General features: G+C 72.8%; 53 protein-coding genes and 2 pseudogenes (1 of these 55 running past the window's edge). 36 read left to right on the top strand and 19 right to left on the bottom strand.

Annotation, left to right across the window (positions count from 1 at the left end; translation table 11 throughout):
• The 6 genes in view from ACGFZS_RS33770 to ACGFZS_RS33745 are tightly spaced (at most 23 nt apart) and all read left to right on the top strand, a layout consistent with a single transcriptional unit that may run on beyond the window.
• Positions 1–177: the end of a beta-ketoacyl synthase N-terminal-like domain-containing protein gene (locus ACGFZS_RS33770; RefSeq protein ID WP_393798274.1), read on the top strand. It extends 7,026 nt beyond the left edge of the window; 177 of the gene's 7,203 nt are visible here — the last part of the coding sequence; the start codon falls outside the window, past its left edge; it ends in the stop codon at positions 175–177.
• Positions 178–200: 23 nt separating this feature from the next.
• Complete coding sequence (locus tag ACGFZS_RS33765; RefSeq protein ID WP_393798273.1) at positions 201–1,817, top strand: PfaD family polyunsaturated fatty acid/polyketide biosynthesis protein; 1,617 nt, start codon at positions 201–203, stop codon at positions 1,815–1,817.
• A complete protein-coding gene (locus tag ACGFZS_RS33760) occupies positions 1,814–3,505 on the top strand; it encodes an acyl-CoA dehydrogenase family protein (protein ID WP_393798272.1) in 1,692 nt (563 codons plus the stop codon). The genes ACGFZS_RS33765 and ACGFZS_RS33760 overlap by 4 nt, the downstream gene beginning before the upstream one ends.
• Positions 3,506–3,521: 16 nt before the next feature.
• Positions 3,522–5,288 (top strand): acyl-CoA dehydrogenase family protein, encoded by a 1,767-nt coding sequence (locus ACGFZS_RS33755; RefSeq protein WP_393798271.1) that lies wholly within the window; start codon positions 3,522–3,524, stop codon positions 5,286–5,288.
• A gap of 1 nt (position 5,289) precedes the next feature.
• The gene (locus ACGFZS_RS33750; protein WP_393798270.1) at positions 5,290–5,985 is read left to right on the top strand and encodes a 4'-phosphopantetheinyl transferase family protein; all 696 of its coding nucleotides are present in this window, start codon (positions 5,290–5,292) and stop codon (positions 5,983–5,985) included.
• 16 nt (positions 5,986–6,001) lie between these two features.
• Positions 6,002–7,291 (top strand): NAD(P)/FAD-dependent oxidoreductase, encoded by a 1,290-nt coding sequence (locus tag ACGFZS_RS33745; protein WP_393798269.1) that lies wholly within the window; start codon positions 6,002–6,004, stop codon positions 7,289–7,291.
• Here ACGFZS_RS33745 and ACGFZS_RS33740 read toward each other — a convergent pair.
• Entirely contained in the window at positions 7,288–7,905 is a 618-nt protein-coding gene (locus ACGFZS_RS33740; protein ID WP_393798268.1) for a MerR family transcriptional regulator, read from the bottom strand. The two genes, ACGFZS_RS33745 and ACGFZS_RS33740, sit on opposite strands and share 4 nt — an antisense overlap.
• Positions 7,906–8,042: 137 nt before the next feature.
• Between ACGFZS_RS33740 and ACGFZS_RS33735 the strand changes: the two genes are divergently transcribed.
• Together ACGFZS_RS33735 and ACGFZS_RS33730 are read left to right on the top strand one after the other, a co-directional pair.
• Positions 8,043–8,456: a DUF3291 domain-containing protein gene (locus ACGFZS_RS33735; RefSeq protein WP_393798267.1), complete on the top strand. Its 414-nt coding sequence runs from the start codon at positions 8,043–8,045 to the stop codon at positions 8,454–8,456.
• A 53-nt stretch (positions 8,457–8,509) separates the two neighbouring features.
• On the top strand, positions 8,510–9,949 hold the full coding sequence (locus ACGFZS_RS33730; protein WP_393798266.1) for a DHA2 family efflux MFS transporter permease subunit: 1,440 nt from the start codon (positions 8,510–8,512) through the stop codon (positions 9,947–9,949).
• A 58-nt stretch (positions 9,950–10,007) separates the two neighbouring features.
• Here ACGFZS_RS33730 and ACGFZS_RS33725 read toward each other — a convergent pair whose 3' ends face one another.
• Positions 10,008–10,976: a threo-3-hydroxy-L-aspartate ammonia-lyase gene (locus ACGFZS_RS33725; protein WP_393798265.1), complete on the bottom strand. Its 969-nt coding sequence runs from the start codon at positions 10,974–10,976 to the stop codon at positions 10,008–10,010.
• A gap of 110 nt (positions 10,977–11,086) precedes the next feature.
• On the opposite strand from ACGFZS_RS33725, the gene ACGFZS_RS33720 reads away from it, so the two are divergent.
• Positions 11,087–11,770: a transcriptional regulator gene (locus ACGFZS_RS33720; RefSeq protein ID WP_393798264.1), complete on the top strand. Its 684-nt coding sequence runs from the start codon at positions 11,087–11,089 to the stop codon at positions 11,768–11,770.
• Between the two features lie 34 nt (positions 11,771–11,804).
• On the opposite strand, the gene ACGFZS_RS33715 is transcribed toward ACGFZS_RS33720, so the two are convergent.
• The 3 genes from ACGFZS_RS33715 to ACGFZS_RS33705 form a co-directional block, all read right to left on the bottom strand.
• Positions 11,805–13,046 (bottom strand): VWA-like domain-containing protein, encoded by a 1,242-nt coding sequence (locus ACGFZS_RS33715; RefSeq protein WP_393798263.1) that lies wholly within the window; start codon positions 13,044–13,046, stop codon positions 11,805–11,807.
• Entirely contained in the window at positions 13,043–14,284 is a 1,242-nt protein-coding gene (locus ACGFZS_RS33710; RefSeq protein ID WP_393798262.1) for an AAA family ATPase, read from the bottom strand. The genes ACGFZS_RS33715 and ACGFZS_RS33710 overlap by 4 nt, the downstream gene beginning before the upstream one ends.
• 77 nt (positions 14,285–14,361) lie before the next feature.
• On the bottom strand, positions 14,362–15,687 hold the full coding sequence (locus ACGFZS_RS33705) for a hypothetical protein (RefSeq protein ID WP_393798261.1): 1,326 nt from the start codon (positions 15,685–15,687) through the stop codon (positions 14,362–14,364).
• A gap of 210 nt (positions 15,688–15,897) precedes the next feature.
• On the opposite strand from ACGFZS_RS33705, the gene ACGFZS_RS33700 reads away from it, so the two are divergent.
• The 4 genes from ACGFZS_RS33700 (at position 15,898) to ACGFZS_RS33685 (ending at position 19,454) form a co-directional block, all read left to right on the top strand.
• Complete coding sequence (locus ACGFZS_RS33700) at positions 15,898–16,404, top strand: SigE family RNA polymerase sigma factor (protein WP_393798260.1); 507 nt, start codon at positions 15,898–15,900, stop codon at positions 16,402–16,404.
• Positions 16,405–16,414: 10 nt separating this feature from the next.
• Entirely contained in the window at positions 16,415–16,972 is a 558-nt protein-coding gene (locus ACGFZS_RS33695; protein ID WP_393798259.1) for a hypothetical protein, read from the top strand.
• Between the two features lie 83 nt (positions 16,973–17,055).
• Complete coding sequence (locus ACGFZS_RS33690) at positions 17,056–18,204, top strand: dolichyl-phosphate beta-glucosyltransferase (RefSeq protein WP_393798258.1); 1,149 nt, start codon at positions 17,056–17,058, stop codon at positions 18,202–18,204.
• Complete coding sequence (locus ACGFZS_RS33685; RefSeq protein WP_393798257.1) at positions 18,201–19,454, top strand: hypothetical protein; 1,254 nt, start codon at positions 18,201–18,203, stop codon at positions 19,452–19,454. The genes ACGFZS_RS33690 and ACGFZS_RS33685 overlap by 4 nt, the downstream gene beginning before the upstream one ends.
• A 14-nt stretch (positions 19,455–19,468) precedes the next feature.
• On the opposite strand, the gene ACGFZS_RS33680 is transcribed toward ACGFZS_RS33685, so the two are convergent.
• Positions 19,469–20,269 (bottom strand): SAM-dependent methyltransferase, encoded by an 801-nt coding sequence (locus ACGFZS_RS33680; RefSeq protein ID WP_393658021.1) that lies wholly within the window; start codon positions 20,267–20,269, stop codon positions 19,469–19,471.
• A 211-nt stretch (positions 20,270–20,480) separates the two neighbouring features.
• On the opposite strand from ACGFZS_RS33680, the gene ACGFZS_RS33675 reads away from it, so the two are divergent.
• A complete protein-coding gene (locus ACGFZS_RS33675; RefSeq protein WP_355711605.1) occupies positions 20,481–20,870 on the top strand; it encodes a cold shock domain-containing protein in 390 nt (129 codons plus the stop codon).
• Positions 20,871–20,976: 106 nt separating this feature from the next.
• Here ACGFZS_RS33675 and ACGFZS_RS33670 read toward each other — a convergent pair whose 3' ends face one another.
• Positions 20,977–21,855, bottom strand: coding sequence for a DUF3152 domain-containing protein (locus tag ACGFZS_RS33670; protein WP_393798256.1), 879 nt, complete (start codon positions 21,853–21,855; stop codon positions 20,977–20,979).
• A 139-nt stretch (positions 21,856–21,994) separates the two neighbouring features.
• On the opposite strand from ACGFZS_RS33670, the gene ACGFZS_RS33665 reads away from it, so the two are divergent.
• From ACGFZS_RS33665 to ACGFZS_RS33645, 5 genes are all read left to right on the top strand, one after another.
• Positions 21,995–22,687, top strand: coding sequence for a response regulator (locus ACGFZS_RS33665; protein ID WP_393548216.1), 693 nt, complete (start codon positions 21,995–21,997; stop codon positions 22,685–22,687).
• Complete coding sequence (locus ACGFZS_RS33660; RefSeq protein ID WP_393798255.1) at positions 22,684–24,189, top strand: ATP-binding protein; 1,506 nt, start codon at positions 22,684–22,686, stop codon at positions 24,187–24,189. The genes ACGFZS_RS33665 and ACGFZS_RS33660 overlap by 4 nt, the downstream gene beginning before the upstream one ends.
• Complete coding sequence (locus ACGFZS_RS33655; protein WP_393798254.1) at positions 24,186–24,773, top strand: hypothetical protein; 588 nt, start codon at positions 24,186–24,188, stop codon at positions 24,771–24,773. The genes ACGFZS_RS33660 and ACGFZS_RS33655 overlap by 4 nt, the downstream gene beginning before the upstream one ends.
• Before the next feature lie 171 nt (positions 24,774–24,944).
• Positions 24,945–25,976, top strand: coding sequence for an LLM class flavin-dependent oxidoreductase (locus ACGFZS_RS33650; RefSeq protein ID WP_393798253.1), 1,032 nt, complete (start codon positions 24,945–24,947; stop codon positions 25,974–25,976).
• Between the two features lie 62 nt (positions 25,977–26,038).
• Positions 26,039–26,425 carry a hypothetical protein gene (locus tag ACGFZS_RS33645; protein ID WP_393798252.1) on the top strand — a complete coding sequence of 129 codons (387 nt, stop codon included), beginning with the start codon at positions 26,039–26,041 and terminating at the stop codon, positions 26,423–26,425.
• Here ACGFZS_RS33645 and ACGFZS_RS33640 read toward each other — a convergent pair whose 3' ends face one another.
• The 3 genes and pseudogenes from ACGFZS_RS33640 to ACGFZS_RS33630 form a co-directional block, all read right to left on the bottom strand.
• Complete coding sequence (locus ACGFZS_RS33640; protein ID WP_393798251.1) at positions 26,426–27,568, bottom strand: LLM class flavin-dependent oxidoreductase; 1,143 nt, start codon at positions 27,566–27,568, stop codon at positions 26,426–26,428. It abuts the gene before it with no gap.
• Positions 27,569–27,594: 26 nt separating this feature from the next.
• Positions 27,595–27,942 (bottom strand): annotated as a pseudogene (locus tag ACGFZS_RS33635) (hypothetical protein); the annotation flags it as partial.
• A gap of 212 nt (positions 27,943–28,154) precedes the next feature.
• Positions 28,155–28,232, bottom strand: coding sequence for a putative leader peptide (locus ACGFZS_RS33630; RefSeq protein ID WP_351405193.1), 78 nt, complete (start codon positions 28,230–28,232; stop codon positions 28,155–28,157).
• 143 nt (positions 28,233–28,375) lie between these two features.
• On the opposite strand from ACGFZS_RS33630, the gene ACGFZS_RS33625 reads away from it, so the two are divergent.
• A complete protein-coding gene (locus ACGFZS_RS33625) occupies positions 28,376–29,233 on the top strand; it encodes a LysR family transcriptional regulator (protein ID WP_393798250.1) in 858 nt (285 codons plus the stop codon).
• Here the strand turns inward: ACGFZS_RS33625 and ACGFZS_RS33620 are convergent.
• The 4 genes from ACGFZS_RS33620 to ACGFZS_RS33605 form a co-directional block, all read right to left on the bottom strand.
• The gene (locus ACGFZS_RS33620) at positions 29,196–30,221 is read right to left on the bottom strand and encodes a hypothetical protein (protein WP_393798249.1); all 1,026 of its coding nucleotides are present in this window, start codon (positions 30,219–30,221) and stop codon (positions 29,196–29,198) included. The two genes, ACGFZS_RS33625 and ACGFZS_RS33620, sit on opposite strands and share 38 nt — an antisense overlap.
• A 267-nt stretch (positions 30,222–30,488) precedes the next feature.
• Positions 30,489–30,785, bottom strand: coding sequence for a hypothetical protein (locus tag ACGFZS_RS33615; protein ID WP_393798248.1), 297 nt, complete (start codon positions 30,783–30,785; stop codon positions 30,489–30,491).
• A gap of 94 nt (positions 30,786–30,879) precedes the next feature.
• The gene (gene glpK / locus ACGFZS_RS33610; protein ID WP_393798247.1) at positions 30,880–32,400 is read right to left on the bottom strand and encodes a glycerol kinase GlpK; all 1,521 of its coding nucleotides are present in this window, start codon (positions 32,398–32,400) and stop codon (positions 30,880–30,882) included.
• 86 nt (positions 32,401–32,486) lie between these two features.
• On the bottom strand, positions 32,487–33,254 hold the full coding sequence (locus ACGFZS_RS33605; RefSeq protein WP_365689112.1) for an IclR family transcriptional regulator: 768 nt from the start codon (positions 33,252–33,254) through the stop codon (positions 32,487–32,489).
• 200 nt (positions 33,255–33,454) lie between these two features.
• Between ACGFZS_RS33605 and ACGFZS_RS33600 the strand changes: the two genes are divergently transcribed.
• Positions 33,455–33,880: an ATP-binding protein gene (locus ACGFZS_RS33600; RefSeq protein ID WP_359226199.1), complete on the top strand. Its 426-nt coding sequence runs from the start codon at positions 33,455–33,457 to the stop codon at positions 33,878–33,880.
• Between the two features lie 502 nt (positions 33,881–34,382).
• Here the strand turns inward: ACGFZS_RS33600 and ACGFZS_RS33595 are convergent.
• Positions 34,383–35,408 (bottom strand): annotated as a pseudogene (locus tag ACGFZS_RS33595) (PP2C family protein-serine/threonine phosphatase); the annotation flags it as partial.
• Positions 35,409–35,584: 176 nt separating this feature from the next.
• Positions 35,585–36,343 (bottom strand): IclR family transcriptional regulator, encoded by a 759-nt coding sequence (locus ACGFZS_RS33590; protein ID WP_393798246.1) that lies wholly within the window; start codon positions 36,341–36,343, stop codon positions 35,585–35,587.
• A 149-nt stretch (positions 36,344–36,492) separates the two neighbouring features.
• Between ACGFZS_RS33590 and ACGFZS_RS33585 the strand changes: the two genes are divergently transcribed.
• The 14 genes from ACGFZS_RS33585 (at position 36,493) to ACGFZS_RS33520 (ending at position 50,773) form a co-directional block, all read left to right on the top strand.
• Entirely contained in the window at positions 36,493–37,560 is a 1,068-nt protein-coding gene (locus tag ACGFZS_RS33585) for a glucose-1-phosphate thymidylyltransferase (RefSeq protein ID WP_393798245.1), read from the top strand.
• On the top strand, positions 37,557–38,543 hold the full coding sequence (gene rfbB / locus ACGFZS_RS33580; protein WP_393657992.1) for a dTDP-glucose 4,6-dehydratase: 987 nt from the start codon (positions 37,557–37,559) through the stop codon (positions 38,541–38,543). The genes ACGFZS_RS33585 and rfbB overlap by 4 nt, the downstream gene beginning before the upstream one ends.
• 82 nt (positions 38,544–38,625) lie before the next feature.
• Positions 38,626–39,519: a dTDP-4-dehydrorhamnose reductase gene (rfbD, locus tag ACGFZS_RS33575; RefSeq protein WP_393798244.1), complete on the top strand. Its 894-nt coding sequence runs from the start codon at positions 38,626–38,628 to the stop codon at positions 39,517–39,519.
• The gene (locus ACGFZS_RS33570; RefSeq protein ID WP_355727182.1) at positions 39,516–40,115 is read left to right on the top strand and encodes an acyltransferase; all 600 of its coding nucleotides are present in this window, start codon (positions 39,516–39,518) and stop codon (positions 40,113–40,115) included. The genes rfbD and ACGFZS_RS33570 overlap by 4 nt, the downstream gene beginning before the upstream one ends.
• 284 nt (positions 40,116–40,399) lie before the next feature.
• Entirely contained in the window at positions 40,400–41,569 is a 1,170-nt protein-coding gene (locus tag ACGFZS_RS33565; protein ID WP_393798243.1) for a hypothetical protein, read from the top strand.
• Positions 41,566–42,339, top strand: coding sequence for a WecB/TagA/CpsF family glycosyltransferase (locus ACGFZS_RS33560; RefSeq protein WP_393798242.1), 774 nt, complete (start codon positions 41,566–41,568; stop codon positions 42,337–42,339). The genes ACGFZS_RS33565 and ACGFZS_RS33560 overlap by 4 nt, the downstream gene beginning before the upstream one ends.
• Complete coding sequence (locus tag ACGFZS_RS33555; RefSeq protein ID WP_390982168.1) at positions 42,339–43,598, top strand: nucleotide sugar dehydrogenase; 1,260 nt, start codon at positions 42,339–42,341, stop codon at positions 43,596–43,598. Before ACGFZS_RS33560 ends, ACGFZS_RS33555 begins: the two co-directional genes overlap by 1 nt.
• A gap of 3 nt (positions 43,599–43,601) precedes the next feature.
• On the top strand, positions 43,602–44,732 hold the full coding sequence (gene wecB, locus ACGFZS_RS33550) for a non-hydrolyzing UDP-N-acetylglucosamine 2-epimerase (protein ID WP_393657982.1): 1,131 nt from the start codon (positions 43,602–43,604) through the stop codon (positions 44,730–44,732).
• 51 nt (positions 44,733–44,783) lie between these two features.
• Entirely contained in the window at positions 44,784–45,650 is an 867-nt protein-coding gene (locus ACGFZS_RS33545) for a chain length determinant protein (RefSeq protein ID WP_393798241.1), read from the top strand.
• Positions 45,613–47,148 (top strand): oligosaccharide flippase family protein, encoded by a 1,536-nt coding sequence (locus ACGFZS_RS33540; protein WP_393798240.1) that lies wholly within the window; start codon positions 45,613–45,615, stop codon positions 47,146–47,148. The genes ACGFZS_RS33545 and ACGFZS_RS33540 overlap by 38 nt, the downstream gene beginning before the upstream one ends.
• 5 nt (positions 47,149–47,153) lie before the next feature.
• Positions 47,154–48,266, top strand: coding sequence for a hypothetical protein (locus ACGFZS_RS33535; RefSeq protein WP_393798239.1), 1,113 nt, complete (start codon positions 47,154–47,156; stop codon positions 48,264–48,266).
• Positions 48,263–49,075, top strand: a complete 813-nt coding sequence (locus ACGFZS_RS33530; RefSeq protein ID WP_393798238.1) for a glycosyltransferase family 2 protein — start codon at positions 48,263–48,265, stop codon at positions 49,073–49,075. The genes ACGFZS_RS33535 and ACGFZS_RS33530 overlap by 4 nt, the downstream gene beginning before the upstream one ends.
• Positions 49,076–49,118: 43 nt before the next feature.
• Positions 49,119–49,796, top strand: a complete 678-nt coding sequence (locus tag ACGFZS_RS33525; protein ID WP_393798237.1) for a class I SAM-dependent methyltransferase — start codon at positions 49,119–49,121, stop codon at positions 49,794–49,796.
• Positions 49,790–50,773 (top strand): class I SAM-dependent methyltransferase, encoded by a 984-nt coding sequence (locus ACGFZS_RS33520; RefSeq protein ID WP_393798236.1) that lies wholly within the window; start codon positions 49,790–49,792, stop codon positions 50,771–50,773. Before ACGFZS_RS33525 ends, ACGFZS_RS33520 begins: the two co-directional genes overlap by 7 nt.
• A 97-nt stretch (positions 50,774–50,870) precedes the next feature.
• Here the strand turns inward: ACGFZS_RS33520 and ACGFZS_RS33515 are convergent, their stop codons facing one another.
• Positions 50,871–51,770, bottom strand: coding sequence for a glycosyltransferase family 2 protein (locus ACGFZS_RS33515; RefSeq protein ID WP_393798235.1), 900 nt, complete (start codon positions 51,768–51,770; stop codon positions 50,871–50,873).
• Positions 51,767–53,791: an O-antigen ligase family protein gene (locus ACGFZS_RS33510; RefSeq protein WP_393798234.1), complete on the bottom strand. Its 2,025-nt coding sequence runs from the start codon at positions 53,789–53,791 to the stop codon at positions 51,767–51,769. The genes ACGFZS_RS33515 and ACGFZS_RS33510 overlap by 4 nt, the downstream gene beginning before the upstream one ends.
• 68 nt (positions 53,792–53,859) lie before the next feature.
• Between ACGFZS_RS33510 and ACGFZS_RS33505 the strand changes: the two genes are divergently transcribed.
• Positions 53,860–54,540, top strand: coding sequence for a hypothetical protein (locus ACGFZS_RS33505; RefSeq protein WP_393798233.1), 681 nt, complete (start codon positions 53,860–53,862; stop codon positions 54,538–54,540).
• Positions 54,541–54,560: 20 nt separating this feature from the next.
• On the opposite strand, the gene ACGFZS_RS33500 is transcribed toward ACGFZS_RS33505, so the two are convergent.
• Positions 54,561–55,607 carry a glycosyltransferase gene (locus ACGFZS_RS33500; RefSeq protein WP_393798232.1) on the bottom strand — a complete coding sequence of 349 codons (1,047 nt, stop codon included), beginning with the start codon at positions 55,605–55,607 and terminating at the stop codon, positions 54,561–54,563.
• Between the last annotated feature and the right edge of the window lie 127 nt (positions 55,608–55,734).

The raw sequence follows: 55,734 nt of genomic DNA, 5'->3' as shown, positions 1-55,734 counted from the left end.
GGCCAGATCCTGCGCCACGACGCCGAGCTGAGCTTCGACGTGCACGTCAAGGAGGTGCGCCGGGACGGCGACCGGCTGGTCGTGATCGCCGACGCCGACCTGTGGAAGCCGGGTCTGCGCATCTACGAGCTCACCGACGTGGCCATCGAGGTCCGTCCCGACGACACCCACGCCTGACGCTTCGAGGAGACGTACCGGTCATGCACACCCAGCCCACTCCGCTGCGCTGGCAGGGAGCGAGCGCCCCGCACACCGACCCGGCGGGCATCTACGAGGCCCTCGCGGACCTCGACCGGCCCTGCTTCGTGGTCCGCACCCCGCACGGCGTCGGCGCCGCGGCCGGCGGCTCGGCCACGGCGGACCCGCGGGGCCTGCCCCTGCTCGCCGCCGTCGCCCCGCTGCCGCCGCGCACCCTCGGCTCCCCCGCCTTCCTGGCCGCGCACGGCGTCCGGCACGCCTACATGGCGGGCGCGATGGCGGGCGGCATCGCCTCCGCCGACCTGGTGGTCGCGCTGGCCCGGGAGGGCTTCCTCGCCTCCTACGGCGCGGCCGGACTGCTGCCGGAGACGATCGCCAAGGCCCTCACCCGGTTCGCCCAGGAGATCCCCGGACTGCCCTACGCCGTCAACCTGATCCACAGCCCGAGCGAGGAGCGCCTGGAGCGCGAGGCGGTGGAGCTGTTCCTGCGCCACGGGGTGCGGTGCGTGGAGGCGTCCGCCTTCATGAACCTCAGCCCGCACGTGGTGCGTTACCGCCTCACGGGCCTGCGCCGCGAACCGTCCGGGGCGGTCGTGGCCGAGCACCGCCTCATCGCGAAGATCTCTCGCCCGGAGACCGCCGAGCGCTTCATGCGGCCCGCCCCGGCCGCGCTCGTCAGCGCGCTGCTCGGCCAGGGCCTGATCACCGCCGAGCAGGCGGACCTGGCCAAGTACGTGCCGATGGCCGACGACATCACGGTCGAGGGCGACTCCGGCGGCCACACCGACCGGCGTCCCCTCCCCGCGCTCCTGCCGACCATCCTGCGGCTGCGCGACACCGTCCAGCACGAGCACCGCTACCCGGTCCCCATCCGGGTCGGCGCGGCCGGCGGGCTGGGCTGCCCCACCTCGGTCGCGGGCGCCTTCGCGATGGGCGCCGCCTACGTGGTGACCGGCTCGGTCAACCAGTCCTGCGTGGAGTCCGGTGCCTCGAAGGCCACCAAGGCGCTGCTCGCGGACGCGGGCATCGCGGACTGCGAGATGGCGCCGGCCGCCGACATGTTCGAGATGGGCGTGGAACTCCAGGTGCTGAAGAAGGGCACCCTGTTCCCGATGCGCGCGAAGCGCCTCTACGAGCTGTACCAGTCCTGCGACGGCCTGGAGGCGCTCCCGGCGGCCGACCGCGCCAAGCTGGAGACGCAGGTCTTCCGCCGTCCGCTGGAGGACGTCTGGCAGGAGTGCGTCGGCTACTTCAGCCGCCGCGACCCCGAGCAGCTGGCCCGTGCCGCAGGCAGTCCGAAGCGGCGGATGGCGCTGGTCTTCCGCTGGTACCTGGGCATGGCCTCGCGCTGGTCCACGACCGGCGACCCGGACCGCGTCCTGGACTACCAGGTGTGGTGCGGCCCGGCGATGGGCGCCTTCAACGACTGGGTCACCGCCAGCTACCTCAAGGCCCCCGGCAACCGCCGGGTCGCCGACGTCGCCCACCACCTGATGCGCGGCGCGGCCTTCCACACCCGCCTCGCCCAGCTCCGGGTCGCGGGCGTCCGTATCCCGTCCTCGGCGGCGGACTACCGCCCGGTCCCGCTGGAGTCACCCGCCCTGGAGGGCGCCCGATGACCCCCGACGCGCTGGAACGCCTGCTGGGCGACCCCTACGACACCGCGAACCCGTACGGTTTCGCCGCGGCCGTCGCCCGTGACGAACAGGACGCGTTCCCCGAGGAGTTGTGCGCGAAGCTCCGCGAGGCCGGCTTCCACCTCAACTACCTCCCCCGGGAGTGGGGCGGCCGTTTCGAGTCCTTCGACCGCAGCATGCTCCTGGTCCGCACCGCCGCCCGCCGGGACCTGAACGTCATGCCGGGCACGATGTTCGGCATCACCGCCGCCACCTGCCTGGCCCTGCACGGCTCGCCCGAACAGCGGAAACGGGCGGCGGAGATCCTCACCGAGGGCGGCGCGATCGGCTTCGCCCTCTCCGAGGCCGGCCACGGCAGCGACCTGCTCGCCAACACGACCCGCCTCGAACCGACCGCCGACGGCTGGGAGTTGACGGGCACAAAGTGGCTGGTCGGCCTCGGCCACCGCTGCGAGGCGGCCTACGTGGTCGCCAGGACCGGCGAGCGCGGCCCCGCCGCCTTCTCCGCGGTCCTCGTCGACCTCACCACCGGCCCCGGCCTGACCCGCGGCCCCCTGCTCCCCACCGCCGGCATGCGCGGCATCGACTTCGCCGACCTCGTCTTCGACCGCTTCCCGGTCCCCCGCGAGGCCCTGGTGGGCCGCGAGGGCGAGGCACTGGAGTCGGTGATGAAGGCCCAGCAGGTGGTCCGCGTGATGAGCATGGCGGGCAGCCTGGGCATCGCCGACACGGCCCTGCGCCTGACCCTGGACCACGCGGCGGGCCGCCGCGTGGGCCGGACAACAGTCCTCGCCTCCCCCTATCCCAGGCGTGAGCTGGCCATCGCCTCGGCCGCCCTGCTGGCGGCGGACGCCGTCGCCCTGGCCGCGTCGAGGGGCATCCACGTGGTCCCCGAGACCTTCAGCGTCTGGGGCTGCGCGGCCAAGCACGTGGTGGCGGAGAGCACGGAGGAAGTGCTCCGCCGCTGCGGAGGAGTCCTGGCATCGAGAGCAGTGCTCCGCGACAACCTCTTCCAGAAGCTCCAACGAGACGCGGCAGTAGTACGCGTGGTGGACACCAGCCCCCTGGCGAACCTCCGCTCCTTCGCAAGCCAGCTGCAGTTCCTCAGGGGCGCGGGACCGCATCAATCAGCGGCTCCGCCGCGGGGCGCGACCAGCCCCCACGCACCCGCGGCCACAACCCAGATCCGCACCATCTTCGACCTCGACGAACCCCTGCCCCCCTACGCCCCCGACCGTCTCGACCTCAACGCCCGCGGCCAGGACCCCGTAACCGCCGCACTCCCCTGCATCGCCCCCGAAGCCCTCGCCCGGCTGACGGCGGCAACCGACCTCCCGGCCGCCCACCTCGTAGCCCGACTCGTCGCAGCCCTGGAAGGCCTCCCGGCCGAACTCGCCGCCGCCGATCGCGACACCGGCCTCATGGACCTCGCCGACCGCTTCACCTGGCTCCACGCGGCCACCGCCTGCCTCTGTCTCTGGTGGGCGAACGAAGCCAACCCCTTCTTCACCACGGCCTGGCTGCAAGCCACCCTCGCCCACCTCCTCGCGAGAGCGACCGGCACCGACCCCCGTCACGAGGGCCCCGCCCAGCTCCCCGCCCTCGACATCACCACCGACCTGCACGACCACGACCAACTGTTCAGCGCCCTCCCCGTCCACCTGGCCTGACCGTCGGAGACATCCCGTGCCGAAGAAAGACCTCACGGAACTGGCCCGGCGGCTGGAGCGCCACCTGGGCGACCCGCACGACCCCGCGAGCCGGATGCCGTACGCCAAAGTCCTGGAGTACGACGAACGGGAGGACTATCCCTACGAGTTCGTCAACCTGCTCCAGCGCTGGGGCGCGCTCGACCACTCCCTGCCGAGCGCCCAGGGCGGCAAGGCGGGTGACGTGGAGATCGGCTTCAACCTGATGCGGTTGATCGCCCGCCGCGACCCGACCACCGCCACCGCGTTCATCATCACCAGTCTCAGCTTCATGCCGGCCTGGGTGGCCGGCACCGACGAGCAGAAGCGGACCCTCGTCGAGGCGATCCAGCAGGGCACCCGGTACGCCTGGGGACTGTCCGAGCGCTCCCACGGCAGTGATCTCACCGCCAACGAGATGACCGCCGAGAAGACCGAGGGCGGCTATCTGCTCACCGGCGAGAAGTGGCTGATCGGCAACGGCCGGGTCGCCGACGGGCTGAGCGTCCACGCCCGTACCGACCCGCGCGGCGGCCCCGCCGGGTACTCCGTGTTCGTGCTGGACAAGCGGCGTACGCCCGCCGGTGCGGTGGACGAGCTGCCGCGGGAGCGGATGCACGGGCTGCGCGGCCTGGACATGAGCGGTTTCCGGCTGGACCGCGTCTTCGTGCCCGACTCGGCGCTGCTCGGCCGGGAGGGGCAGGGCCTGGAGATCGCGCTCAAGACGTCCCAGACGGCACGGGCGCTGATCAGCGGGATCGCGCTGTCGGCGGTCGACACGGGACTGCGGGTGACGCTCGACTTCACCGAGCAGCGGCGGGTGTTCGGCCGTACCGTCAGCGACATCCCGTACTCCCGGCGGCAGTTGGCGGAGTGCTTCGCGGACCTGATGGTGGCGGACGCGGTCAGTCTGGGCGCGGTCCGGGCCCTGCAGGTCGTGCCCGAGCAGACCAGCGTGTGGTCCTCGGTGGTGAAGTACTTCGTGCCGACGCTGCTGGAGCGGACGTTCGCCCAGCTGAACGTCGTGCTCGGGGCCCGGTTCTACCTCCGTGACCATCCGCACTACGCCATCCACCAGAAGATGATGCGGGACCTGCCGGTGGCCAACTTCGCCGACGGCAACACGGTGGTGAACCTGAAGAACATCGCCCTGCAGCTGGAGGGCCTGCTCGCCGCCGGGCCGGCCGCCGAGGCCGAGGAGCGGACAGCCGTGCTCTTCGGCATCGAGGCGGAGCTGCCGCTGTACCGGCCCTGGGACCAGGAGCTGTTCAGCCGGGGCCGGGACGACGCGCTCCAGGCGGCGCCGGCCGCGCTCGCCCTCCTTCGCCGTCTCGCGCGGGCGGGCGACGAGCAGGGCTGGCTGGCACGCTCCGCCGAGGTGGGCGCCGAACTCCTGGCCCACGCCGACTCGTTGCGGGAGCGCACCGCGCGGCTGCGGGCGGCGCTCGGCCGGGACTTCGGCCAGTCGGCGGACCTCTTCGACCTGGCCAAGGAGTACTGCCTGCTGCACGCCACGGCCGCCTGTCTGCACACCTACGTCCACTCGGCCGCCGCCCTGGACGACCCGCTGCCCAGCGGTGCCCTGCTGCTGCTCCAGCTGGAGCGGATCCGGCGGCAGCTGCGGCCGCACGAGGCGGTCACCGACGCGGCCGTGGTCGACGAGGTGATGCGGGTGCTGCGGCAACTGCACCGGGAGAACCGGCTGTTCTCGTACTGGCAGTTCCCGCTCGCCGAGCGCGGCGACCTGACCGCGGCCCGGCGCTGAGATGGCCGACCGGTATCTGTGGCTGCTGCCGGAAGGGGCCGCCGAGGCGTTCATCGCGCGGATGGGCGGCACGGCCCTGCTCTCCGGTGAGGAGCGGGCGCGCTGTGAGCGCGCGCTCTCGCCGGACCTGCGGCGGCGGCGGCTCGCGGGGCGGCTGCTGGCCCGGCACGCGCTGGCCGAGCGGTCCGGCCGGCCGCCCGGCGCGTGGCGGTTCCGGACGGCCGGGGACGGGCGTCCGGAACCGGAACCGGCCCACGACGGACTGCGGTTCAACCTCACCCACACCGACGACCTGATCGCCTGTGTGGTGACCGACTCGGGCCGGGCCTGCGGGGTCGACGCCGAGGCGTCTCCGGCCGGTCCGGACGCGCTCGCGCACCTGCCCCGGTTCTTCGCCCCGGCCGAGCGGGCCGAGGTGGAGCGGGCGCCGCGGGAGGAGCGGGCGGCGCTGGTGGCCGCGTACTGGGTGCTCAAGGAGGCGTACCTCAAGGCACTCGGCACGGGGTTGCGGCGCGAGCTCTCCACGATCGCGTTCACCCACCCGTCCGGCGCACCCCGGATCGCCGTGTTCGACTCCCGGCGCCCCACCTCCGACTGGCATTTCGACCTGATCCACCCCGCCCCCGGCCAGGTGCTGGCCGTGGCCGCCGAACGGGCCCGCCCCGACGGCCTGACCACCACCGTCCTGTCCCGCTGAACACCGAGGAGCACCGATGTCCGTCAAGCCCCGCATCGCCGTCGTGGGCGCAGGAGTGGCCGGCCTGTCCGCCGCCTACGCGCTGCGCGAGCACGCCCAGATCACCCTGTTCGAACGCGAGGACCGTCCCGGCGGCCACGCCAACTCCGTGGAGGTCGAGGACGCCGGCCGCACCCTGGGCATCGACACCGCGTTCGTCGTGTTCAACCGGCCCGCCTACCCCAACCTCTCCGCGTTCTTCGCGGAGTTGGAGGTGCCGAGCAAGCAACTCCTCAGCGGGTTCAACTTCTTCGACCTGAGCAACGGTCTGCAGTACGGCAGCGACGAGATGGACCTGCCGGAGGAGGAGGTGCGGGCCCGCTACCCCGAGTACTTCCAGACCATCTGGCGGGAGGCGCGGCGCTTCCACGAGGAGGGCCGGCACGACTTCTTCCGCAAGCGCACCGACCTGCCGATGGGCGAGTACCTCGACCGGAACGGCTACAGCGAGGAGTTCCGGTACGGCTACTTCATCCTGCTGTGCAGCGCGGTGTGGTCGGTGCCGGCCGAGCTGGTCTGGGAGATGCCGGCCACCACGGTGATCGCGTTCTTCATGGCGCACGACGAGAGCGGCCTCGGCGGCCGGCGCGTCGACTGGCGGACCGTGGAGGGGGGTTCGATCGCGTACGTGCGCAAGGTGCTCGCCGCGATCGACCCGAAGACGCGGCTCGCGGAGCCGGTCACCGGCGTCCGCGAGGACGCGGACGGGGTGGCGGTGCGGACCGCGCACGGCGAGGAGCGCTTCGACTACGCCGTGCTCGCCACCCACGCGGACGTGAGCCGCGCGCTGCTGGAGAACCCGACCCCGGCCCAGCGCGAGCTGCTGGCGCCGCTGCGCTACAACGCCTCCACGGTGATCCTGCACACCGACCCGTCGGTGATGCCTGCCGACCGTGACCGCTGGGAGGCGTGGAACTACGGCAAGGTGACCGTCGACGGGCAGCCGCGCACCTATGTGGCGTACTACATGAACAAGCTGCACGGCTTCGAGTCGGCGACCGACTACTTCGTCACCCTGGACTACCCGCTGGAGGTCGACGAGGCGGCCGTCATCCGGCGGTTCGACTACGAGCACCCGGTTCTCGACATGGCGATGCGCGCCGCCCAGCAGACCATCTACCAGGTCAACGAGGGCCCGCGGGTGAAGCTGTGCGGCTCCTACTTCCACTCCAAGCAGCAGTACTGGGACCAGATCGGCTCCCACGAGGCCGCGTTCTCCTCCGGGAAGGAGGCGGCGGCCCAGCTGCTGCGGGAACTCGGCGCCTAGGCCGGGTGCCGGCGGGCCGACTCGTTCTCCTGGGCCATGCGGCGCAGGGCCATCAGGGCGGGCTCCAGGAGGACGGTCAGCAGGAGGGCGCGTTCGGCGGCCTCCAACGGGTCGTCGAGGTCGTCGAGTTGGTCGAGGTCGAGGACCGCGGTGCGTTCGGCGAGGCGGGCGTAGGGCAGCAGGGTGTGCCCGTCCAGCGGGACGCCGAGCGAGCGGAGCGAGGTGATCGTCTCGGCGAGGGTGGCGCGGGCGGGGGCCTGCCGGTGCACGTTCCAGCCCAGCTCCTTGACCAGTGCGTCGACCTCGGCGGTCTCGGGGGCGTCCGCGGCCTGCTCGGCGGGGAGCCGGATGGTGCCGAGGGCGAGTCCGAGAAGGCGGTGGGTGTCGCCGTCGTGCTCGCCGAGCGCGTCCAGCACCTCGCGGGTGGCGCTCACCGAGAGGCCGCGGACGCCGGTCAGGGCGCGGATCAGCCGGAGCCGCCGCAGGTGCTGTTCGTCGTACTCGGCCTGGGTGGCGGCGGTCTGACGGCCCGTCGGGAGCAGGCCCTCGCGCAGGTAGTACTTGATCGTGGTGACGGAGACGCCGCTGCGGCGGCTCAGCTCGGACATGCGCATCGGGTTCGGCTCCGCTCTCGCGTCGGTATCGGCTCCGTTCCCCCGGACGACACCTCGGCACTGGAAATTGGATACCTCTACTGTCTAACATGGATAGTAGAGGTATCCAATTTCTTCCCACGGGAGAAGGCCGCGCCATGCCCACCCTGCGCTGGACCACCGTCAACACCCCCGCACCCGACGCCGAGGCGTTCGTGATGGCGTCCCGGCTGGAGGTCCGCTCCCTCAAGGACGTGCCGCGGTTCTTCGCCAAGTCGCTGGTGGCGTGGAAGCAGGTCACCGGGGCGCCCGGCGCGTACGGCGCGTCACTGATCGCCGAGCCCCTGAAGCGCACCTTCTGGACGCTGTCCGCCTGGGAGGACAAGGACGCCCTCTACCGGTACGCGAGGACCGAGCCGCACAAGTCGGTCATGACCGGGCTGCGCCCCACCATGAAGGGCTCGGTCTTCACGTTCTGGCAGGTCCCGGCGGCCGGACTGCCCATCGACTGGACCGACGCCCGGCGCCGGCTCGCCGAGCAGGAACGCTCCGACGCCGACACCGACAGCTGACCCGCCCCCGCCCCCCACGAGCCCCTTCGCTAGGAGCTAGGAGCCTCCCCGCCATGACCCTGTCCGAAGAGAGCCCGGTCCTCCAGGAGCCGGCCGCCCCCGCCGCCGAGGGGCGCCGGGTGCCGCTGTGGCTCGCGATCGTCGCGTGCAGCGTGCCCATGTTCATGGTCGCGCTGGACAACCTCGTCGTGTCGACGGCCCTGCACACCCTCGCCGTCGACCTGCAGGCGAACACCCAGGAACTCCAGTGGTTCGTCAACGCCTACGTGCTGAGCTTCGCCTGCCTGCTCATGACCGGCGCCGCGCTCGGTGACCGGTTCGGCCGCCGCGCGGTCTTCGTCGTCGGCATCGCCGTGTTCACGCTGGCCTCCATCGGCTGCGGACTGTCCGACACCAGCGCCCAGTTGATCACCTTCCGGGCGGTCCAGGGCTTCGGCGCGGCGGCCGTGATGCCGCTGTCGCTGACCCTGCTCTCGCAGGCGGTGCCGGAGAAGCTGCGCGGACTGGCGCTGGGCGTCTGGTCCGGGGTCAGCGGACTCGCCGTGGCCATGGGCCCGGTCGTCGGCGGGGCGGTCGTCGACGGTCTGGACTGGCGCTGGATCTTCTGGATCAACGTGCCGGTGTGCGTGATCGCGATACCGCTGGTGCTGTTCGCGCTGCGCGAGAGCACCCTGCCGGGCGTCCGCCTCGACCTGGTCGGCATGGTGCTGGCGGCGGCCGGGCTGTGCGCGGTGGTCTGGGCGATCGTGCACGGCGAGCCCGACGGCTGGACCTCGGCCAAGGTGCTGGGGGCGTTCGGGGGCGGCGCGGTCCTGCTGGCCGCCTTCGTGCTCTGGGAGGCCCGCACCGACGAACCGATGCTGCCGCTCTCCTTCTACCGGGTGCGGGCCTTCACGCTCACCAACATCGTGTCGGCGACCATGTACTTCGGCGTCTTCGGCTCCCTGTTCCTGCTCGCCCAGTACCTCCAGATCGTCCCCCCGCGCTCCCCGCTGGAGGCCGGTGTCCGCACCCTCGCCTGGACGCTGATGCCGATGTTCGTGGCCCCGGTGGCCGGTCTGATCACGGACAAGGTCGGCGGCGGCCGGCTGATGGCCCTCGGCCTCTTCCTGCAGGGCGTCGGCCTCGGCTGGATCAACCTGGTCGCCGGCACCGACACCGCGTACCCCTCGCTGGTCGGCCCGATGATCGTGGCCGGCATCGGCATGGGCTTCGTGTTCGCGCCGACGGCCGCGGTGGTCCTCGGCTCGGTGGCCAAGGAGCACGCGGGCAAGGCGTCCGGCGCCAACACCACCGTCCGGGAGATCGGCGGCGCGCTCGGGATCGCCGTCCTGAGCACGGTGTTCGTGACCTACGGCAGCACCGAGGGCCCGCAGCAGTTCGTCGACGGGCTGCACCCCGCCGTGTGGGTCGGGGTCGCGGTGGTCTTCTTCGGCGCCCTGTGCGCCCTGGGCATCCCGCGCCGTCCGCGACCGGTGGACGAGCAGGCCTGAGCCGTCGCGAAGGGCGGAGGCACCCGGCCGGGGCGCCTCCGCCCTTTCCTGCGTCCGCTCAGCCCGCGATGATCTCGGCGAACCGCTCCGCGCCCACGTTGCCGCCGGACAGCACGACCCCGATCCGGCGCGGCAGCGGCGTCACCCGGCGGGCGAGCAGCGCGGCCAGGCCGCTGGCGCCGCTCGGCTCCACGACGGTCTTCAGGCGTTCGAAGGCGAACCGCATCGCGTCCCGGATCTGGTCGTCGCTCACCAGCGAGATGTCGTCCACCAGGCGCCGGTTGACGGAGAAGGTCAGCTCGCCGGGGATGTCGGCCGCCTGGCCGTCGGCGATGGTCCTCGGCACCGGGATCGACACCCGGTGTCCCGCCGCCAGCGACCGCCGGGTGTCGTCGCCGGCCTCCGGCTCCACCCCGACCACCCGGATCCCGGGCAGCAGCCCCTTGGCGGCGGTGGCGCTGCCCGCGATCAGCCCGCCGCCCCCGACGGGCACCACCAGGGCGTCCAACTCACCGACCTCCTCGATGAGTTCGAGGGCGGCCGTGCCCTGTCCTGCGATGACGTGCGGGTGCTCGTACGGCGGGATGAGCGCGAGCCCGCGGTCGGCGGCGAGGGCCTCGCCGATCGCGACCCGGTCGCCGGTGTAGCGGTCGTACGTCACGATCTCCGCGCCGTAGCCGGCGGTCGCCTCCAGCTTGGCGCGCGGGGTGTCCTCGGGCATCACGATGACGGCGGTGGTGCCGAGTTCGCGGGCGGCGAGGGCGACGGCCTGGGCGTGGTTGCCCGAGGAGTAGGCGGCGATCCCCTTGGCCAGCTGCGCGGCGGAGAGCCGGGACGCGGCGTTGTAGGCGCCCCGGAACTTGAACGCGCCGATGCGCTGCAGGTTCTCGCACTTCAGGAAGACCTCGGCACCGACCAGCTCGTCCAGGGTGCGCGACCGCAGCACGGGGGTGCGGTGGGCCACTCCCTCGATCCGCGCGGCCGCGTCGCGCACGTCCTGGAGGGTCACGGGCGGGGTGTCGGTCATCTTCGTCCTCCGTTCCGGGCGCCGGCGGGCACCGGATGGGCGTAGGTCGTCTGGAATTATTGTCTATCATCTGGACAGGAAGTCCAGACCCGACCCTGGCGGGGGTATCCATGGCACACGGACCGGCAGCGGCGGCGGGCGGCGGGGCCACCGCGCGCGCCGAGCAGGACGCGATCATCGCGGCGCTGACCCCGGTCGTCGACGGCATCGTCGCGACCCTCGGCTCCTTCTGCGAGGTCGTGATACACGACTTCCGGCGCCCGGAGCGGTCGGTGGTCGCCCTCGCCGGGTCGGTCACCGGCCGCGGGGTCGGCGGGTCGATGAGCGAGATCGGCATGAAGCTGCTGGCGGCCGGGGACGAGGCGGCCGACGAGCTGAACTACCTCACCCGCACCCGGGACGGAAAGCTGGTCAAGTCCTCCACGATGGTGCTGCGCGACTCGGCCGGTACGGCGTTCGGGGCGCTGTGCGTCAACCTGGACGTCACGGCGGTGAGCCAGGCGCACACCCTGCTCGGCGGCCTCGCCGGAGTCACCGCCGTGCCCGAGACGGCGCCCACCACGACCTTCGGCGACGACATCACGGCCGTACTGGACTCGATCGTCGACGCCCGCCAGCTCCGCCAGAACAAGCCCTGGCCCCAGCTCACCCGCGCCGAACGCCTGGAGCTCTTCCGCGACCTCGACCGGCAGGGCGTCTTCGCGGTGCGCGGAGCGGTCCAGCAGGTCGCCGCCCGCCTCGGCATCTCCCGGGCCTCCGCCTACACCTACCTGTCCGCGACCCGCACCGACTGACCGCCCGGCCACCCGGGGCATCCGGCCGACCGCGTCACCCGATCTCGACGACCCGGGCCCAGGCGGGCGGTGCGTCCGGTACGTAGTCGGGGTCGGACTCGCGGTACGCCGTGCCGGTGCGCGGCCGGGGAAACAGCCCGACCACCGTCCGGCACGGCGGCTGGGCCTCGGGCCAGGGGGTCTGCCCGTCGGTGAGGGCCACCACCACGTCCGGTGCCGGCCGCCCGCGCAGCGCTCTGGCGAAGCCCGCGCGCAGGTCGGTACCGCCGCCGCCCACCAGGGGGATCCCCTCCGCGCGGCACAGCGGATGCGCGGTCCGGGCGGCCGCGTCGCAGGACACCACGCTGACCAGGTCGCGACGGCCGCCGACGGCGCGGGCGATGGCGGCCACCTCCAGCAGGGCGCCGCCCAGTTCGGCGTCGCTGACCGAGCCGGAGGTGTCGATGACGACGGCGACCCGGGGCGGGCGGCGGCGCAGGCTGGGCAGGACCACCCCGGGCAGGCCGGCCGAGCGGCGCGAGGGGCGGCCGTAGCTGTAGTCGTCGCCGGCGCCCGCGGCGGAGGTCGCCGAGCGGACGGCGGCGCCCAGCAGCTCCCGCCAGGGCTGGGGCGGGTGGAAGACCTCCTCCGCCCAGCGCCGCCAGCCCTGCGGGGCGCTGCCCGGGCGGCCGGTGATGGCCTGTGCCACCCGGAACCGGACCCCGTCGCGTTCCTGGTCGCTCAGGCCGTGCGCGCCGTCGGGCCCCAGGTCCCACTCCCGGGTCCGGCCGTCGGCGCCGCTGCCGCAGTCCAGCCAGGAGATGTCCCGGGTCAGCGGTCCGAGCCGGAACTCGCGCAGGTAGTCCTCCATCAGCTGCCCCTCGGTCAGCCGCAGCATGTACGGCCGGACGGCGCCCCGGGGCTGGACGAGTCCGTCGCCGTAGGCGTCGTCGTTGATCTCCAGGTCCGCCGCGATGTTCATCCGGAGCCGTTCGCCGGCGCCGGTCAGGCCGCGTTCCCGGGCGACCCGGTCGCTGCGCGCGTGGTGCTCGCGCAGCAGGTGCGACACCTCGTGCACCCACACCCCGGCCAGGTCCTCCTCCGGCATCAGGTCGACGAACCCGGGCGAGACATAGCACCGCCAGTGGGTGTCGACGGCCATGGTCGGCACCTGGCGCGACTCCACGACATGCAGGGCGAACAGGGCCGTCGCCAGGTAGGGGCGGGCCCGGGCGGCCTGCAGCCGGGCGGCATAAAGCTTGTCGAGGTCCAGTGCCCCGGTCGGGTCCGCGGTCATCGGCCCGCCTTCGCCGTGACCCGCCCGGCGGCCCGGCCCGTGACCCGGTCGGCGGCCCGGTCGGCGCGCCGGGACACGGACACTGCCCCGGCCAGCCGCTCGATCTCGGCCGGGACGTCCCAGTCGTCGCGGCGGAGCGCGGCCAGGGTGGTGGCGGGGACGACCACCAGGTCGGGGGCTCCGGTGTCCAGCGCGCGGACCAGTACCGCCCAGGCCGCCTCCCAGCGGGCCCGGTCCGGCCGTTCGCGGACCGCGGCGACCACACCGTCGAGGACGGCCTGGCGCAGGTCGCCGCGCTCGGGCAGCTCGGCGGCGCCGGGGTCGGCGAGCAGGGTCTCGGGGTCGGGGAGTTCCAACCGGTCGACGCTCGCCAGGAGTTCGAGCCCCGGGCCGTCCCCGACCGTGCCCCTGACCAGCAGGGAGAGCACGTCCCGGGAGGATCCGGCGGCGTGCGCGAAGGCGACCAGGCGCAGGGTCATGTCCCAGCTGCGGGGCGACGGCCAGGCGCCGCCCCGGCGGACCTCGCCGCTCGGCAGGCGGTGCACGAGGGTGGGGCGGGTGGCGAGCAGGCCGCACACCGCGCGGCGCGCGAAGTCCACGGCGGCGGGCAGCCGTTCGGGGTCGAGCCGGGGCAGGACGGCCCGGGGCCAGGTGCCGCCGAGGCCGCGTACGACGACCTCGTGGTCGTGGGCCCACTGCAGGTGCACGAAACGGTTGGCCAGCGGCGGGCTCAGTTCCCAGCCGTCGGCCGCGGAGGAACGCGGGTTGGCGGCGGCCACGATCCGTACGCCGGGCGGCAGTCGCAGGGCGCCGACGCGCCGCTCCAGGACCAGCCGGAGGAGGGCGGCCTGGACGGCCGGTGGCGCGGTGGACAGTTCGTCGAGGAACAGCAGGCCCCGGCCGGCCTTCACCAGCCGGATCGCCCAGTCCGGCGGGGCCATCGGGACGCCCTGGACGGCGGGGTCGTCCCCCACGACGGGCAGCCCGGAGAAGTCGGACGGCTCGTGCACGCTGGCGATCACGGTGGTCAGCGGCAGTTGGAGGGTCTCGGACAGCTGGGTGAGGGCCGCGGTCTTGCCGATGCCGGGCTCGCCCCACAGCAGGACGGGCAGGTCGGCGGCGACGGCGAGGGTGAGCGCCTCCAGCTGGATGTCGGTGCGGGGTTCGGTGGCGGAGTCGCCGAGCAGGGTCAACAGGGAGTCCGCGACGGCCAGTTGGTCAGTCATCTGGGTGGGCATGTCTGATCACCTTGGAGCGTGAGGAGGCAAAGGGGCGTGAGAGGGCAAGGGGGTGCGAGAAAGCCTTGGGGTGTGGTTCAGCGCCGGCCGGCGGGGCGTGGGCCCAGGCGGGGGTCGTGGCGCTCGCGGTGCCGGGTGCGGACGGGTGCGTCGCGGGATCCGGCGAGGCCCGCCCGGTAGAGGCCGTAGTCGACGCGCCGGCGCGCGGCCGACTCCAGTTCGTCCTTCAACGGGCCGTCGCGCAGGACGGCTTCGGGGCCCAGCAGTCCCTCCACGACGGCGAGCGCGCCGGCGATGTCCCCGTGGTCGAGGCGTTCGCGGACGCCGGTGAGGCAGTCCGGGCGGCGGTGTGCCGCGTCGATGACCCGCAGGCAGGGCAGCGGCGGGCCGCCGAACGCCATCAGCAGTTCCTCGCGCCGCAGTTCGTCCGGGGAGTGGTCCAGCGGGGACAGCACCCCGTCGACCAGGCCGATCCGGTGCCGGGCGCCCCGGCACTCCACGAGGCGGGCCTGCCCGGCCGGGTCCGGGCTCCGGTCGCGGGCGGCCGGTACGTGACCGGGGACGAGTGCGGGGGCGACCAGCGGGTGCAGCCGGTCGGCGTCGATCAGTCCGGCGCGCAGCAGTTCCAGATCGGGGAGGATCCAGGTCGCCGCGTCGGGCAGCACGGGCAGCGCGCCGGTGTCCTTTCCGCCGGTGCCGGTGGTCGTCGTTCCGTCGGCCGCGACGTGCAGGGCGAGCCGCTGCCGGCCGCCCAGGCGTACGACGACGCCTCCGCTGTTCCGTCCTTCGGCGCGCAGCACGATCCGGGCCTCGTCCGCCCAGCGGCCGGTGGCGCACGGCGACGGTTCGCCGTCGGGCAGTCGGTCGGCGCCGGAGCGGGTCCGCAGGTCGCCGGCGGCGCCCGCGTGCCAGAGGTGGCGGTGCAGGTCGAAGCGGAACCGCCGGCTGGGCCGCGGGTGCGGATGTCCCCGGGCGGCGGGCTCGCCCGGTGTGCCGTCCCAGAGCGCCAGGCTGATCCGCTGTCCGGCGTCCGCCCAGGCCGGCGGGGTCCGGGCGACGAGCCACAGGGAGCTGTCGCCGACGTCGTGGCGGGCGAGCGCGACGGTCAGCCCGGGCCGCAGCAGTCCGTCGGGGGCGACCCTCGGCAGGTGCCAGCGCAGCAGGTCGGGAGCGAGCCCCCGCAGGTCGGCCCGGATCCGCCGCACCACGTCCCGGCCCCCAGCGCGGGCCAGGAGGCGCAGGTCGAGATCGACGTCGAAGCCGGCGGCGGCACAGGCGCCCGCCCAGTCCCCGGTGGTCCGGCGGGCGGTCGCGGTATCGATCATGGCGGGCGGTACGGCGAACTCGCGTACACGCCGCCAGAGGGAGAGACGGGTGTCCCCGTGCGCGGGATGAGTGGCCATCAGCACTCACCTTGCGCGGACGGGACCCCCATTCTGTGAACAGAGTGAGTGGTCATCACGGGGAGCGTACGACGTCCCCTCCCCCGTCGGCGAGCCAATTACGGCCCCTGCCCGCGCGTGACGCGGATCACCCTGATCGAGTGCAGCGTTCCGCGGGCTCCAGGGCCTTTTCCCAGGTGTAGGCAGCCGGGGAGAGCGGGGACCGTGGGAATGGAGCAGGCTCGGGCCGGTGAGTACGACGAGTTCGTGGCGGCCCGCTGGTCGGGGTTGTTCCATCTGGCCCGTCTGCTCACCGGTGGCGATCGGCATCGGGCCGAGGATCTGTTGCAGGAGTCCTTGGTCAGGTTGTGGTTCGTCTGGCCGAAGATCGCCGAGGAGGCGCCGGAGGCGTACGTCCGCAAGGTGCTGGCCCGGGCGGCGGCGCGCTCGGCGCGGCGGCGGTGGTGGGGCGAGCGCCCCGTCGAGGAGCTGCCCGAGGTCGCGGCGGCCGGTGACATGTCGGCGCTCGTCGCCGAGCGGTCCCGGCTGGAGGCCGCGCTGGCGTTGCTGACCCCGCGTCAGCGGGCCGCGGTCGTCCTGCGCTACTACCAGGACCTGCCGGACCGGCAGGTCGCCGAGGTGCTGGGGTGCCCGGTGGGCACCGCCCGGTCGCACGCGGCGCGCGGGGTGGCCCGGCTGCGGGAGCTGCTGTCGGACGTCATCGAGCCGGTCGGCTGAGGGGGAGGTCATGGATCACTTCGAACGGCAGTTGACGCGGCTGATGACGGACGACCGGGAGACGACGGCGTTCCAGCCCCGGCACCGGGACCGGCTGCGGGCCGGGGTGCGGGCGCGGCGCCGCGCCCGGGCGGCCCGGCGGGCGGCCGGCGGTGTCCTCGCGGTCGCGGGGCTCGGCCTGGGCCTCTTCCTGTGGCCCCACGCGGACGCCCGCGACGAGCCGAGCGCGCCCCACCCGTGGCCCGCCGTCAGTCCCGCTCCGGGCACGACCACGGCTCCGGCGCCGGGCCCCTCCCCCAGCGCACCGTCCTCGGGCGCCACGACCTCGGCCCCGCCGCCCACGAACACGTCCACGCCGGAGGACACCCTGTCGGCCACCAACGGGTACACGACCGTCTCCTCGTCGACCCCGTCCGCGACGACGACCCCGGACCCGACTACGACCGAGGGCGCCACGCGGGGCACGTCCGGGAGCGACACCGCCACCACGTCACCGCCGTCGGCGCCCGCGACCGAGGGATCCGACCCGTCGGGCGGGGCGTCGGCCTCGACCGGCTCGGACGGCTAGCCGGCCGTCCCCCGTCCCCCCACCCCTTCGCCGGGCGTGCCCTCGGCATGCCCCGACATCGAGAACGAATGCGAAAAAACGCCATGAAACACCCTCAGGTCACCCTGCCGATCGCGGCCTCGACGCCCTTCCCGCACCCCGACGAGCCGGTCCTCGACCTGGCCGTCCCGGTGTTCAACGAGGAGCGGGACCTGGCGCCGAGCGTGCGCCGGCTCCACGCCCATCTGCGGGAGACGTTCCCGTACCCGTTCCGGATCACCATCGCCGACAACGCCAGCACCGACACCACCCCGGAGATCGCGGCGCGGCTCGCGGCCGAACTGCCCGAGGTGGCGTTCATACGGCTGGCCGAGAAGGGGCGCGGCCGGGCGCTGCGGGCCGCCTGGTCGGGCTCGTCGGCGCCGGTCGTCGCCTATCTCGACGTGGATCTGTCGACCGGGCTCACGGCGCTGCTGCCGCTCGTCGCCCCGCTGCTCTCCGGCCACTCCGACCTCGCCGTCGGCACCCGGCTGGCGCCCGGCTCCCGGGTGGTGCGCGGTCCCCGGCGGGAGGTGATCTCCCGCTGCTACAACGTCCTGCTGCGCTGCACCCTGTCCGTGGGGTTCTCGGACGCGCAGTGCGGGTTCAAGGCCGTACGACGGGAGGCGGCGGAGCAACTCCTGCCGCTGGTAAGGGACTCCGCGTGGTTCTTCGACACCGAGCTGCTGGTGGTCGCGGAGCGGGCCGGGCTGCGGATCCACGAGGTGCCGGTCGACTGGGTGGACGACCCGGACAGCCGGGTCGCGCTGCTGTCCACGGCCCTCGCCGACCTGCGCGGCATCGCACGGCTGGGACGCGAGCTGGCCCGTGGCGCGCTGCCCCGCCGGGGACGGCCGTCCCTGGCACCGGCGGCCCTCATCGCGCTCACCCACCTCCTCCTCTACGCGGCACTGCGCCCGGCCGCCGGCGCGCAGATGGTCAACGCCCTCGCGCTGCTGGCCTGTTGGGTCGCCGGGCAGACGGTGTTCGGCCTACTCCCGCCGCCCGCCCTGGCCGCCCGGCTGGCCCTCACCGCCGGGGCGCTCGCCGCCCTGCGGCACGCGGTGCCCACCGCCGCACACCGCGCCGAACTCGCCGTGCTCGCCGCCGTCCACCTGTCCCTCGTCCTCCCCCTCGCCCTGCCCTTCGTCCTGTCCCTCGTCCTGGGCCGGTCGGCGTCCGGGCGGAACCGGACGGAGCGCACGGCCCCATGACGACTCCCGTGGACACCCCGCTCCCGGCACTGCCCGCGACACCCGCTCCCGGGGTTCCGGAAGTGCCCGGCTTCCGGGAGCGCATCCGCCGCTACGGCCCGGCGCTCGCGATGTACGGCGCCCTGAAGCTCATCGGCTTCGGCTCGTTCATGTATCTGCTGGACTCGGCCGGCGACTTCCGCAGGAAGCATCCGCGCTTCGGCGGCGGCGCGCACGTCTGGGACGTGCTGGGCACGTGGGACGGCTGGTGGTACCAGCAGATCGCCCTGCACGGCTACCACCCCGCGCTGGTCCCGGTCCCCGGCGCCACCGGCCTGATCACCCTGCAGGGCAACTCGGCGGCGTTCTTCCCGCTCTACCCGGCGCTGATGCGGGTGGCGATGGAGGTCACGGGGCTCGGCCCGTTCGGTGCCGGGCTGCTGGTGTCGGTGGTGGCCTCGTTCGCGGCGGCGCTGGGGATCTTCGCGGTCGCCGCATGGTTCGGAGGTGAGCGGGCGGGGCTGGCGGCGGCCGGGCTGTGGGCCGTGTGGCCCGGCTCCGGCGTGGAGTGGGCGGTGTACTCGGACTCGCTGTACGTGGCGCTGGCCGCCTGGGCCCTGTACGCCGTACTGACCCGCCGCTGGCTCACCGCCGGCGTCCTGACCTTCGCCGCCGGTCTCAACCGGCCCACCGCGGTCGCGCTGATCGCCGCGCTCGCGCTGGCCGCGCTGCTCGCGCTGCGCCGCCGCGAGGACGGCGTCGCCCGTCCGCTGACCGCCCTGCTCGTGGCTCCGTTGGGCCTGCTCGGCTACCTGGGCTGGGTGGGCCACCGTATAGGCGACTACGGCGGCTACTTCAGGCTGCAATCAGGTGCGTGGGGGCACGAGTTCGACTACGGCAGGCAGACCCTGGACGTCCTGACGTCCGTCCCCGTGGGCCACTTCTCGTATCTCTTCGCGCTCCCCTTCGCGGACGTCATCGGGGTCGGTGTCGTCCTGCTGGACCTCGCGCTGCTGCCGCTGCTGTTCCGGCTGCGGCCGCCGGCGGTGCTGGTCGTCCACACGGTGCTCACCCTGGCCCTGGTGCTGGGCAGCCAGCAGTACTTCGCGAACGTCTCGCGCTATCTGCTGCCCGCCTTCCCGCTGTTCGTGCCGCTCGCGGTGGCGCTGCGCCGGATCAGCCTGCCCTGTCTGTGCCTTGTGCTGGGCCTGGCCGCGCTGGCCTCCGGCTCGTACGCGGGCTACGCCCTGTTCGAGCTCGGAGTGCCCTAGCGGCCGGCGCCGGCTCAGCCCTTCTTGACCGCCACGCCGCCGTAGAAGCCGATCTGCTCGGACCCCTCCGGCGGGGTGGCGTCCGGACGCCAGAACGGGACCTGGGTCAGGCCGGGTTCGACCAGCTCGAACCCTTCGAAGAACCCCTCGATCCGGGCGCGGGGGCGCAGGTTCATCGTCGCGGTCGCGTTGTTGTAGACGGCCTGGGCGTCGCTGCGGTCGTCGGCGAAGTCGTCCGTGGCGTGCGAGAGCACCAGGAAGCTGCCCGGAGGGAGGGCGTCGCGCAGGGTGGCCACGATCCGCTCGGGCTCCTCCTCGTCCCGGACGAAGTGCAGGATGGCGACCAGGAACAGGGCCACCGGCTGCCCGAAGTCGATGATCCGGCGGACCTCGGGGTGGTCCACGACGGACTGCGGGTCGCGCAGGTCGGCGAGGACGATGCTGGTGGTGCCGGCCCGGCTGAGCAGCGCGTCGCCGTGGGCCTTCACGATCGGGTCGTTGTCGACGTAGGCGACGCGGACGTCGGCGGCCAGCTCCTGGGCGATCTCGTGCACGTTCGGCGAGGTGGGCAGCCCGGTGCCGACGTCGAGGATCTGATGGACGCCGCTCTGGATGACATGCCGGACCGCCCGCTGCAGGAAGCCGCGGTTGGCCCGTACGGAGATCCAGACCTCGGGCGCGACGGACGCGAGCTGGTCGCCGGCCTTGCGGTCCACCTCGTAGTTGTCCTTGCCGCCCAGCAGGTAGTCGTAGATCCGGGCCGGATGCGGCTTGCTGGTGTCGATCTCCACGGACCCGATGCCGTCCTGCGTCACGTGCGCTCCTCTCAACGACCGCCCCGGCTCCCCTTGGCCCACCGACGGCTGGCGACAGCTTTACACATCAACTTCAGTGCCCGCGCACCGAGTTCCCCTGCCGCGCGAGTCGCCGGCGGTGGGGGGAGTCGCCCGACCCGGGCCGTCTTGACTACCATCGGGCCCAGGTGCCCGGGCAGGTGGCCCGGTTTGGTTTGGTTGGGGGTTTCGCATGGTCACTGGTCGTGTGGTGCGGTTCGACAGCTCGCGCGGGTACGGGTTCATCGCTCCGGACGGGGGCGGGGAGGACGTCTTCCTGCATGTGAACGACATGCAGATGTCGGAGTCGTACGTCCGCCCCGGTGTGGCGGTGGAGTTCGAGATCGAGGCCGGTGAGCGCGGGCCGAAGGCGTCCGGCGTGCGGCTCGCCCGCGGCGCCGACGTCAGGACGCTCGGCCCGGACGACGACTCGCTGTGCGACCTGCTCAGCGCGGAGGAGTTCACCCGCGAGGTCACCGAGACGCTGCTGGCGTCGGCGCCCACGCTCACCGCCGAGGAGATCGTGCGGGTCCGGGGCGCGCTGGCCCAGTTCGCGAAGAACCACGGCTGGATCGAGGGCTGACCCGCCCACAACACAGCGCGGGCGTACGGGCGTCGGGCACTGCCGGCGACGCAACTGCTCCCGGTGCCGTGAACCCTCCGGGCTGGTCGTCCGGGGAACGCCCGGGTCAGGACAGGGCGGGCCCGGTCACGTACCGCCCCCGGTCGTCGTACGGCCAGACGTTGGGCAGGCAGCCGTGCATGCCCTTGATCTGCTGCATCATCACGGGGGCCGGCCGTCCCGCGCCGGGGCAGCCGACGTGGCCGTGGCCGAGGAAGTGGCCGACCTCGTGGTTGACGATCAGGGCCCGGTAGTCCTTGACCCGGTGGGCGTAGACGGGGGTCGCCAGCAGCCAGCGCCGGAGGTTCACCATGACGTTCTTCCCCACGTCGCAGTTGACCTCGCCTCCGGTGTCCAGCCCGTACTCTCCGCAGATCCTGTCCACGGTCCCGGGGGTGGCCACCCGGACCGCGAAGTCGGCCGGACCGCTCGACACCCGCTCGAAGGCCGAACGGCCGTCGGCGGTCCAGCCGCGCGGGTCGGCCAGGATCCGGTCGACCTGCCGGGCGACGTCCGTGGGCGACAGGTTGATACCGGTCTCGACGTCCACCCGGTAGCGCAGGACGGTTCCCGACCCGACCGCACCGCCGCCACCGGCCGCGGTGATGAACGTGCCGGGTCCCGTGGCCGGGATGTCGGGTGTGGAGGTGGGCGAGGTGCGCGGGCTCGGCGAGGCGGAGGCGGAGGGCGGGGCGGAGGCGGAGGGCGGGGCGGACGTCGGCGCGGTGGAGCCGAGACGGCCGGAGCGGGCCCGCTCGGTCGGCTCGCTCCGGACGCCCGTACCGGACGAGCCCCCGTCCACGGCCACGAACCCGGCGGCACCCAGGACGGTCAGCGCGGCCAGGGCTCCCCAGAGCGGACCCTGGTACGACCGTCCCCGGGCGACGGCGTGCGAGGGGCCGCCGCGGCGACGGCCACGGGAGGAACGTGCGGTGCGCGTGGTCATGACCGTCAGGCTGTGATCGGAATGTGATCGGATCTGGCGCAAGCGATAACGAAAAGATAACGGGCGGGATGTCGCGCGACTATATGATCATCCCGTAACAAACGCACAGCTGTGCGGATCCCCTGCGGATACTGGGCCCATGCCACGCGTTCTGCTGATCGAAGACGACCGTGCCGTGCGGGAGGGGGTGGCCCTCGCCCTGCGCCGCCAGGGCCACGAGGCCGCCGCCGTCGCGACCGGGGAGGACGGGCTGGAGCGGGTACGGTCCTTCCGGCCGGACGTCGTGGTGCTGGACCTGATGCTGCCCGGGCTGCCCGGCCTCGACGTGTGCCGGCGGATCCGCGCCCTCGACCCGACCCTGCCGATCGTCATGGCGACCGCGCGCGGCGACGACGAGGACATCGTCGTGGGACTGGAGGCCGGCGCCGACGACTACGTGGTCAAGCCCGTGCGGGCGCGGGTGCTGGAGGCCCGGATCCGCGCGGTGCTGCGCCGCGCGGGCGGCCCGCCCGCCGAAGGCGGCATACCGAAGATCGACACCTACGGGGACCTGACCGTCGACCGGGCCGGGCTCTCGGTCACCCGCGGCGGCGAACCGGTCCCGCTCGCCCCGTCCGAACTCCGGCTGCTGCTCCTGCTGTCCGCCTCCCCCGGCCAGGTGTTCAGCCGTCAGCAGTTGCTGGAGGCGGTCTGGGAGCACAGCTACCACGGGGACGCGCGGCTGGTGGACGCCTGCGTCCGGCGGCTGCGCGTGAAGCTGGGCGAGCCGCCGCGCGAGCCGCGGTACATCCAGACCGTGCGCGGTTTCGGCTACCGCTTCGCGGCGCGGTGAGCGGCCCCCGGCTCCCCCGGCGTCCCCGGCTCCCCCAACTGCGCGGTCTGCGCGTCCGGTTGGTGCTCGCCTTCACGCTCGTCGCCGCCGTCACGGCGGCCACCACCGGCGCCCTGACCTTCCGCGAGGCCCGCACCGGCGTGCTCCAGCAGAGCCAGGACGCGGTGATCCAGCAGCTGCGCGCCCAGGTCGGCCGCCTCGCCCCGAACCTCGCCTTCCCGCCGGGCCAGGGGGAACTGGGGCGGCTCGCGGGGAACGTGGCCCGTGCCGACCCCTCCGGGAGCTGGCGGGTCCTGGTCACGTACGGCGAGCTGAGCGCCACCTCCGTCCCGGGCGACCCCTTCCAGGAGCTGACGCCCGCGCTGCGCGGGTCCGTGGAGTCCAGCATGGCCACCGTGTTCCAGCGGGTGGCCGCCGGCGACCGCACCGCGCTCGTCGTCGGCATGTCGGTCACCTTCGCCGAGGTACCCGCCAAGGGCGTGTACGCCTCCGGGATCCATGTCTTCCTGACGGTGCCGCAGACCACGGAACGCGCCTACGTCGACGCCCTGGTCACCGCCGTCGAACGGGCCGCCGTGCCCGCGCTGACGCTCGCCGTGCTGCTGGCGCTGCTCGCCGCGCGCGGGGTGCTGCGCCCGGTACGGGCCCTGCGCCGCGCCACCCGCAGCATCGCCGAGGGTCACCTCGACACCCGGCTCGCCGTCGACGGGTCCGACGAACTCGCCGATCTGTCCCACACGTTCAACGAGACGGCCGCCGCGCTGGAGAAGTCGGTGGCCGAACTGCGCGGCATGGAGACCCGGGCCCGGCGGTTCGCCGCCGACGTGTCGCACGAACTGCGCACCCCGCTCGCCGCGATGTCCGCCGTCACCGACGTCCTCGACGAGGACGCCGCCCGCCTGGACCCGGACACCGCCACCGCCGTCCGCCTGATCAGCGAGGAGACCGTGAAACTGGCCCGGCTGGTGGACGACCTCATGGAGATCTCCCGTTTCGACGCGGGTGCCGCCGTACCGCACCTGGACGAGATCGATCTCGCCGAGTCGCTGCGGCGCACGCTCGACGCCCGCGCCTGGACCCGCCCGGTCGACGCCGACCTGCCGGCCCCCGGCGCCCTGCGCGGCCTTGTCGACCCGCGCCGTCTGGACGTCGTCGTCGCCAACCTGGTCGGCAACGCCCTGCGGCACGGCGCCCGGCCCGTGACCCTGCGCCTGTACGAGGCCGGGGAGCCCGGTGGGGCGCGGGTCGCGGTGATCGAGGTGCTGGACAGCGGGCCGGGCATCCCGGACGACGTACTGCCGCACGTCTTCGAGCGGTTCTACAAGTCGGACGCCGCCCGCACCCGCACCGAGGGCAGCGGGCTGGGCCTCGCGATCACCGCGGAGAACGTCCGGTTGCACGGCGGCACCGTCCGCGCCGCGAACCGGCCCGAGGGGGGTGCCGTCTTCACCGTACGGCTGCCCCTGCCGGCCGACGAGCCCCCTCGGGAGGACCAGTGGTGACCTTGCGCCGCGGGGCCCGCTCCGCACTGCTGTTGCCGGTGGCGGCGGTGTGCGCCCTGACCTCGTGCGGGATCCCCACGACCGGGGTGGTACAGGCGGGCGGTCCCGCCGTCGGTATCACCCCGGCGACGCGGCTGTACTTCGTGCGGGACGGTGCCCTGGTCGGGGTCCGGCGCGGGACCGACGCGCCGGGTGACGTCGAGTCCGCGCTGCGGGACCTGCTGCGCGGCCCGACCGAAGCGGAGCTGGGCAAGGGGCTGACCACCCGGCTGCCGCTGCTCTCCGGGCTGGCGACGGCGGTCCCCGCGGTCCCGGTCACCGGCGGCGCCGCCTCCGCCGTACCGGAGACGACCGGCTCGGCGGACCCCGTGACGGTGACGGTCCGCGACCACCGGATCTCCGTCCAACTGCCGGTGTCGTCGCGCGAGTTGGGCGATCCCGGGCTCGCGGCGGCGCAGCTCGTCTGTACGGCCGGGGCGGCACAGCGCGTGGCCGCCCCCGATACGGAACCCGATCCGGTGACGGTCACGGCGGCGGACGGCCGACGCATCGGGGGCGCCTCCGCGCGCTGCCCCGCCCGCTGACCGTACGCGCGTGGTTCCCCGGCTGTCCGCGGGAAGTCGACACGGGCGTGCTCTTCGTCGGATCGCCCGGGACCGTCGCCCGTAAGATCGTCACGATGGCCCGCACCATCGGGCCACTGGGCCGCGAAGTCGCCCCGCGGGTGCGGGAAATGCTCACCAAGGAGCCCCTCCATGTCTGAACTCGTCTTCGGCCTCGACACCTTCGGCGATGTGCCGCAGGACGACTCGGGGAAACGGGTGTCCGACGCCCGGGCCATCCGGCAGGTCGTCGACGAGGCGGTGCTCGCGGACGAGACCGGGGTCGACGTCATCGCCCTCGGGGAGCACCACCGCCCGGAGTTCGCGATCTCGACGCCGGAGACCGTGCTCGCCGGCATCGCCACGCGCACCAGCCGGATCCGGCTGGCCTCCGGCGTGACCGTGCTCAGCTCCGACGACCCGGTCCGGGTCTTCCAGCGCTTCGCCACCGTGGACGCGCTCTCCGACGGCCGCGCCGAAGTCATCCTCGGACGCGGCTCGTTCACCGAGTCGTTCCCGCTCTTCGGCCACGACCTCGCCGACTACGACGTGCTGTTCGAGGAGAAGATCGAGCTCTTCGCCATGCTGCTGGAGGAGAAGCCCGTCACCTGGAGCGGCACCAAGCGGGCTCCGCTGGAGAACGCCGACGTCTTTCCCAAGACCGAGTCCGGCCGCCTGACCACCTGGGTCGGGGTCGGCGGCACACCGCAGTCCGTCATCCGCACCGCGCGCTACGGCTTCCCGCTCATGATCGCCATCATCGGCGGCAGCCCGGAGCGGTTCGCGCCGTACATCGACCTCTACCAGCGCGCCGCCGACCAGTTCGGTACGACCGCCCATCCGGTCGGGATGCACTCGCCGGGCTTCATCGCCGACACGGACGAGGAGGCCCGGGAGCGGCACTGGCCGTACTACCGGGTGATCCGGGACCGGATCGGCGCGCAGCGCGGCCGGCCGCCGGTGCGCGCGGAGGAGTACGCGAGGGAGATCGAGCACGGTTCCCTCTACGTCGGCTCGCCCGAGACGGTCGCCCGCAAGGTGGCCCGCGCGATCCAGTCGCTCGGCGTCGGCCGGTTCGACCTCATCTACACCAGCGGGAACCAGCCGATCAGCGCCCGCCTGCGCGCCGTCGAGCTGTACGGCACCAAGGTGATCCCGATGGTCCGCGAACTCCTCGCGGACTGACGCGGGCCGCGGCGGAGGCGGACCTGGTCGTCCTGGCGCTGCCGCTCGGCAAGTACCGCACCGTGCCCGCCGCCCCGCTCACCTCGTCGAACGAGACCGTGCGGGCGTTCCTGCCCGGGGCGCGCGGGGGCAAGGCGTTCAACCACACGGGGTACCACGACCTGGAGGACGGGGCGCGGCCGGCGGGGACGCCGGGGCGCAGGGCGATCGCGATCGCCGGTGACGATCCGGACGACCTCGCCGCCGCCGCGCACCTCGTCGACGCCCTCGGCTTCGACCCGGTGGTGGCGGGCCCGCTCGCCTCTGGGGTGCGGCTGGAACCGGGCGCCGAGCCCTTCGGCGCCGACACCGGCGCGGCGGAGCTGCGCGGGATGCTCGACCGGTTCCCGGAGTCCGGCCGCGGCCGCACGGTGATCGCCGCCCGGGCGGCCGCCGGGTCCGCCGCCTGATCAGGACGCGAACGGCACCAGACCCGCCGGGGCCTCGTCCCGCCCGGCGGGGTGCCGCCACACCCCCTCGGCGGCCAGCCGGGGCAGCACCCCCTCGCCGAACCAGTACGCCTCCTCCAGATGCGGATACCCGGACAGCACGAACTCCTCGATCCCCAGCGCCGCGTACTCCTTGATCCGCGCGGCCACCTCGTCGTGCGAGCCGACCAGCGCGGTCCCGGCGCCGCCGCGTACCAGCCCGATGCCCGCCCACAGGTTGGGGTGGATCTCCAGCGCGTCCCGCCGGCCGCCGTGCAGGGCCAGCATCCGCTGCTGCCCCTCGGACTCGCTCCGGCCGAGCCCCGCCTGCACCGACCGCACGGTCTCCGCGTCGAAGCCGTCCAGCAGCCGGTTCGCCTCGCTCCAGGCCTGCTCGGAGGTGTCCCGGGTGATGACGTGCAGCCGGATCCCGAACCGGAGGGTGCGCCCCTCCTTCGCCGCCAGGCCGCGGATCCAGGCGATCTTCTCCGCCACCTGGGCCGGCGGCTCCCCCCAGGTCAGGTACACGTCCACGTACCGGGCCGCGATCTCCCCCGCGACCGGCGAGGACCCGCCGAAGTACACCTCGGGCACCGGTTCCGGCACCCGCGCCAGCCTGGCGTCCTCGACCCGGAGGTGCTCCCCCGCCAGATCGACGGTCCTGCCCTCCCACAACGCCCGTACGACGTCGAGGAATTCACCGGTACGACGGTATCGCGCGTCCTTGTCGAGGAAGTCGCCGTAGGCGCGCTGCTCATGGCTCTCGCCCCCGGTCACCACGTTGAGCAGCAGCCGTCCGCCGGTCTGCCGCTGGAAGGTGGACGCCATCTGCGCGGCGAGCGTGGGCGAGACGAAGCCCGGCCGGAAGGCGACCAGGAACTTCAGTCGTTCGGTGTGCTGGCTGACCATGGCGGTGGTCAGCCAGGCGTCCTCGCACCAGGCGCCGGTGGGGGTGAGCGCGCCCACGAAGCCGAGGTCCTCGGCGGCCCTGGCGATCTGGCTCAGGTAGCCGACCGTCGGCGGCCGGTCCCCTCCGGAGGCGGTCGCCGGGGTGCCGTGGCCGCCGCCGACGACATGGCGGCTGTCGCCGTTGGTGGGCAGGAACCAGTGGAAGGTGAGGGACACGAGGGCTCTCCGTTCGTGAGTGTCCGTCAGAGCAGGCCGTGGCGGGGCGGCGGCGTGCCGCCCCGCACGTACCGGCCGATGTGCTGGATCTTCCAGCGGGTCGGATCGTGCAGGGTGTGGGTGCGGGCGTCCCGCCAGTGCCGGTGCAGGTTCAGGGAGTTGAGGGCCGAACGGGTGCCGGACACCTCGAACAGCGCCCCGGCGGCCGACGCGTCGGTGAGGTCCGCGCGGGCCGCGTCGACCGCGCGGGCGGCCTCCCGCAGCAGCACCTCGGACGCCCGCACCCGCAGGGCGAGTTCACCGAACCGCTGGATCAACAGCGGGTCCTCGGCGGCGGTCTCCACCCCGCTCTCGAACCAGGGCCGGCTCCTGGTGCTGTAGTCGTACCCCCAGTCCGTCCGTTGTTCGATCTTGCTGGTGACGAGTCCTCCGCTGACGTTGGGGACCCAATAGGCGAATTTCACGGGCGCGGGCATGCGGAACTCCTGTTGCGGAATGTTTTCGGGCGCGCCGAATTCAAGGGGTGCGCGAGCACGGTGAATTCAGGCGGGAAAAGGAGGGAACGCGGCGGATCGCAGGGGGATGATCAGGCCGCGGCGCGACAGGAAGCGCTGGAGACGCGCGCGAGGTCGACGTGGCGTCGCCGCGTGAGGTCCAGTCGCATCTTCATGTCGTCGATGGTCGCAGCCGGCGTTCAGGACCGTCAAGGAAAACCCGACCGTTCTCGCATCGCGGACCATGGGATTTCACGAACGTGTGACGGGGAAACCCTTGAACGCACCCCGATAAGCCGCGCATTCTGCCGGGGTGCGGACCGAACAACTGGAATACATGGCGGCCGTGCCCCGGCTCGGCTCACTGCGCCGGGCGGCCGACGAACTGCGTCTGTCGCAGCCCGCGTTGAGCGAGACCGTGCGGAACCTGGAGCGGGAGCTGGGCGTCGACCTGCTGGAGCGCAAACGCACCGGGGCGACGATGAGCGCGGCCGGTCAGGAGCTGATGCCGCGCATCGTCGATGTGCTGGAGGCGGTGGACCGGCTGCGGGTGGCGGCCGGCGAGCAGCACCGCATCAGCCGGATGGTGCGCGTCGGCACCGTCAACGCGGCGACCGTACCGCTGCTCATCCCGGTGCTGCGGGACTTCCGGGCCGCGCATCCGGTCACCCAGGTCGAGGTGGTGGGCGCGCAGCAGACGGAGATCCACCGGGGTCTCGCCGAGGGCGGTTTCGACCTGGGCCTGGTGAACCAGCTCGCCGGTCGGGACGAGGTGTCGGCCGACGATCTGCTCACCGTGCCGCTGATCGCGATGCGCACGGGCTGTGTGATGCACCGCTATGTGCACCGGCTGCCGGCGGGCCGCGCCCCGGCTTTCTCGTACTCGACCGACGGTGCCGAGATGGGCAAGCTGATGGTCGCGGAAGGGCTCGGGGCGACGGTGCTGCCCGACTTCAGCGTGGTCGGGGACCCGCTGGAGCGCGCTGGGACGCTCGTGTGCCGGCCGCCGGCGGACGACTCCACCCGGGTGCTGCTGATGCTCCAGCGCCGGCGGGCCGGGTCGGTCCCGCAGGCGGCGCGGGACCTGCACGAGACGTTCGTACGCCGGGCGGTCGAGCTGGGCGGCGGCCCGGTCAGTGGGAGTCGACCTGCTGCCAGCTCATCGCCGTGACCTTGGTGGCCTTCGCCGTCAGCACGGCCGCGCCCTGCCCCTGGAACACATCGGTGATCACCGGGCCCCGGTGCGCTCCCAGCGTGGACTCCTCGTCGGTGGGCACCAGTTCACGGCTGGACCGGTAGACCTCCTTCACCAGCTGCTCCTGGTTGTGCGCGACCGGGAACAGCGCGAGGACGCCGCCGTCGGCCGTGCGCAGCGCGTACACGCTGGTGTCGGCCGGGGTCTTGGTGAAGAACCGCTTGGTGGCGATGCCGTCGGCCGTGCCGTGGGCGGTGCTGTCCCGGTAGATCTTGGCGGCCTCGTCGACCGGCTTGGTGGTGGCGAGGTTCTTGCCGGCCTTGGCGCCTCCGGTCGCGTACAGGTCGTCGAAGGCGGCGCCGACATCGGCCGGGGCGAACGCGCCGACCTTGGCGGCGGGGTCGACGGCCTCGGCCAGGCCGTGCGCGTCGAGAGCGGGCTTCGGCAGGGGCTGCCCGTCCTCGGCCCACACGGACATCACCATCTTGTAGGCGCCGTCCGCCTTGTCGAAGACCAGCAGCACCGAGGAGTGACCGTCCTCGCTGGACGTGGCCCTGACCGCGAACCAGCTGCCCTTCGCCGGGATCACGTACTGGCGGTCCCGGTAATAGAACGGCTTGCGGTAGGCCTTCTTGTCCTTGGCCGACCAGGTCGGCGCGAGCGCGTAGGTGGCCTGGTCCATCGCGTAGGCCTGGCCGCCCTCGACCGTGGCCAGGAGCTTCGCGTCCAGGGCCGCGTTGGCCTGGTTGTTGACCTTCTCGTAGGTGTCGACGACCTTCTGGGCGGCCGCCCGGCCGACCACGCCCTGCTCAGGGGCGGCGGCGCTGTTGCTGCTACTCGGAGCCGAGGCCGCGTCGGTGTCCGAGCCCGAGCCGCAGGCCGTGAGCGCGAACACGAGTGCGGCACCGACGACCGCCGCCCCAGGACGTGGTGAGCGGGCGCGGCGGGTCATGAATCGGGACATGGGGCAGTGATCTCCTCGAACGCACTGACGCGGAGGGGGCGGTGGCATGCGCACGGCCGCTGCCCGCCGGACGGCCGGACCGCGGCACGCCTGCGCGCGCCCCTGGGTGATGCCGATGCGTCTCCTGCGTCCCCGTTGCCCCCGTGTGGCCTCTGCCGGCCTGTGGCCACCCTAGCCACCGAACATGCACATGACGCAAGCCGGTTCCGTGGCGCCCCGGCCGTCCGCGCGCGATCCTCACGCGAAGCACACAAGTGGGGCCGCGGCTCACGGTGTTCCGGCGGCTCCGACGGGGTCGGCCGGGTCGGCGGCGTCCGACTCGCTCGCCGCGATGGCGACGAAGCGCCGGATGGCCTCCACGGGCATGTCCAGCCCCTCGGAGGCGGAGCGCTCGTCGCCGAACACCTGCACCGCGTCGGCGACGGCCACGGCCAGCTCGGCCTCCGCCTTGCGGGCCTTGACCTCGGCCTTGTCCACCGTGTCGACCACCGCCAGCTGGCGGCGCTGCTTCTCCTGGAGCCGCTGCTTGCGGGAGAGGGACCTGTCGGGGCTCTGCACAGTCATGACCAAGATCATAAACGCGTCCCGACATCCGCGTGAAATCGCCAACTCCGCTTCACCGGAACCCGGTTCGCCTCCGGGGTCGTGCCCGGTGCGGTCAGGTGGAGGGGGGTCGGCGGATCCAGCCCAGGGAGCGTTCGACGGCGCGCTGCCAGTTGTCGTACTCGGCCTCCCGGTGGCCGGGGTCCATGTCGGGCAGCCAGCGGGCGGCCGGGTGCCAGTTGCGGCGCAGGACCTCCAGGTCCGGCCAGTAGCCGGCGGCGAGCCCGGCGGCGTAGCCGGCGCCCAGGGAGACCGTCTCGGAGACCATGGGCCGTACGACGGGCACGTCGAGCACGTCGGCGACGAACTGCATGAGCAGGTTGTCCGCGGTCATGCCGCCGTCCACCTTCAGTTCCTTCAGCGCCACCGAGGAGTCGGCGTTCATGGCGTCGACGACCTCCCGGGTCTGCCAGCCCGTGGCCTCCAGGACGGCCCGGGCCAGATGTCCGCTGGTGATGTAGGAGGTCAGGCCGACGATCACGCCCCGGGCGTCGCTGCGCCAGCGGGGTGCGAACAGCCCGGAGAAGGCGGGGACGATGTAGCAGCCGCCGTTGTCCTCGACGGTCCGGGCGAGCGTCTCGATCTCCGGCGCGCTGTTGATCAGTCCGAGCCGGTCGCGGAACCACTGGACCAGTGCGCCGGTGACGGCGATCGACCCCTCCAGGGCGTAGACCGGTGGCCGGTCCCCGATCTTGTAGGCGACCGTGGTGAGCAGTCCGTGCCGGGACCGTACGAGGTCGGTACCGGTGTTGAGCAGCAGAAAGCTGCCCGTGCCGTAGGTGCACTTGGCCTCGCCCGGGGAGAAGCAGGTCTGGCCGAACAGGGCCGCCTGCTGGTCGCCGAGCGCGGCGGTGATGGGCACCCCGGCGAGCACCGCGCCGGCCTCGCCGTAGGTCTCGGCGTTGGACCTGATCTCGGGCAGCATCGGCCGGGGGACGCCGAAGAACGCCAGGAGTTCCTCGTCCCAGGTGAGGGTGTGGATGTTCATCAGCATGGTGCGGCTGGCGTTGGTGGCGTCGGTGATGTGCAGGCCGCCGTCGGCGCCGCCGGTGAGGTTCCAGATCAGCCAGCTCTCGATCGTGCCGAACAGCACCTCGCCGTTCCCGGCGCGCTCCTCCAGGCCCTTGACGTGGTCGAACAGCCAGCGGATCCGCAGGGCCGAGAAGTAGGTGGAGGGCGGCAGGCCGCAGCGGTCGAGGAAGTACTCCTCGCCGGGATCCCGTCGGAGGTCCTCGACCAGCGGTGCCGTGCGGGTGTCCTGCCAGACGATCGCCCGGCCCAGCGGGACGCCCGTGCGCGGGTCCCAGAGCACGGTGGTCTCCCGCTGGTTGGCGATGCCGATGGCGGCGACCTGGTCCGCCCCTACGGCCGCACCGGACCCGGACAGGGCGTCGGCCACCACCCGGCGCAGGTTCTGCCAGATCTCGACGGCGTCGTGCTCGACCCAGCCGGGCCTGGGGAAGTGCTGCTGATGCTCCCGCTGTGCGACGGACACCAGCCGACCGCCCCGGTCGAACAGGATGCAGCGCGTGGAATTGGTGCCCTGATCGATGGACATCACATACCGTTCCACCATGATCGGGTCCGCCTTCCGAGGTCGCGGAGGGAGCAGGGGGAGCAAGGGGGCAGGTGGGAGGGGGCAGGGGCAGAGGGCAGGGGGGCTTACCAGCGGGCGGCTCCGAGGTCCCGGGAGATCGCGCGCGCGGCCTCCCGGATCAGTGTGATCAGGGTGGGCCGGGGGTGGCCCTGGCTGTCGCAGATCCGCTCGACCGGACCGGACAGTCCGATGGCGCCGACGACGAGGCCGCCGTGCCCCCGGATCGGCACGGCGAGCCCTGCCTCGCCCATGCTCATCTCCTGGGCCTCGACGGCCCAGCCCAGTTCCCGGACCTCGGCGAGGGCCCGGGTGAGCTGCTCCGGCGTGACCAGGGTGTGCCGGGTGTAGGCCTCCAGGCCCGACTCCAGGGCGGAGTCGAGGGGCGCGGTCCCGTAGGCCAGCAGGACCTTGCCCAGCGAGGAGGCGTGCAGCGGCAGCAGTGAGCCCACGTCCAGGGTCTGGAGCGTGTCGTCCGGCCGGAACACGTGGTGGACGACCAGGACCATGCCTTCCAGGGGGGTGCCCAGGCGCACCGCCTCCCCGCTGCGGGCGGCCAGGGCGTCGGCCCAGTTGATGGAGCGGGAGCGCAGCTCGTTGACGTCCAGGTAGCTCGTGCCCAGATGCAGCAGAGCGGCTCCGAGCTGGTACTTCCCGGTCGTCGCGTCCTGCTCCACGAAGTCCACGTGCTGGAGGGTGCGCAGGATGCCGTGGGCGGTTCCCTTGGCCAGGCCGAGGCTGGCCGCCACCTCGCCGAGCCCGAGTCGGCGAGGCCCACCCGCGAGCAGGCGCAGGATCGCGGCCGCCCGTTCGATCGACTGGACCGGACCGGCCATGAATCGAGCTTATTACCGTCCCGCCGGGACCGCCGTGCGGGCAGGCCGCCGCCGTGGCCGGGGCTCGGACGGGGGCGTTCGGTAATGCCGACCCCCGTTCATTGACCCACCCGTCCCGGCTCCTTAGCGTGCAATGAGGCCCGGCAGAGCGCCGAGGCGATCGATGGCGGGCCCACAGCGCTCACCCCTGGAGACACAAGATGACGGTAGAGCTGAACACGCTGGTACGGGAGGCACACGAACGCGTCTTCCCGATGCCGCCAGTCGCCGGTGCCGTCTCGGACGTACGTCGCCGGGCGGGCGCGGTTCTGGCCGCCTGGAAGGTGTCCCCGGAGATCGTCGAGGACGCCCTGCTGGTCGTGTCGGAACTGCTCACCAACGCCATCGTGCACGCCCTGCCCCCCGCGGTGCTGCGGCTCTCGTGGGTGCGCGGCGGCGGGCTCGGCACCCTGCACATCGAGGTCACCGACGGGGGATGCGCGCGTCCGGCGGGAGAGCCGTGCGCGGGGATCGACCCGGACGAGCACGGCCGGGGCGAGGAGATCGTGCACGCGCTGGCGGCCCGCTACGGCATGCACGTCCGCCCGGGCCGGGTCACCCGATGGGCCGACCTCGTCGCGGTGTGAGATCCCGCAGCGGCGCGAAGGCGCACGCTCCCGCGCCGAGCATGAGCGCGGACGGCTCGCACCCACAGGCGGATTCCGCCACCCGCCCGACCGAACTCCGTTCCACCACCGGCCCCGGCCCCACCGGGGCCTTTTCCATTGCCGCCGAGGCCGTACGCGCTACCGCGGACGCCGTGCGCGCTACCGCCGGAGCCGTCTCCGACACCGCCTGGGCCGTCTCCGCGGCCACCGGGGCCCTCTCCGATACCACCGCAGCCGTCTCCGCGGCCACCGAGGCCGTATCCGACACCGCCTGGGCCGTCTCCGCAGCCACCGAGGCCCTCTCCGATACCACCGCAGCCGTCTCCGACACCGCCTGGGCCGTGTCCGTGGCCACCGGAGCTCTCTCCGATACCGCCGCAGCCGCCTCCGCGACCACCGAGGCCCCCTCCGATACCGCCGAGGCCGTCTCCGTGGCCACCGGGGCCGATGCCGTCGGCGCGGCCGCGACCGGTTCTTCGGCGTCCCGCGTGCCGTCCGCCGCCCCCATGCGGAGCAGCAGCAGGGCCGCGTCGTCGTGCAGTCGGCCGCCCACGTGCTCCAGCAGTTCGTCGTGGACGGCGGACAGGACGTGTTCCGGCTCGTCGGACACGTGGCGCGCGACGCCCTCGGCCAGCGGGTAGAACGCGCGGGCCCGGTCCCGGGCCTCGGTGACCCCGTCGGTGTAGAGCAGCAGCTGGTCGCCCTCGGCGAAGGGCAGGATCTCCAGGCAGGGGGGCTCGCCGACCAGGGCGCGCAGGCCGAGGGGCGGAGCCGGGAAGGCGGGTTCGACCGGGACGACGTCTCCTGACGCCGATATCAGCAGCGGCGGCGCGTGCCCGCAGTTGACCATCTCCAGCCGGCCCCCGCCCGGGTGCCCCACGACGACCGCGGTGACGAAGTCGTCGGGCCCGAGGTTGCGCGCCAGGCTCGTCTCGATCCGGCCGACGACGTCCAGGAGGTCGGGCTCGTCGTAGGCGGCCTCACGGAAGACGCCGAGGACGAGTGCGGCGGTCCCCACCGCCGTCAGCCCCTTGCCGCGCACGTCCCCGACGATCAGCCGCACCCCGTGCGGGGTGGGCACCAGGGCGTAGAGGTCGCCGCCGATCCGGGCCTCCGCCGCCGCGGCGCTGTAGCGGACCGCGACGCGGAACGGGCCCACGGTCTCCGGGACGGGCGTGAGCACGGCGTGCTGGGCGGCCTCGGCGACCGAGCGGACGGCGGCCAGCACTCGCTCGCGCCGGCCCCGCAGGGCGCTGGCCAGGGCGCTCGCCAGGGTGACGGCCAGCAGGGCCGAGAGGACGACCGCCAGCTCGCGCCCGGAGACCCCGTGCCCGGTGCCCAGCGTCGCGCCCAGCACCCCGGCGAGGAGTCCGACGCACAGCACGCCCCGGGGGCCGTTGGTGCTGGCGGCCAGCGCCGGCCCGACGGCCAGCAGGGGCACCCAGAACATCCCCGATCCGCCAAGGAGGTCCACGGACACGATGCCTGCGACGAGGAGAACCGGCATCACCGGGGTTCCGGCGGCCACTCGCTTCCTGAGCGGTCGCACCGGCCAGTGGTCGTCAGCGTGGTCTCGCGCCTGGCTCATCACTGTCCGCGATCCTCCTCGTACGGGCCGTAGTGCCGACTTGTCCGTTTCATCCAGGAAAGAGGTTGCGTCGGCACGCCACAAGGAGGGGAATTTCAGATAGTGAGCGAGAGGCTTCTGGTCACGCGGTCGGCGGTCGGGATCAGCCGGGCCCGGATCTCCGGGAGCCGGGAGAGCCGTTCCGCCGGCAGGGAGACGCCGAGTGAGCCGAGGACGTCGCCGCGGAAGATGGGCACGGCCACGCAGACCGTGCCGAGGGCGTACTCCTCCAGGTCGGTGACGGCCGGGTCCAGGGGCGCGGCGTCGAGCCTGCGGAGCAGCTCCGGGAGGCTGGTGATGGTCCGGGGCGTCAGGTCGGCGAGGTGGTGCCGGGAGAGGTAGTCGCGGCGGGCGTCCTCGTCCAGCTCGCGCAGGACGCACTTGCCGAGCGCGGTGGCGTGTCCGGCGTCCTCGAACCCCACCCAGAGGTCGACCCGGGGCGCGCGGGGACCGTCGACGATCTCGGCGACGCTGATCTCGCCCCCCTCGTAGAACGTGAGGTAGGTGGCGGCGGACAGCTCGTCGCGCAGCGCGGCTAGTGTCGGCCGGACCCGGTTGAGCAGCGCCTGCGCGCGGCCCGCGGTGTGCAGCGTCTGCAGTTTGTCACCGAGGACGAAGCCGCCGTCGGCGAGTTTGCGCAGGTAGCCGTCGTGCACAAGGGTCCGCAGCAGGTGGTAGGCGGTCGCCAGGGGCAGCCCGGTCTCCCGTGCCAGCTGCTTGGCCGGCGCGCCGTTCTCGTGCGCGCTCACCGCCTCCAGCAGCCGGAAGGCGCGCTGGACGGACATGATGAGCGTGGGGCTCTCGTGAACGCTCATGCCACCAGCGTGCGCCGGACACCCGGGACGGGCAAGGCGCGGGGTTCCGGCGAGCGGGTTCCGGCGCGCCCCCGGGGTGTGGGGAAACCGTGCAGAGACCGTGTGGAAACCCCTCCGTCGGCACGTCCGGTGTAAGTAGTGTGATGTACATGAAGGCACTTTTGTTGTCTGGTGGCTCAGGTACCCGTTTGCGCCCCATAACCCATACCTCGGCGAAGCAGCTCGTACCCGTCGCGAACAAGCCGGTGCTGTTCTACGGTCTGGAGGCGATCGCCGAGGCGGGTGTCACCGAGGTCGGGATCATCGTCGGGGACACCGCCGAGGAGATCCGGGCGGCGGTCGGCGACGGTTCCGCGTTCGGTCTCCGCGTCACCTACCTTCCGCAGGAGGCCCCGCTGGGGCTGGCCCACGCGGTGCTGATCGCCCGGGAGTTCCTGGGCGACGACGACTTCGTGATGTACCTCGGCGACAACTTCGTCGTCGGCGGCATCACCGCTCTGGTGGACGCCTTCCGTGCCGAACGGCCGGACGCCCGGATCCTGTTGACGAAGGTGCCGAACCCGACCGCGTTCGGCGTGGCCGAGCTGGACCCGGCGGGCCGGGTGATCGGCCTGGAGGAGAAGCCCGCCCGCCCCAAGAGCGAACTGGCGCTGGTGGGCGTGTACTTGTTCACCCCGGCGGTGCACGAGGCGGTCCGCGCGATCGAGCCGTCCGCGCGGGGCGAGCTGGAGATCACGGACGCCATCCAGTGGCTGATCGACACCGGGCGCGACGTGCGGTCCACGACGATCTCCGGCTACTGGAAGGACACCGGGAACGTCACCGACATGCTGGAGGTCAACCGCTCGGTCCTGGAGACCCTGGAGCGCCGGATCGACGGCACCGTAGACGACGACAGCGAGATCATCGGCCGGGTGCGGATCGAGGCCGGCGCGAAGGTGACCGGCAGCCGGATCGTGGGTCCGGTGGTCGTCGGCGCCGACACCGTGATCACGGACTCGTACGTGGGTCCCTTCACCTCGATCGCCGGTGACTGCCGGATCGAGGACAGTGAGATCGAGTACTCCATCATGCTGCGGGACTCCTCGATGAGCGGTGTCCGTCGGGTGGAGGCCTCCCTGATCGGCCGCAACGTCGAGGTCACCCCCGCGCCCCGCAAGCCCGCCGCCCACCGCTTCGTCCTCGGCGACCACAGCAAGGTGCAGATAGCGTCATGACGACCCGCATTCTGGTGACCGGCGGTGCCGGTTTCATAGGTTCGCACTACGTCCGCACACTGCTCGGTCCGGCCGGCCCGGGCGATGTGGCGGTCACGGTCCTGGACAGCCTCACCTACGCGGGCAACCCCGCCAACCTCGACGAGGTCCGCGACCACCCCGGGTTCGCCTTCGTCCGGGGGGACATCTGCGACGGCGCGCTGGTCGACGAGGTGCTCGCCGGGCACGACCAGATCGTCCACTTCGCCGCCGAGTCCCATGTGGACCGCTCGATCCTCGGCGCGGGCGAGTTCGTCCGCACCAACGTCCTGGGCACCCAGACTCTCCTGGACGCGGCGCTGCGCCATCGAGGACCGCGGACCTTCGTGCACATCTCCACCGACGAGGTGTACGGCTCCCTGGACTCCGGTTCCTGGCCGGAGACCGACCCGCTGCGCCCCAACTCCCCCTACGCGGCCGCCAAGGCGTCGAGCGACCTGATCGCCCTCTCCTACCACCGCACCCACGGCCTCGACGTGCGGGTGACCCGTTGCTCCAACAACTACGGGCACCACCACTTCCCCGAGAAGGTCATCCCGCTGTTCGTCACGAACCTCCTGGACGGCAGGAAGGTCCCGCTCTACGGCGACGGCGGCAACGTCCGCGACTGGCTGCACATCGACGACCACGTCCAGGGCATCGAGCTGGTGCGCACCAAGGGGCGGCCCGGCGAGGTCTACAACATCGGCGGCGGCACGGAACTGTCCAACAAGGAGCTGACCGCCCTGCTCCTTCAGGCCTGCGGCGCGGACTGGGACAGCGTCGAGTACGTCGCCGACCGCAAGGGCCACGACCGCCGTTACTCGGTGGACTGCGCCAAGATCCGTACGGAGCTGGGCTACGAGCCCCGCAAGGACTTCGCCACCGGTCTCGCCGAGACGGTCGCCTGGTACCGCGAGAACCGCGCCTGGTGGGAACCGCTGAAGGAACGCGCGACGCTCTGAGGCCCCCTCCCCGGCCCCTCCCTCCTCCTTCCGCCCCCTTCTCCTTCTCCTTCCTCCTTCTCCGACGACGGACAGGTGACCATTGACCACCACATGGCTGCTCACGGGCGCCACGGGCATGCTCGGGCAGGACGTCCTGGCGCTGCTGCGCCGGGACGGCGAGACGGCCGTCGGCCTGGCGCGTAGCGGTCTCGACATCACGGACGCCGACGCGGTACACGACACCCTGGACGCGCACCGGCCCCGGATCGTCGTCAACTGCGCCGCGTGGACGGCCGTCGACGACGCGGAGGCGCGCGAGGCGCAGGCCCTGCGGGTCAACGGCGACGGGCCCGCGCATCTCGCCGCGGCCTGTGCGAAGACGGGCGCCCGGCTGATCCAGCTCTCCACGGACTACGTGTTCGCGGGCGACGCCACCACCCCGTACCCCGAGGACGGCCCGACGGCGCCGCGCGGCGCGTACGGACGTACCAAGCTGGCGGGGGAACGGGCGGTCCTCGCGGCGCTCCCGGACGCCGGGTACGTGGTGCGCACGGCCTGGCTGTACGGGGCCGGGGGCCGGAACTTCGTCGACACGATGATCGGTCTCGAGGCGGCGCGGGACACCGTCGACGTGGTCGACGACCAGCGCGGACAGCCCACCTGGACGGCGGACCTCGCGGACCGGCTGGTGCGGCTCGGCCGGGCCGCCCTCGCCGGCACCGCGCCCGCCGGGGTCTACCACGGCACCAGCGGCGGGGAGACGACCTGGTACGGCCTGGCCCGGGAGGTCTTCCGGCTGCTCGGCGCGGACCCCGCACGCGTCCGGCCGACCACCAGTACGGCCTTCGTACGGCCCGCTCCCCGGCCCGCCTGCAGCGTCCTGGGGCACGACGGCTGGCGCCGGGCGGGCATCGAACCGATCCGTCCCTGGCGCGAGGCCCTGGAGACGGCGTTTCCCCTCCTGCTCGATGCGAAGAAAGGTTCAGCCCGGTGAACTTCACGGCGCAGCCCACCGCCCAGGTCGACGAGAGAGCCACGATCGGCGACGGCACCACGGTCTGGGACCTGGCCCAGATCCGCGAGGACGCCCGGCTGGGCGACGGCTGCATCATCGGCCGGGGCGCGTACGTCGGCCCGGGCGTACGGATCGGCGACCACGTCAAGCTCCAGAACTACGCGCTGGTCTACGAACCCGCGGTCCTCGGCGACGGGGTGTTCGTCGGCCCCGCCGCGGTCCTCACCAACGACTACTTCCCGCGCTCGGTGGACCCGGAGGGCAGGCTCAAGCGCGGCGGCGACTGGGAGGCCGTGGCCGTGGTGGTGGCCGAAGGCGCCTCGCTGGGCGCCCGTTCGGTGTGTGTGGCGCCGGTGCGCGTGGGGCGCTGGGCGCTGGTCGCGGCGGGCGCCGTGGTGACCCGGGACGTGCCGGACTTCGCGCTCGTGGCCGGCGTTCCGGCGCGCCGGATCGGCTGGGTGGGGCGGGCCGGCGTACGGCTGGCCGAGCGGGAGGGCGAGCCCGGGACCTGGGAGTGCCCCGAGACGGGCGCGCTCTACGACGAGAAGGACGGGGAACTCACCGAACGCGCATGACAGCTGTTTTCAGCTGTTTCCCTCAAAACGCAATTCCTCGAACATCTGCAGGCATAACATGTGCGCGAACTGTGCAGACCAAGCACAATGAGCACACAAGCCAGCAGTGCCCAGGGGGGGTTACGGGGTGGTGGGGACACCTTTGCCTGCAGCCAGGAGCGACACCCGCTCCGACGGCTGACGACTGACGTCTGCCTTCTTCTGTTCCGCCCGGCGGCCTACGCCGAGGCGTTCTCAAGTCTGCGCACAAAGAGGACCCACAGGGGGGTTGGTGTGCCCACACGATGACCACCACACGTATGGCGGCGCTCGGTCATGAGGATCCGCCGCTCTTCGCACTCGCCCAGCGACTCCTCCAAGTCGCCGAGTCCGGGCTGCCGTCGATGCTGCTGCCCGGCGGCGAGGCCTTCGCCTTCACCATGGCCGGACACCAGGACCCCGACGGCTCCTGGACCCTGGAGCGGCGCGGGATCAGCACCCGGTACGCGGCCATCACCGTGCTGGGCGCCCGCTACCTCCCCGAGGACCGCCAGCGCGCGGTGCTCGGCGGGCGTACGGCCCAGGAGTTCGCGGGACTGCTCGTCGAGTCGCTGCCCGCGGTGACCAACCTCGGGGACGCGGCGCTCATCTCCTGGGCCGCCGCCGAGACCGACCACCCCAAACTCTCCGACGCCCTGGCGCGTGTCGAGGCGCTGGACGTGGACGGCCGTCCGCAGTACACCGTGGAGGCCGCCTGGGTGCTGTCCGCACTCGCGGCGGCCCGCTCCACCGTCGATGTGGAGAGACGTTTCACCGCAGCCAGGGACCGGCTGCTGGGGGCCCGGATCGGCGACAGCCCGCTGTTCCCGCACGCCACCGGACCCGGCCTGCTGCCCTGGTACCGGGCACATGTCAGCTGCTTCGCCGACCAGACGTACCCGCTGCAGGCCCTGGCCCGTGCCCACGCCAGCGACGACGGCGACGGGGATCCGGAGGCGCTGGCCGCCGCGGAGGCGTGCGCGCGGCGCATCTGCGAGCTGCAGGGCGAGGGCGGGCAGTGGTGGTGGCACTACGACGCGCGCACCGGCGGGGTCGTGGAGGGCTACCCGGTCTACAGCGTCCACCAGCACGCCATGGCCCCGACCGCCCTGTTCGACCTCACCGACGCCGGTGGCGGCGACTTCGGCGCGGCCATCCGCAAGGGCCTGCGCTGGATGACGGACGTGCCCGAACTGGCGGGCTCGGCGCACCGGGAGCCGATGATCCTCGACGACCTGGGCGCCACCTGGCGCAAGGTCTACCGGGGCGACCCGAAGAAGGCGGTACGCGCCGCCCGGGGCCTGTCCACCCGGGTCGCGCCGGCGCTGCGCCTGAAGTCCCTGGACCGGGTGTACCGGCCGCTGTCCGTGGACCGCGAATGCCGGCCGTACGAGTTCGGCTGGCTGCTCCACGCCTGGCAGGGGGGCCGGATATGACCGGCAGACGGACGCTGTTCGGCGTCGAGCTGGACCCGCTGACCATGGACGAGACCGTGGCACGCTGCCTGACGGCGGTCCGGGACGGCCAACAGCTGGAGATCGGCGTGGTCAACGCCGCGAAGCTGGTGAACATGCGGCGCGACGAGCGGCTCGCCGCGGCCGTCGCCGGCTGCGACCTGGTGCTCGCCGACGGGCAGGCCGTGGTCTGGGCGGCGCGGGTGCTGCGCGCCCCGCTGCCCGAACGGGTCGCCGGGATCGACCTGTTCCTCAGGCTGCTGGCCGAGGCGGAGACCACCGGCATCCCGGTGTACTTCCTCGGCGCCAAGGAGGAGGTGCTGGACCGGATGCTGCTCCGGGTCGCCGACCGCTTCCCCGGTCTGAAGGTGGCCGGCAGCCGCAACGGCTACTTCGACGACTCCGAGCAGGAGGAGATCGCGGACTCCATCGCCCTCAGCGGCGCCCAGATGCTGTTCCTCGGCATGACCTCCCCCAAGAAGGAGATCTTCACCGCCGCCCACGGCGCCCGCACCGGCGCCCGGGTCGTGCACGGCGTCGGCGGCTCCTTCGACATCCTGGCCGGGGTCACCAAGCGGGCCCCCGAGTCCTGGCAGCGGCTGGGCATGGAGTGGCTCTACCGGGCGCTGCAGGAGCCCCGCCGGCTGGGCCGCCGCTACCTCACCACCAACGCCTCCTTCCTCCTCATGACGGCACGGGAGCTGCTTCGGCCCGCCCCGCCGGCCACCGCTTCCGCGAACAGGAGCCGCTGATGCGTGTCGTCGTGGTGGGACAGGGATACGTGGGCCTGCCGCTGGCCGTCCGGGCGGCCGAGGTCGGACACGAGGTGATCGGCTACGACGTCGACACCCGGCGGATCAAGAGCCTCGCCGCCGGTGAGTCCTTCGTCGAGGACGTCTCCTCCGAGCGGATCCGGGCGGCCCTGGACAACGGCAGCTACCGTCCGAGCGAGTCGGCCCGGGACTGCGGCGGTTTCGACATCGCCGTGGTGACCGTGCCGACCCCGCTGCACGAGGGCACCCCCGACCTGCGCTACATCAAGGAGTCGGCGGTCACCCTCGCCCGCTATCTGCGCCCCGGGGCCACGGTCGTCCTGGAGTCGACGACCTACCCGGGCACCACCCAGGAGCTGTTCGCCCCGATCCTGGAGGAGGGTTCGGGCCTCACCGCGGGCTCGGACTTCCACCTGGGCTACAGCCCGGAGCGGATCGACCCCGGCAACGCGGTGTGGGGTTTCAAGGAGACCCCGAAGGTCGTCTCCGGTGTCAACGAGGCCTCCCTCAAGGCCGTCCAGGACTTCTACGCCCAGCTCGTCGACACCACCGTGCCGGTGAGTTCGCCGAAGGAGGCCGAACTCGCCAAGCTCCTGGAGAACACCTTCCGGCACGTGAACATCGCGCTGGTCAACGAGATCGCGATGTTCGCCCACCACCTGGACATCGACGTCTGGCAGGCCATCGACGCCGCCGCCTCCAAGCCGTTCGGCTTCATGAAGTTCACGCCCGGTCCCGGCGTCGGCGGTCACTGCCTGCCGATCGACCCCTCGTACCTGTCGTGGCGGGTGCAGCGCGAACTCGGCCAGAACTTCCGGTTCGTGGAGCTGGCCAACGACATCAACAGCCACATGCCCGAGTACGTGACGCGCCGCATCAGCGACCACTTCAACGAGCGGCGCCGGTCCGTGAACGGCTCGCGGATCCTGCTGCTCGGCCTCGCCTACAAGAAGAACACCGGCGACGCCCGGGAGTCGCCCGCGCTGCGCATCTCCCAGCTGCTGCTCGACATGGGCGCCCAGGTCAGGGCGGCGGACCCGCATGTCGTGGAGAGCCTGCCGGTGGACACCCGGCTGGTGCGGGTCGAACCGACCCAGCGGGAGCTGGCGGACGCCGATGTGGTGGTCCTGCTCACCGACCACGACGGCTTCGACTACGAACTCGTCGCCGAACACGCCCCCTTCGTCCTGGACTGCCGCCGCCGGCTGCCGTCCGGACCCACCATCGAGGTGCTCTGAACCATGCGAGCCGTCTGTGTGGCCGGGGCGCGCCCCAACTACATGAAGATCAAACCGGTGATGGACGCCCTGGAGCGGCGGGACGCCGAGGTCCTCCTCGTCCACACCGGCCAGCACTACGACCCGGCGATGAACGACGTGTTCTTCACCGACCTCGGCATCCGCCCGCCCGACCGCTTCCTCGGCGTCGGCTCCGGCAGCCACGCCGAGCAGACCGGCCGCGTGATGACCGCGTTCGAGCCGCTCCTCGCCGAGGTGGGCCCGGACGTCGTGGTGGTGGTCGGCGACATCAACTCCACGCTCGCCTGCGCCCTGGTCACCGCCAAGGCCGGGCCGCTGCTCGCCCATGTCGAGGCCGGGCTGCGCAGCCGCGACTGGAGCATGCCGGAGGAGGTCAACCGGGTCGCCACCGACCGGGTCAGCGACTATCTGCTGGCCCCCTCCCCCGACGCCGTCGACAACCTGCGCGCCGAGGGGTACCGGGAGGACCAGATCCACCTGGTCGGCAACGTCATGATCGACACGCTGCTGGCCAACCTGGACCGGGCCCGGGCCTCCGACGTCCTGGACCGGTACGGCCTGGCGCGGGGCGAGTTCGGCCTGGTCACCCTGCACCGGCCCGCCAACGTCGACGACCCGGAGGTGCTCACCGGGCTGCTGAAGGCCCTGGGCGAGATCGCCGGGCGCCTGCCGCTCGTCCTGCCCGTGCATCCGCGCGCGGCGGGACGGCTGGCCGAGATCGGCGTCCCCGGGGGCGTCCGGCTCGTACCGCCCGCCGGATACCTGGACTTCATCGCCCTGCAGGACTCGGCGCGCGTCGTCCTCACCGACTCCGGCGGGGTGCAGGAGGAGACCACCGCGCTGGGCGTGCCGTGTGTGACCCTGCGGGACAACACCGAGCGGCCCATCACAGTCGAGCAGGGCACGAACGTCCTCGCCGGGCGGGATCCGGCGCGGATCACGGCCACCGTGAACGCCGTACTGGACCGGCCGCCCGCCCCGCGCCGGCCCGACCTCTGGGACGGCCGCGCGAGCGACCGTATCGCCGAGGTGCTGCTGACGGGCGGCACCGCGAGCACCCGGCCGAGACCGACCGACCAGCCCGGACCCAAGGATCGAACGTTCCCCATATGATCCGCTTGCAACTTATGCTCGTCGAACGTTTGGTCGCGAGGGGGGACCGTCATGGATCTCGCTGAGATCGTCCGGGTCATGCGCAGGCGCTGGTACGTCCTGCTGCCGGGGCTGCTGCTGGCCGCCGGCCTGGTGTTCGCGGTGACCGTACTGGTCCCGGTCACGTACCAGTCGCAGAGCACGGTGGTGCTGCTGAACTCCCAGAAGGCCACCCAGGCCTACGACGGGAACCCCTTCCTCAGCACCCAGACCTCGCTCACCGGCATGGCCGACAGCCTGGCCCGCAACCTGAACTCCGACGACTCGCTGCGGGATCTCAAGGCCCGCGGCGCCAAGGGCACGTTCACGGCCAAGCTCGCCGACAACGCGCAGGGGCCGCTGATGTGGCTCACCGTCACCGGCACCGACAAGGACTCGGTCCTGTCCTCGGACAAGATCCTGACCGCGTACGCCAAGGAACGGCTGGACCAGTTCCAGAAGGACCAGTCCGTCGCCCCCAAGGCCATGATCCGGATGACGACGATCGTGCCGCCGCAGAACCCGGTGGCGCAGACCAAGACCCGGCTCGAGTACATGGTCATGGCCGGGGGCCTCGGCCTGGTGCTCACCCTGGCCGCCGCCTTCTACGTGGAGGCGCGCAAGAGGTCCTCGCGCACGCCCGCGCCGGAGGCCGGACCCGTCGAGCCGGCGCGGGAGGCGGCCGTCGCCGCCCCCGTCCGCCCGGCCGGGGAATCGATCGTCGAGGAAACCCTCGCCATCCGGCAGCCGCCCCGCTGGTCGAAGACCTCCGCGGACGGTGCGCCCGCCGCGGAACCCGACGCACCACAGCCCGCCATGGCCGTGGCATCCGCCGCAGAGCCGCTCGACGAGGAGTCGACTCATGGACATCGCCCGCGCACCGGACAGCGGGACCGGTGAGACGAGCGACGCGCCCGCTCCTCCCGACCCTGTAACACCCCCTGCCAGACCGGCGGTTCCACCCGCCGCCCCCTCCCTCGGCCGCAAGGTCCGTTCGGCGGCCCGGTGGAGCCTGATCAACACCGTCGTCCTGCGGCTGGGCAACTTCGCCACCGGCATCGTGCTGGCGCGCTTCGCCCTGGGCCCGGCGGAGTGGGGCGTGTACGGCATCGCGCAGACCGTGCTGCTCGTCCTGCTGTCCGCGAACGAACTGGGCGTCGGCCTGGCCATCGTGCGCTGGGAGGGCGACGCACGCCGGTTCGCGCCGACCGTGCTGACCCTCAGCACCCTCTCCAGCGGACTGCTGTACGTGGCCCTGTTCGCGGCCGCACCGACGGTGGCCGGGCTGCTCGGCTCGCCGGACGCCGCGAACGTCCTGCGGGTGATGTGCCTGTGCGTGGTGATCGACGGGGTGGCGCAGGTCCCCGGCGGCTTCCTCACCCGGGAGTTCGCCCAGGGCCGGCGGATGGTCATCGACGGGCTCAACTTCGTGCTCGGCACCGCCGTGACCCTGCTGCTGGCCTTCGAGGGCTGGGGCGCGATGAGCTTCGCCTGGGGCGCCGTGGTCGGGAACGTCGTCACCCTGATCGGCTGCGCGCTGGCGGCCCCGGGCACGCTGAAGTTCGGCTGGGACCCCGGGCAGGCCCGGGCGCTGCTGCGGTTCGGGCTGCCGCTGGCGGGGGCGAGCATGCTCGCCCTGGCGGTGGTCAACGTCGACACCATGGTGGTGGGCGCGACCCTCGGCAATGTCGCGCTGGGGTTCTACGTCCTCGCCTTCAACATCTCCGGCTGGCCCGTGCGGATCATCTCCGAGGCCGCCCGCCGGGTCTCCTTCGCCGGGTTCTCCCGGCTGGCCGAGTCCCCGCAGGCACTGGCCCAGGGCTTCAGCCGCGCCCTGGGCGTGGTGATCACCGGCACCGTCCCGCTGTGCGTGCTGCTGGCCGGCCTCGCCGAGCCGCTCATCCGGCTGATCTACGGCAGCCAGTGGACCCCCGCCGCCGCGGCCCTGCCCTGGCTGATGGCCCTCGGCCTGATCCGCATCGGCAGCGAACTCGCCTACGACTGCCTGGTCGCGATCGGCCAGCGCCGCTCGCTCTTCCTGGTGCAGGGCCTGTGGCTGGTGGCCCTGATCCCGGTGCTGCTCGCCGCCGCGCACCTGAACGGCATCGTCGGCGTCTCCGAGGGCCATGTCCTGGTGGCCGGCGGCCTGGTGGTGCCGGTCTTCCTGGTCGCCCTCGGCCGTGGCGGCATCGGTCTGGGCCGGATCGCCCGGGCCTGCGCCTGGCCCTTCCTCGGCGGAGCCGTGATGGCCGTGATCGTCCTCGGCCTGCAGCGCCTGATCGGCGACGGGCGGCTCGCCCTGCTCACCATCGGCACTGTCGCCCTGGCCGCGTACGCGGTGTGTGTCCTGCCCAGCCTCGGCTTCCTGCGGGGCGCCGGACAACGGGAGTCGAGGTGAGCCGGATGCCACGGCGGATCAGCCGGAGCTCGATCGTGTGGCCGACGCTGGGTGTCCTGCTGGCGGTCCTGGCCACCGCCTGCTCGGGATCGGACGACTCAGCGCTGCCGGACTGCCCGGACACCGCGCTCACCTGCCCCGCGAGCGGATCCTCGGCGGCCCCGAGCACCGATCCGCCGACCACGGCCGACGGGACGACGGCGAGCCCCTCCGCCACCGCGTCCACGACGGCGAAGCCGACCGCGACGGCCGGCGGCACGAGCGCCGCGTCCGGGAAACCCTCCTCCCAGGCCGCCGCCTGCGCCTCCCCCGGCGCCTGCGGATTCCCGGACGCCCGCACCACCGGCCCCCGGATCGCCCTCAAGCCCCACAAGACCGGCTACATGGCCGTCCGCACCGACGGCATGGTCATCCGGGGCTGGGACATCACCGGCTCGCTCGACATCTACGCGAACGACGTCACCGTGATCGACACGAAGATCACCTCGGACAGCTGGTGGGGCGTCAACCTCCGCCCCGGCTACCACGGGCTGCGGGTCCTGCACTCCACCATCACCGCGGTGCCCGGCAAGGGACCGGACAACGGCGGGGTGGACTACGCGGTGTCGAACATGGGGGGCAGCTCCATCGAGGTGGGCTGGTGCGACGTCTCGGTGTTCGGCGACGCCCTGTCCATGGGGCAGGGGAACATCCACGACAACTACGTCCACGACATCGTCCCGTTCGTCAACCAGGGCGGCGAGTGGCAGCACACCAACGCGGTGATCAGCGGCGGCGGCAACACCGGGCAGCTGATCATCCGCCACAACACGCTGCTGAACCCGACGAGCCTCAAACAGGGGGCCTCGGGCAGCATCGGCCTGTTCGCGGACACCGGAGTCGTCCGCAACGTCACCGTGGACGACAACTGGATCGCCGGCGGCGCCTACGCCCTCTACGGCGGGGACACCGGCGCCACCAACATCAAGGTCACCGACAACATCTTCTCCACGCAGTACCACCCCGCCTCCGGCGGCTACGGCGTGGTCGCCCACTGGAACGCCGAGGGCGCCGGCAACGTGTGGCGCGACAACCGGATGTCCGACGGCCGCCCGGTCACCCCGGAGCCGTCCTCGTGAGCGGCGGCCTGACGCGCCGGGTCGCGCGGGCGCCCTGGACGGTGCTCAAGGCGTTGTTCGGCTGGCTGGTGCTCTTCGAGGCCAGGAACAAGGTCCTGCTGGCCCCCAGCGCGGTGCGGCTGCGCCGCATCGAGGACGCCGAGACCCGCCGCCTCGCCGCCGGTCTCCCGTCGCCGCCCTCGGCGCTGGTCGCCACGGTGATCGCCACCCACCGACGCCCCGAGGCGCTGCGGGCAGCGGTGCGCTCGGCCCTGGACCAGACCGTCCGCGACCAGGTCGTCATCGTCGTCGACGACGGCGCGGGACTGCCCGAACTCCCCACCGACCCAAGGCTGTTCGCCGTCTCCCTCGCCCGCAACACCGGAGTGGCGGGCGTCGTGCGCAACGTCGGCATCCGCCTCACCCGCTCGCGGTACGTGGCGTTCCTGGACGACGACAACCTGTGGGAACCCGACCACCTGGAACGAGCCCTGGCGGTCCTGGCCTCCCCCGGCGGACCCGACGGCGTCTACACGGCGCTGCGCCGCGTGCTGCCCGACGGCACCGAGAACGACGTCCTGTCGGTGCCCTACGACCGCCGCCGCGCCGCCCGCGAGGCCTTCCTGGACACCAACGCCTTCGTCGCCCGCCGCACCCGCTCCCTGCACTTCAGCCGTCTGCGCCGGACCCCGGAGGTGCTGCCCCGGGAGGACTGGGAGCTGATCCGCCGGTACGGGCGCAGGCACCGGGTGCGCCATGTGCCGCACCCCACCGTCCGGTACCTGATGAACCCGGCCAGCTTCTACACCCAATGGCGACAGCCCAGTTGAGGGCCCAGCCTCCCGTCCGCTCCGACCACAGGTGGTTGATCCCGTGCCACGATCCCGCGCCCTCAGGAACAAGTTCGTCGACGCCCCGGGCTCGCTCGGCGAACGACTGCGCATCGCCCGCTGGGAACGGTTCCGGCGCTGCTTCCCCGGCATCGAGAACATGAGCGTGGTGGACCTGGGCGGCACCGCCGAGATGTGGCTGCGCGCACCGGTGCGCGCCAAGCACGTCCACCTGATCAACCTGGAGGCGCACCCCGCCGAACTGCCCGACTGGATCAGCGCGGAGAACGCCGACGTCACCGACCCGGCGGTGGCCGCCGAGCTGAGCGCCGACGGCGGCTACGACCTGGTGTTCTCCAACTCGACCATCGAGCACGTGGGCGGCCACAGCCAGCGGCAGAGGTTCGTCGCCGCCGTCGAGCAACTGGCGCCGCTGCACTGGATCCAGACGCCGTACCGCTACTTCCCCGTCGAACCGCACTTCGTGGCGCCGGGCTTCCAGTTCCTGCCGCTGTCCGCCCGGGCACGCCTGGTACGGCACTGGCCGCTGGTCCACAGCCGCCCGGACAGCCCGGAGTCGGCGATGAACGCCGTGATCAACATCGAGCTGCTGACCCGCACCGAGATGCGGTACCTGTTCCCGCGGTCGGAACTCCTCAGCGAGCGGGTGCTCGGTGCGCCGAAGTCGCTCATCGCCGTCAGATCGGAGTCGTCGTGCTGAACAACCTGGTCAACAGACATGACGCGGACCGGCTGCTGCGCAAGGTCCGCAAGCTGGACCTCGACCCGGTGCTGGCGAAGCTGCGGGTGCGCGGGGGCGCCCGGGTGGTCGAGCACTGGTCCCAGGTCGACCCGTCACTGACCGAGTGGTGGGCGATCCCGTCGGTCATCAAGCGCTGGAACCTGCTGATGACCGGGGACGCGGACACGTCGTTCCCCGAGTACGTGGCCGCCGAGCACTTCGCGCCGCGCACCGACCTGCGCGGTCTGTCACTGGGCTGCGGCACGGGCGGCAACGAGCTGCTGTGGGCGAAGACCGGCGCGTTCTCCCTGCTGGAGGGAGTGGACGTGGCGCCCGAGCGGATCGACTTCGCCACCCGGGCCGCCGCGCAGGAGGGGCTCGCCGACGTGCTGCGCTTCCGGGTCACCGACGTCAACCGGATGACCGCCGACGGGGAACGCTTCGACGTGCTGCTGGGACTGCAGTCGCTGCACCACTTCGACCACCTCGACGAGACCCTGCCACGGCTGTCCCAGCTGATCGAGCCCGGTGGCACGTTCGTGGTCGACGAGTTCGTCGGCCCCACCCGGTTCCAGTGGACCGACGCCCAGCTGGAGGCGGCGAACATGTTGCTCGCCCAGCTGCCGGAGGAGCGGCGGCGGCTGGCCGACGGGCGGATCAAGCAGCGGGTCGTGCGGCCCAGCAGGTTGTCGATGGTGCTGGACGATCCCTCGGAGGCGGTGGACGCGGCAGCGCTGCTGCCGGGGCTGCGGCGCGAGTTCGAGGTCGTGGAGGAACGGCCGTACGGGGGGACGGTGCTGCACATCGCGTTCTCCGGGATCGCGCACAACTTCCGGGACGGGGAGCCGGAGACGGTGGCGTTGCTGGAGCGGTGCTTCGCGGTGGAGGACGCTGCCTTGCCGGAGGTGGGGCACGACTTCGTCGCGATGGTGTGCCGGAGGCGTGGTGCGGACTGAGGGGGTGGCGCGATCTGTGATCGGCCGGCTGCGGCCGCGTCGTGGCTGGTCGCGCAGTTCCCCGCGCCCCTTTGGGGCGCTGCAGAACCGGGGCGCGTCAGGGACCCGGTGTTTTCCGCAGGCTGCCCGGTCGGGCCAGGGCTGCCGCTGCCGCTCGGCTGGCCGGGCGGCCGAGGGCGGCGCGTGAGGTTTCGCGGAGCAGGACGGCCGTGCGGAAGGCGGCCGTTGCGAGCGGGCCGTGTCTGCGGCGGTAGAGGCGGACGCGGTTGAGGGTGAGGAGGGTCCAGAGGCGGGGGGAGACCTGGGAGTCGCCGCCCAGGTGGACGGCCTCGGCCGTGGGCTCCAGTTGGGTGGCGTAGCCGCGGTCCCGGGCGCGCAGGCAGTACTCGGTCTCCTCCGAGTACAGGAAGAAGGACTCGTCCCAGGGGCCGCAGGCGGTCAGGCAGTCCCCGGATATGGCCATCAGCGCGCCGGTCGCCCAGTCCGCGCGGGTGGGCCGCCGGTAGGCGCCGGGGGCGGTGACGAGTTCGCTGAGGGCCGGGAAGCGCCCGGCCCTGGTGTTGCCGATGACGGCCTCGCCGAACGCCCGGAGCACGGTCGACTCGCGGCGCAGCGAGCGGTGCGGGGTGTCGCTGCCTTCCTCGTACAGGAGGGGTACGGCGATCCCGACGCCGTCCTTGAGGCTGTCGACGAGGCGTTTGGCGCAGCCCTGCCGCATCCGGATGTCCGGATTGCAGATGAGGGCGACCTCGTGGTCGCCGGCCGCGGCCAGCGCCGCGTTGATGCCGGCCGCGTACCCGGCGTTGCGGCCGGTCTCGACGATCGTGGCGTCCGGGGCCAGCGTCCGCAGCAGCTCGACGGTGTCGTCGGCGGAGTCGTTGTCGGCGACGACCAGCCGGTAGTCGAGGCCCGCCATGCCGTCGGGCAGGGCGGCGAGGAACCCGGCCAGCACCGGGGCGCTGTTCCAGGTGACGACGATGACGGCGACGGTGCTCATCGGGACTCCACGAGTTCGGGCGACTTCTCGGCTTCGGTTGCCCGGTGAGGGGCCGGGACTGGGGCGGCGGCCTCGCGGCGGAGGAAGCCGAGGTAGCTGCCGCCCGCGCCCAGGGTCAGGAAGAACATCCCCGCGTACATGGGGAAGCTGAGCGCGTCGAAGGTGGCGCTGATGACCAGGGCGACCAGGGCCGAGGCGAGGAAGGCCTGCCCCAGCTCCCGGTCGGATTCGGTGCGGGCGAGCCGGCGGACGGCACCGCCCTGGTGGATGCCGGTGACGAACAGGGCGAGCAGGGCCACCAGCCCCAGGGTGCCCATCTCGGCCAGGGTCAGCATGTACTGGTTGTCCGTGAAGAAGTACAGGTCGGGGGTGAAGGTGCCGAAGCCCCGCCCGAACCAGGGGTGTTCGCTGAGGTAGGGGACGATCGCGCTGTATTTCACGGTGCGGGCCTGGGTGCTGCTGTCGGAGTTGGACAGGAAGGTGGCGAACAGGTTGGTGATGGTGCCGATCAGCCCCGGGATGATCACCTTGAAGCCGGCCACCGAGCCCAGCACGATGCCGATCGCGGCCCAGCGGCGCTGCGGCTTCCAGCGGGGCACCATCACCAGGATCACGATGAAGGCGCCGATGATGGAGGTCCGGGACACGGTCAGCGGCAGCGCGCCCGCCATGATCGCCACCGGTCCCCAGCGGCGCAGCGCGCCCGCGTGCCGGCGGACCGGGTCGAAGGCCTGGTGGACGGCGAACGGGACCAGGATGGCCAGCATCCCGCCGAACTCCAGCGGGTGGGCGGTGGTGGAGCGGGGCCGGGTGAACGAGCCGCGGTCCATGGCGCTGATCCCGGCGGTGCTCGACTGGAGTCCGGGGATGTGGATGGAGTCGGCGATGTTGGTCGCGGCGAAGAAGTCGTAGTAGCCGATCAGGGCGACCACCGTGCCCAGGACGACGAGTCGGCGCATCAGGGTCTCCAGCCGGTCGCGTTCCTGGATGCCGGCCGAGGACAGCACGACGAGCGCCGTCCACACCCCGAGCAGGATGAGTCCCCGGTCGGCGCCGAGGACCTCCTCGTGCGAGCTCTCGCGAGTCGCGTCCGCGAGGTACGAGAGCAGCACCGCCGCCGCGAGCAGGCACATCACCACGCGCGGGAGCCGGGTGCCCGGCGCGGGCAGGATGCGGCCGCCGAGCCAGGTGGCGAGGTACCAGAGGAGCCCCAGCAGGGCGAAGACGTTGGCCGGGGTGCCGACACCGCCGAGCGCGGGCAGGGTGAGGTTCGAGGGGACGAAGAAGGCCAGCGCCAGATAGCCGGTGAGGATCGTGGTGGCGTCCAGCCTGCGCACCAGCAGGCCCTTGGGCCGCGCGGGGGGCCGGGCCCGGTGGCGCCGGGCCACGTATCCGTCGAGGGCGCGGCCCCGGCGTCGTACCACCGCGACGCCCTCGGCGAGGATGGACAGCAGGAACGCGCCGACCACACCGACGATGACGACCGCCGCGACGTCCTGGTACCGGCTCTTCGACTGCGAGACCGGGGTCTGCGGCAGGACGACCGGCGCGCTCTGCACCGCGTAGCCCTTCGGCACCTTGGAGGCGGCCTGCAGGGCCTTCAGCTGCTCCCCGGTGAAGCTGGTCAGGGTGGTGGTCTCCTGGAGCACCTTCGCCCGGTCGGTGCCGGTGACGCTGAGGGTGAGCAGGGGGCTGTCGGCCTCGGGGGCGAAGCCGACCGTGTACTGGTCGGTGACCCCACGGGAGTGCAGTTCCTTGGCGGAGTCGCTGGACTGGAGCGTCCTGATCAGCACGTCGGCGGTGACGACCAGCGAGCCGCCCGCGTTGGAGAGGGGGTTGCCGAAGGTCGGTGCCAGTTCGGCGATCGCCGTGGAGTCGAGCAGGGTGACGGAGCTCTGCGACTGGTAGGACACCGGGATGGTGCGGTACAGGTATCCGCCCGCGAACAGACTGAGCAGGGTGAGGGGCACCATGAAGTACCACCGCCTGCGCATGATCGCCAGAATGTCGGCGAGGCTCATGAGAACTCCCTTTTGGTGGCGGTTCGCCCCGGCGCCTGCGAGGATCGACAGCGACGGAAGGAATCCCTGTGTCGCCTCGTGACGTCGCCGAAGCGCTGCTCCGCCGCTGGTACGTACTGCTGCTCGCGCTCGCGCTGACGGCCGCCGGAGCCTACAAGGCGCTGCATCCCGCCCCGCAGTATCTGAGTTCGGCGGTGGTCGTCCTCAAGCCGCCGGTGACGGGAAACCAGCCGAACCAGCTGACGAACCTCCAACCGCCGCTCGCCACCCTCTCGTACGGGGTCATCCAGCAGCTGGAGTCGCCCGCCGGGCGCGCGGAACTGGACGCCGCCGGGGTGCACGGGACGTACCAGCTGATCCCGCGCAACAGCGGCACCAGCGCGACGCCGCGCTATCTGATCCCCTCCGTGCAGGTGCAGGCCCAGCGGGGCGACGCCGTGGCGGCCGACACGGCGGTCGGCCGGGTCATCGAGGTCTACACCAGGCATGTGACACAGCTGCAGGACGCCGAGGGGATCGCCGCCGGGTCGCGGATCAGCGCCTCCGTCCTGGTCGCGCCGAGCGCCGCCCCGGTGCAGGGCACCAGGACCCGTGCCCTGGCCGGTACGGCGCTGCTGGGCGGGATCGCCGGGATCCTGGGCGCGCTCTGGTTCGACCAGTACGCGCTGCGCCACCGGCAGCGCAAGGGCCGGCCGGCCGGACTGCCGGACCCGGTCCGCCACGCCGACGGGGTCGCGGTGGCCGGCTGAGCCGTCGAACTGATCACGCATCAGATACCGCGGCGCTTCCAGGACTCCCACCACAGCCACTCCCGCCCGCGCTCGGCCACGGCCGACCACACCAGGGGCTGCAGATACGGCATCGCCTTCGGCCCGATCCGTCTGCGCAGCCGCAGCGCGCGGTACTCGGGCAGCGCCGCGTACTGCGGCAGGCACTGCTCGGCGAAGGCCACGCATTCGTCGACCGGTACGACGCCGGTCCGGCCCCGGTCGTAGGCCCGGTAGGCGCGCCGCAGGGCGTAGCGGGCCAGGCGGGTGTGGACCTGCTCGGCCAGGCGGTCGGCGTTCGGCAGCCGGTCCCCGCACTTGGCGAGCACCGAGTCGAAGGCGATCAGGCGCTGGCGCAGGTCGTCGAGCTGGCCGCCGAAGTCGACGGTGGACATGTTGTTTCCGTGGACGCGGTAGAAGGCCTGGTCGGCGCCGCGGATGTGGCCGACGTCGGCGTGCGCGGCGAGCCGCATCCACATCTCGATGTCGCCGGCGTGCGGCAGGGCGGGGTCGTAGCCGCCGACCTTCCGCTGGAGGTCGGTGCGGACGACCACCTCGGGTGAGGTGATGCAGCCGGTGCCCTCGCGGAACCGGCGTTCCAGCCACCACTGGCCGGGGTAGACGACCGAACCGGTGGTCCGCGTACGGGCCTTGGGCAGCGGGCCGCCGTGCTGGAAGCGCAGCGGACGGCCGTAGGCGAACCCGGCCTCCGGGTGGGCGTCGAGCAGCGCGGCGGCGCGGACCAGGGCGCCCGGGACGAGCCGGTCGTCGGCGGACAGGAGGGCCACGTAGTCGCCGTCGGCCCACTCCATCAGGCCTTCGTTGTAGGTGGCGATGTGGCCCTTGTTCTTCTCGTGGACGAGGACCTCGATCCGCGGGTCGGCGGCGGCCAGCTTGAGCGCGGCCTCCGCGGAGTCGTCGGGCGAGGCGTCGTCGATGATGAGGACCCGGACGTCAACGCCGTCCTGCTCGTCCAGGACGCTGCTCACGCAGTCGGCGAGGAAATGGCCGTACTTGTAGCAGGGGATCACAACACTGACGCTGGACATCGGTGGGGAAGCCAATCCCCGTCGGGGGGGCGCGGCCCGGGGGGGGGGGGGCCCCCCCCCCGGGGGGGGGGGGGGGGGGGGTTTTTGTTTGTTGGTTTGATGGTGGTTGTGGGGGGGGGGCGCCCGC

This window comes from Streptomyces sp. NPDC048288 (assembly GCF_043201555.1).
Classification (GTDB): Bacteria; Actinomycetota; Actinomycetes; order Streptomycetales; family Streptomycetaceae; genus Streptomyces.
This window is presented reverse-complemented; position numbering and strand designations above follow the sequence as displayed.

Bases quoted from the DNA above. Each gene is read 5' to 3' on its own strand.
- ACGFZS_RS33765 (WP_393798273.1), top strand. From the start codon at position 201: ATGCACACCCAGCCCACTCCGCTGCGCTGGCAGGGAGCGAGCGCCCCG.
- ACGFZS_RS33760 (WP_393798272.1), top strand. From the start codon at position 1,814: ATGACCCCCGACGCGCTGGAACGCCTGCTGGGCGACCCCTACGACACC.
- ACGFZS_RS33750 (WP_393798270.1), top strand. From the start codon at position 5,290: ATGGCCGACCGGTATCTGTGGCTGCTGCCGGAAGGGGCCGCCGAGGCG.
- ACGFZS_RS33745 (WP_393798269.1), top strand. From the start codon at position 6,002: ATGTCCGTCAAGCCCCGCATCGCCGTCGTGGGCGCAGGAGTGGCCGGC.
- ACGFZS_RS33740 (WP_393798268.1), bottom strand. From the start codon at position 7,905: ATGCGCATGTCCGAGCTGAGCCGCCGCAGCGGCGTCTCCGTCACCACG.
- ACGFZS_RS33735 (WP_393798267.1), top strand. From the start codon at position 8,043: ATGCCCACCCTGCGCTGGACCACCGTCAACACCCCCGCACCCGACGCC.
- ACGFZS_RS33730 (WP_393798266.1), top strand. From the start codon at position 8,510: ATGACCCTGTCCGAAGAGAGCCCGGTCCTCCAGGAGCCGGCCGCCCCC.
- ACGFZS_RS33725 (WP_393798265.1), bottom strand. From the start codon at position 10,976: ATGACCGACACCCCGCCCGTGACCCTCCAGGACGTGCGCGACGCGGCC.
- ACGFZS_RS33720 (WP_393798264.1), top strand. From the start codon at position 11,087: ATGGCACACGGACCGGCAGCGGCGGCGGGCGGCGGGGCCACCGCGCGC.
- ACGFZS_RS33715 (WP_393798263.1), bottom strand. From the start codon at position 13,046: ATGACCGCGGACCCGACCGGGGCACTGGACCTCGACAAGCTTTATGCC.
- ACGFZS_RS33710 (WP_393798262.1), bottom strand. From the start codon at position 14,284: ATGCCCACCCAGATGACTGACCAACTGGCCGTCGCGGACTCCCTGTTG.
- ACGFZS_RS33705 (WP_393798261.1), bottom strand. From the start codon at position 15,687: ATGGCCACTCATCCCGCGCACGGGGACACCCGTCTCTCCCTCTGGCGG.
- ACGFZS_RS33700 (WP_393798260.1), top strand. From the start codon at position 15,898: ATGGAGCAGGCTCGGGCCGGTGAGTACGACGAGTTCGTGGCGGCCCGC.
- ACGFZS_RS33695 (WP_393798259.1), top strand. From the start codon at position 16,415: ATGGATCACTTCGAACGGCAGTTGACGCGGCTGATGACGGACGACCGG.
- ACGFZS_RS33690 (WP_393798258.1), top strand. From the start codon at position 17,056: ATGAAACACCCTCAGGTCACCCTGCCGATCGCGGCCTCGACGCCCTTC.
- ACGFZS_RS33685 (WP_393798257.1), top strand. From the start codon at position 18,201: ATGACGACTCCCGTGGACACCCCGCTCCCGGCACTGCCCGCGACACCC.
- ACGFZS_RS33675 (WP_355711605.1), top strand. From the start codon at position 20,481: ATGGTCACTGGTCGTGTGGTGCGGTTCGACAGCTCGCGCGGGTACGGG.
- ACGFZS_RS33670 (WP_393798256.1), bottom strand. From the start codon at position 21,855: ATGACCACGCGCACCGCACGTTCCTCCCGTGGCCGTCGCCGCGGCGGC.
- ACGFZS_RS33665 (WP_393548216.1), top strand. From the start codon at position 21,995: ATGCCACGCGTTCTGCTGATCGAAGACGACCGTGCCGTGCGGGAGGGG.
- ACGFZS_RS33650 (WP_393798253.1), top strand. From the start codon at position 24,945: ATGTCTGAACTCGTCTTCGGCCTCGACACCTTCGGCGATGTGCCGCAG.
- ACGFZS_RS33630 (WP_351405193.1), bottom strand. From the start codon at position 28,232: ATGCGACTGGACCTCACGCGGCGACGCCACGTCGACCTCGCGCGCGTC.
- ACGFZS_RS33620 (WP_393798249.1), bottom strand. From the start codon at position 30,221: ATGTCCCGATTCATGACCCGCCGCGCCCGCTCACCACGTCCTGGGGCG.
- ACGFZS_RS33615 (WP_393798248.1), bottom strand. From the start codon at position 30,785: ATGACTGTGCAGAGCCCCGACAGGTCCCTCTCCCGCAAGCAGCGGCTC.
- glpK (WP_393798247.1), bottom strand. From the start codon at position 32,400: ATGGTGGAACGGTATGTGATGTCCATCGATCAGGGCACCAATTCCACG.
- ACGFZS_RS33605 (WP_365689112.1), bottom strand. From the start codon at position 33,254: ATGGCCGGTCCGGTCCAGTCGATCGAACGGGCGGCCGCGATCCTGCGC.
- ACGFZS_RS33600 (WP_359226199.1), top strand. From the start codon at position 33,455: ATGACGGTAGAGCTGAACACGCTGGTACGGGAGGCACACGAACGCGTC.
- ACGFZS_RS33590 (WP_393798246.1), bottom strand. From the start codon at position 36,343: ATGAGCGTTCACGAGAGCCCCACGCTCATCATGTCCGTCCAGCGCGCC.
- ACGFZS_RS33585 (WP_393798245.1), top strand. From the start codon at position 36,493: ATGAAGGCACTTTTGTTGTCTGGTGGCTCAGGTACCCGTTTGCGCCCC.
- rfbB (WP_393657992.1), top strand. From the start codon at position 37,557: ATGACGACCCGCATTCTGGTGACCGGCGGTGCCGGTTTCATAGGTTCG.
- ACGFZS_RS33565 (WP_393798243.1), top strand. From the start codon at position 40,400: ATGACCACCACACGTATGGCGGCGCTCGGTCATGAGGATCCGCCGCTC.
- ACGFZS_RS33560 (WP_393798242.1), top strand. From the start codon at position 41,566: ATGACCGGCAGACGGACGCTGTTCGGCGTCGAGCTGGACCCGCTGACC.
- ACGFZS_RS33555 (WP_390982168.1), top strand. From the start codon at position 42,339: ATGCGTGTCGTCGTGGTGGGACAGGGATACGTGGGCCTGCCGCTGGCC.
- wecB (WP_393657982.1), top strand. From the start codon at position 43,602: ATGCGAGCCGTCTGTGTGGCCGGGGCGCGCCCCAACTACATGAAGATC.
- ACGFZS_RS33545 (WP_393798241.1), top strand. From the start codon at position 44,784: ATGGATCTCGCTGAGATCGTCCGGGTCATGCGCAGGCGCTGGTACGTC.
- ACGFZS_RS33540 (WP_393798240.1), top strand. From the start codon at position 45,613: ATGGACATCGCCCGCGCACCGGACAGCGGGACCGGTGAGACGAGCGAC.
- ACGFZS_RS33535 (WP_393798239.1), top strand. From the start codon at position 47,154: ATGCCACGGCGGATCAGCCGGAGCTCGATCGTGTGGCCGACGCTGGGT.
- ACGFZS_RS33515 (WP_393798235.1), bottom strand. From the start codon at position 51,770: ATGAGCACCGTCGCCGTCATCGTCGTCACCTGGAACAGCGCCCCGGTG.
- ACGFZS_RS33510 (WP_393798234.1), bottom strand. From the start codon at position 53,791: ATGAGCCTCGCCGACATTCTGGCGATCATGCGCAGGCGGTGGTACTTC.
- ACGFZS_RS33500 (WP_393798232.1), bottom strand. From the start codon at position 55,607: ATGTCCAGCGTCAGTGTTGTGATCCCCTGCTACAAGTACGGCCATTTC.